Origin of the sequence: Lewinella cohaerens DSM 23179 (assembly GCF_000379805.1) — a bacterium.
GTDB classification, from domain to species: domain Bacteria; phylum Bacteroidota; class Bacteroidia; order Chitinophagales; family Saprospiraceae; genus Lewinella; species Lewinella cohaerens.
Genome location: NZ_KB903547.1, coordinates 1 through 57671, shown reverse-complemented (window position 1 = coordinate 57671; position 57671 = coordinate 1). Strand labels below are relative to the sequence as shown.

Sequence of the window (57671 nt, the reverse complement as noted above, 5' to 3'; positions counted from 1 at the left end):
TTATCAGCAGTGATCTCTTCAATGGTAGCGGGCGAACAGCGGCTTTGGATAAACTCAAGAAATCCATCAAGGGTATCCAGTGCTACCAGGATATTTGCTTCACTATAAAAAGCAACCGTGCCTTGCCAGATATTGGAGTAAATATCTGGAGTGGTACGAGCAACCACGGCCGCCAAAATGATTTCTTCACTGGATTGTCCTTCGGGGATAGGCTGGTATTTGATGGGCGTATTTGGATGCGTGCTTTGCCATTCTTCCACCGCCCAATCCGAAAAAGCGATCTCGCCCCCGTTGTTTGAGGTCCAATAGGTAATCGTATGATCAGAAGATTTTGTTTCTTTGTTACAGTTGGTCAATAAAGAGGTGAAGAGCACAAAGTAAAGGAATAGGGACCATGTACTGAACCGCGATTGTGAGTAGATTTTCAAGGGTGGATTAATTTGTGTTTTTAACAACATTGTTAGCTTAAAATGAACTGATAAGATAGGCTTTTTTTGCTGTTATTATCCTGTTTCAGGTCGCTAAAATCAGCGTTTTTATTTTATTTTTCGAAGTAAGATAATTAGCCCTTCTCTGGTCCTGATCTATCCAGTTGGCACTGTGCATCTGTGCCTCTGCTGCTAAAAAAAACGCTGTGCAATTTCGTGTTTTGGAGAGCGAAAAAATCTCCATATCTCGGCGTTTCTATTGCTAATTGTTTGACAAAATGAAAACTACTCTGTTAACTATAGGGTTATTATGTAGTAACAGCGTATCTGAAAAAGAATAGCAAACCGTGAAACTAAACATAAATAACACCTTTAGTAAAGAACTCCCCGCCGACCCGAATCGGGAAAATACGCGTAGGCAGGTTGCCGGGGCGGCTTTTTCTTATGTAACGCCACGGATACCGTCCAATCCGGTATTGGTGCATGTTTCAGAAGAGATGCTGCAAGCGATTGGTTTGAGGGAAGAAGACAAAGCTACGGAAGCGTTTTTGCGCGTTTTTTCGGGCGGTGAGGTGTTAGAAGGTACCAATCCTTATGCCATGTGCTACGGCGGCCACCAGTTTGGCTCATGGGCCGGACAATTAGGCGACGGCAGGGCCATCAATTTGGCAGAGGTTGTTCATAATGATAAGCGTTGGACACTGCAGTTGAAAGGGGCAGGGGAGACCCCCTATTCTCGTTCTGCTGATGGCTTGGCGGTGCTGCGCTCTTCGATCCGCGAGCATTTGTGTAGCGAAGCGATGTATCATTTAGGGGTACCTACAACGCGATCCCTTTCATTGATGCTGACGGGGGACGAGGTTTTGAGAGATATGCTTTATGATGGCAATGCCGCCTACGAGAAAGGAGCCGTCGTGTGCCGGGTAGCGCCTTCTTTTATCCGTTTTGGCAATTTTCAGCTATTAGCCGCAAGGCGTGATACGGAAAATCTGAAAAAACTGGCAGACTATACCATCCGCCATTTTTTCCCAAACATTGAGGAAGGAACCAAGAATAGCTATGTTCAATTCTTTGAAGAAGTTGCCGAGCGTACCCTTGATATGGTCATTCATTGGCAGCGGGTGGGGTTTGTACACGGCGTGATGAATACCGATAATATGTCCATTTTAGGCTTGACCATTGATTATGGCCCCTACGGTTGGCTGGAAGATTATGACCCCGATTGGACACCCAACACCACCGATGCGCAGGGAAAGCGTTACCGTTTTGGTCACCAAGCCAATGTTGCACTTTGGAACCTTGTCCAACTCGCTAATGCACTTGTTCCTTTAGTAGAGGAAACGAAACCTTTCGAAGATGTTTTGGAGAGCATCAGTGAAGGCTACCATCTGAAGTACATGGCTATGATGCGGCAAAAACTAGGTTTCGAAATCGAAAGAAGAGAAGACGCAGAAATTATCGACACGTTGGAGGAAACGCTCAAGGCTACGGAAACAGATATGACCATGTTTTTCAGAAATCTGGCCAACCTCAATAGCACTACAGAAACAGACGAAGATGGGAAGTTCTTAGCACCTGTAATGGACGCGTTTTATCAGCCTGATGAAGTGAAAGGTGAGCTACTGAAGCGCTGGCAAAAGTGGTTTGACAGCTACCTCGAAAGGCTAAAAGAAGAAGGAATTTCAGACGATGAACGCCGTAGAGGTATGAATAAGGTCAACCCAAAGTATGTGTTGAGAAACTATATGGCTCAAATGGCCATTGATAAAGCGAATAAAGACGACTTCTCCTTGATTGATGAGCTGTATGAAATGCTGAAAAAACCTTATGCTGAACAGCCCGAATATGAGCAATGGTTTGCCAAACGACCAGATTGGGCAAGGCATAAAGTAGGGTGTTCGATGTTGTCGTGTAGTTCTTGATCAACAAATTTAAAACAATGGATAACAACAATTTAGAAAAAGCATACGTCGCCGGAGGTTGTTTCTGGGGGATGGAAGATCTTTTCAGGGTAAGGCCTGGAATAAAGGATACTGAGGTCATTTATTTAGGAGGAGTCAACGAAAACCCTACCTATAAAAACCATCCTGGGCACGCTGAGGGCATCGAACTTACCTACGACCCTACGGAGACTTCCTTTAAGCTCATTCTGGATTACTTCTTTCGGATTCACAACCCCACCACGGTTGACCGGCAAGGTAATGACATAGGCTCGAGCTACCGATCGGCGATCTTCTATCAAAATGAGGAAGAGAAACAAATTGCCGAAGAGATGATTGCGATAGTAGATGCCTCAGGAAGATGGGAAGGCAAAGTGGTCACTACGCTTGAGCCTTTTACAAAATCCTGGCCTGCGGAAGAATACCACCAGGACTACTTGCTCAAAAAGCCGAATGGCTACACCTGCCACTTTGAACGTTTTGGCAGTTTTGTGTAGGGCAGTAGGACCAGGAAGTGTTGGTATTTATCGGCACTTGATTTCGACGTTACTCATCAGCAGGTCATGGAGAAAATAGGATTCGGTGGAGGTTGCCATTGGTGCACGGAAGCGGTTTTTCAAACCTTGAAAGGCGTAGAAAAAGTAGCTCAAGGCTGGATCGCTTCGGAAGGAGAACACGACAGCTTTTCCGAAGCTGTGATTGTGTATTTCGAGGAAGGAAAGGTTGATCTAGCCAGCTTAACGGCCATCCACCTTTATACCCACAGTTGCTCTTCAGAGCACGCTATGCGGAAGAAGTATCGCTCAGCCGTTTACACTTTTTCGGAGGCACAAGCCACAGCTGTACAGGCGATTATCAAAAGACTCCAAAGCGAGTTTGATAAACCCATTATTACAAAAGTATTGCCCTTCGAGGCTTTCAAAGAAAACGAGGAGCAGTACCAAAACTATTACTTGAAAAACGCAGAAAACCAGTTCTGCCAAACCTACATCCAGCCAAAATTCACGCTGTTGATGCAGCGGTTTTCCGAGCAGGTGGATGAACGTAAACAAAACAGACACTAAAGCACTAAAATTCACAAAACACACACAAAGCGCATCTTAGTTTCCGAACTAAGATGTCCTATCCCGATGGTCTCCCGATCAGCTAGCAGACCACTAGGTGATGAAAAAAACTCCAGGTCTCCGTACCCCGGTGGCTAATAAAAAAGGTTAGTGCTGTTTCGTGTCTACGTGGCAAAAAAACTATGTGCCTCTATGGCCCCCTATGTGCCTCTGTGGTAAAAACGCTGTGCCTAATAAAAACCCGGTATTCTCACCACCCACGAATCCCTCGAACCCCCACCCAAATAAAAAGTGTCATCGGCGATCAATAATTGATGAGGATCGCTAAAAGCACCATGCCTACTCCAAATACTTTCAATAGAAAGGTCTTCCTTGAAATGGAAAAGGGCGAATGTTTGCCCTTTGTTGTAGTAGCGTTGGTAGCTCCACAGCCCATGCGTAGGCGACCAAGCCAATTGCAGACTCAGGCCGGTGCTCGTATTCTGGAAGCTACTGGTTTGGAGTAGCTCAAAATTGGCGTCTAATTGCCCAATAATACTAAAGTTAGCTCTTTGGCCATAAGGGCTTTTTAAGTCTTCAGCGTTGGTGAGAAAATAAATGTGGCCCTGTTCATCTTCCGTGATGTCCAGGGCTACATCGTTGTAGGGGCTTTCTATTTGGCAGTATTGCAGGATTTGGTATTGATCGTCCAACTCAATGACTACGCCGCTGCTGTAGGTCTCACTCTTGACATATTTGCGCTGCGAGCCAATGGCGAGCAAATGGCCATTTTTACGGAAAGTAAAAGCAACAGGGCTAAATTCATTTATAAAATACAGCATTTTTCGGTCCTTAATGGCACCTTCTTTGGTCAGTACATCAAAACCTACTTCGGTGTACATTTTCGCAAAGAGTACGATCTCACCGGCTGGACTCACTTGCAAAAGCCGCGTACCTGAGGTACCATACCGCTGGCCAATTTTAGTTTCCCATTGCAAATTACCCTGTGCATCGACCTGCGCAATGAACATATTCCGATCACTGGACCCCGTGTATTTTTCGTAAGCAAGGTAGAAGAAAGTCTCATCTGCGGCAACACTTTCGAAGGTAATCCCCTTGGTATTGGTAATGACAAACTGCCCGGATGGAGTGCCATTAAGATCGAGAATGTCAAGATGTAACCGGCTCTCACTAGCGTACCCATCGGTATAGATCGTCTCCACACCGGCCAGGCCAATATATTGACTGTTTTTCGCCATTCTTCCTTGGCTATAGTTAGAGAATTGCTTCTCCCAAAGGATGCTACTGTCTGCATCGAGCCATTTTACCTCCGCCTCTTGCCAGGTTTGAAAGGTGGTGTCAATGGTGTAAATTTTCTCTCCTTTAGCAGGCTGTTGAGGCACTCCTGGTTCAGGCGGCGGAGCAGGTGTAGCGTAGTTGCGAAATACCTGCGCATTCCCATTTGTCGGAAAAAAGCAACCGAGCAGCAAGAACATACAGACAGAAAGAGGACGATGAAAGATCATGGCAGTTTTTTGCTTTGTGCAAATATAAGTGCTTTGGGGAATAGGTATACGGCACGCTGCGCATTTCTAAGGTATAGGAAAGAGAGAGTAGTAAGTGCTTATTGAGCTAAAGGTTCATCATTCAGTCGTTTTATTTGGGCGCTTCCCTCCGCAAGGCTCCGGGCCGGGCTGTCCACCACTCGCTGCTCGCTCGGCCCTTACGGGCTGCCCTTAGCGGGCCTGGTTACCATCCCTAGCGCATCAATCCACCGCAAAATCCCTGTCCTCCGCTTGGGCGGAGGTGTCCGAAGGACGGAGGTGGGCAGCCCATCTACGCAAGGGCAGTCACCTCCCCTGCCACCGTGCCGCTGGGGAGGCAGGCTCGATCCTTTGGGTCAGTCCATCCAGCGAGACAAACTTGTTGCTGCCCACGCTCCTCTTAGTCTCCAGACTAAGAGGCTATATTTCGCTGGTCCCCTGACCAGCATCTAGCCAAAAAAAATCCCGAATGCCAGGGTAGACATTCGGGATAAGTATTCAAGTAATACTAGCTTTCTAGCGCATCAGCATCACATCACCTTTGATGATTTCTACTTCACCGTCGATAAACTCTACTTCCAGGAAGTAAACGAAGACGGCGGCGTTTTGTACCTGGCCACGGAAACGACCATCCCATCCTTCTGAAGGATTGTTGGGCAGGAAGTCGAAGTTTTCAAATACAGCTTCTCCCCAGCGGTTGAAAATCATGAAGGATTTGATCTCCTTCACTTCATTGCCTCCGAAAGGATAAAGTACATCATTGGTTTCATCTCCATCAGGAGAGAAGGCGGTAGGTACAAAGATCGGACGAACCTTGCGCACAATCACGGTCATGTTATCGCTGTCGCTACAGCCATTGATATCGGTGATGGTTACACTGTAGGTAGTCGTCTGATCCGGGCTTACCGTTACGGCATTTTCTCCATTCACGCCAATGCTGTCTGGTTGCCAAACGATGGTGTCAATAGGAATGCTTGGATCGTATAGTGCTTGTAGTGTAATCGGTTCTCCGAGCTGGATTTCGTTGCCGTTGTTTTCCAAACTGGTCACGAGTTCTACGGCTACTTCTGTAGGCTCTAGCAGCATGATCGACAATTCCGTAAAGCAACCGTTGATATCCGTAATAATCAGGGTGTATTCTGCACCGCTGAGGTTGCCAAAAAACGGATTGGTTGTCGGTGTGCCGTTATTGAGGCTGTAAGCATAAGGCGGCGTACCACCAGCAACATTGTTGATCACAATAGCACCGTCAGCAGACTGGAAACAGCTCACTTCGCTGATGCTTACGTCAGCGACCGGTACGTCAAAGTCACTAAGTACTTCAACTTGATCAACAGCTGTACAGCCGGCAGCATTCGTAACTTCCAGGGTATAGATGCCAGGAGCACTAACGTCGATGAGCTCCGCTGTTGGATCCATGATCATTGCGTCTGGGTTGTCACTGGTCCAATTGTAAGAAACGCCCGTTGAGGAGTTTCCTCCCAATACGACTGCACCCATATTACAAGTCAGCGTTTGATCGAGGCCTGCATCGGCAGTTGGTGTTTCATTGATGGTGAAGCTAACCGTTGAGCTGGCATCAGGACAAGCGCCTCCGTCTACGGTATAGACAAAGGTATAAGTACCTGGATTCTGACCAAGGGCATTAAAGGTGCCCGTTGCTGGCTGAAAGGCTCCACCTGTACTTAGTGGGTTAGAGGTTTCTGTCCATACCCCTCCTGCGTCGGCGCCTACTAGCGCTCCATCAAGGTCAATAGTCGTTGCATCATCCGGACATACGGGGTCGACAGTCGCATTTGTACCCGCATTCACTGGTGCATCAACAGCAACGGTCCAGGTAGCAGCTACAGGATAGATACAATTGGTGTTGACTTCGTCAGCAACCTGGGTAATGACTACCGTCGTTTCGGCGGTCAATCCGGTCAATGAAATCTGATCACCATCATTTACATTCGTCAATTGAGCAGGTACGTTATTGACGGTGTAATCAACCGTCAAAGGTGTTCCTTGCCCACCAGTATAGCTGATTGTAAAGGCAGCGTCCTCGCCTGCACAAATCACATCTGGTCCGGTAAGGCCTATCGTCACAGGCTGACAAGTAAGAGCGGTACAGGTGCCGGTAGCAACGCTTGTGCCACAAACAGTATTACCACTTGCTGTTACTTCAATGATCACTTCTTCACCATCAACAATGCCGTCCACTAGGTAGGTGTTGCCATTCTGCGTACCATCAGGGCCTTGTATGACCACAACGGTGTAAGTATCCGCACCGGCAACATCCTCCCAACTAAAGGTGACACTGCTGGTGGTAGCATCTGCACAACTGATGACGACCGGAGCAATCACATCTTGTACTTCTACACTTTGCGTAGCGGTATTCCCCACACAACCATTGTCGGTAATGGTCAATGTGATGTCTTTCGTTCCTGGTGTCGCCCAGTTGATTTCGTAAGGGCCTGCGTCAGTACCACTGATAATGGTTCCGCCAGCAAAATCCCAATCGTATATGGCTGCACCGCTGGCAGTTCCCGTAAAGGTAATGGTACTGTTGCCTGTAATACAAATAGGGCTGGTAACCGTAAAGTCGGCTACTGGAACCGGATTCACTACCACGGCATAAGTGGTGTCGTAGAAACAACCTGTTTGTTCGTAAGACAGCGTTACCGAATTGTCGCCAATGTTGGCACTCGCTGGATCAAACGTTCCGTTGGGGGCAACAATGCCGTCTCCAGACCAGGTGATCATACCTGTGATGTTTCCTCCCGTAATGACAGGACTCAACATTTGGTTGCCGGCATCGGCACAGAAAGGCCCATAAGTGTCGGGACCAAAGAAACGGTCGATACAAGCCTCCGAAGCACAGGTTTGTGTACTGCTGATTCCGCCACAAATACTGTTCGTAATAACCACCACTTCAATGGTGACTTCATCCTCCGGCATCAAGTTGCTGAAGGTATATGTCCGGTTAGGGATATCTGCGGCTTCTGTCGCTCCAGCTGGTGCTGCAATTACGTTAACCTGGTAATCGGTAGCACCTGCTACAGCATTCCAGCTAAAGGTAATAGAGGTGTTGTCGCTATCGCAGTTGATGATCGGCGCAATCAGTGAATCTATCACTTCCACACTCAGGGAGAATGGATCAGATGGACAGCCGTTTTCGGTAACGGTAAGACTGATGGTAGGGTTACCACCATCAGGCCAGCTGATTTCGTAAGGTCCGGCATCTGCACCAGAAATGATGGTTCCTCCATCAAACATCCAGTTATAGCTGGCTGCTGGGTCGGCTCCGCCCGTATAAGTGACGATGCTGATATCGTCTTCACATACCGGCCCGGTAGCGTTGAAGGAAGCATCTGGCTGCGCATTTACGACAATAGTTGTCGTATCGGCATAGAAACAACTCGTTTCTTCGTAAGTCGCAATGATGTCGAAACTGCCAGCGCCCGTTGCTGTAGGATCAAAGGTGCCCGCTACGGGGTCTGTAATACCTGTTCCCGCCCAGCTTAGTGTGCCACTGGTGTTACCGGTGAGGGTAGCTACCAGATCGAAGCTGGTGGTATTAGCGTCGAGACAAATAGGCGCGACATCCGTAATGTCAACGATAATGTCAGGGCAGTTTTCCAATGCGCAATTTCCTTGGAAACTGATGTTTGGACAAGCAGTGCCGCTGATAGCAGTTACTTCAATGGTAACGGTTTGCCCTGGGGTTAGTCCGGCAACGGTGAACGTCTGCGCAGGATCGCCGCCAGTAGCAAAGGCATTACCAGGAGCATCGATGATGCTTACGGTGTAGTCTGTTGCTCCCGCAACAGCAGGCCAGTTGAAGATGATAGAATCACCTGTAACATCACAGGCAATCATAGGCGCAATCAGTTCAGGAGCTACCGTCACTGTTTGCATAAAGGTGCCGCTTTGGCAACCGTTTTCTGTTACGGTAAGTGAAATGGTCTTGTCTCCATCGGTAGGCCAAGTGACCGAGTGCGGCCCTTGTCCTGTTCCCGGAACGGCGGTGCCGCCATCAAAGTCCCATACGTAAGTGGCACTCATGGCTGCGTCGCCGGTGTAAAGAACATTGCTGTTGCCGCTGATACATACCGGACTGCTGGCAGTAAAGTCAGCCGTAGGGATAGCATTGATTTGAATGACAATATCATCGACATAATCACAGCCAGCTTCGCGGTAGTTTACAGTCACTGCTGCTGGGCCAACTCCCGCCATAGTAGGAGAGAAGGTACCTGCTGCCATATCGGTAATTCCATCGCCAGACCAAGTGAAGACACCGTCGCCAACACCGCCAGTGATCGTTGCCGTAAGATCGAAAGAAGGCATCCCTGTTGTTAAACAAATAGGAGCCACAGCATCGATACCTACCGTGATCGCTGGACAGTCTTGCGCTTGGCAACTAAAGGTGTTACTACTGTTACCACATGGGCCGTTGCCCAATGCGATAACTTCGATTTCGACAACATCACCAGCCATAAGGCCTGTAACCGTAAAGGTGCGGTTGGGTTCGTCGAGCGCCGTCATTGCTCCACCTGGAGCGCTGATGACGTTGACTTGGTAGCCGGTGGCACCTGTAATGTCATTCCAGCTGAAGACAATCTGCGTCGTATTAGGGCTACAGTTGATAACCGGAGCAGCCATAGGCTCTTCTACGGTAATGTTCTGACTGCCACTGGCACTGGTACATCCATTTTCGCTTACGGTCAGCGTAACCGTTTTGGGTCCACCAACTGCCCAAGTGACCGTGTGAGGTCCTTGGCCGGTACCTGGTGTAGCTACGCCTCCGTTGAAATTCCACGAATAGGTAGCACCTGGGCTTGCGTTGCCGGTATAAGTCACGGTAGCGTCCTCACTGATACATACATTCGCCGGAGCAATCGTAAAGGTAGAGGTAGGCGTATCAAATATGTTGATGGTCGTCGTTTCGGAAGCCATACAGTTATCCTCCATATAAGTGACGGTAATCACTTGAGGGCCGGCAGTGGTTGGCGTAAATTGATCGCCTACTACGTTGGGGCCACTCCAGGTGAAGGTGCCACCACCTGCTCCACCAGTGGCAGTAGCCATAAGGGTAACTGGGGTGTTCATCCCGTTGAGGCAGATATCTGCAACTGGTGTGATATTGATGTTGAAATTAGGACAGTTTGCAGCAGTACAAGTAACCTCGGCAGAGGTCGTTGGGCCACATACGTTGGTGGTGTTGGCTGTAACGGAAATAGTAACAGCTTGCCCAGGGGCGAGGTTACTCACCGTATAAGTAGTACCAGTGAGTACACCTGCAGGCCCGGTAACATCAGTGACCGTGTAAGAGGTTGCTCCTGCAACTGCTGACCAGTTGAAGACAACCGAAGAGGTTGTACTGGTTCCACAGGTTACAATTGGTGTAGCAATAGGAGCGACAACACTGATACTTTGGCTGACTTGTGTAGAGGTACATCCATTTTCCATTACCGTCAAGGTAATCGTTTTGGTGCCGCCTGTAGGCCAAGTAACCGTATGAGGTCCCTGTCCTGTTCCTGGCATCGCATCTCCTCCAGCAAAGCTCCATGTGTAGGTAGCTGCAGCGCTTGCGTTGCCGGTGTAAGTAACCGTTACCGGGGTGTTGATACAGATAGGCCCCGGACTACTAACGGTGAAGTTAGCAGTAGGAGTAGCATTGATTACAATATCTTCGGTGTCGGTGTATTCGCAAGTTCCATCGGAGTAACGGATCGTTATGGTATGGGTACCAACACCAGCACCTGTAGGACTGAATTCGCCCGTAGTTGCGTTGACATTGTTACCTTCCCAGGTAATGGTGCCTGCGTTACTTTCCGAAGTGTAAGTAAGGAAAATATTAGGCGTCGTTCCTGTCAAACAGATTGGAGCAACCGGGTCAATATCCAGCTGGAAAGCAGGACAAGACAAAGTACTACAGGTAAACGTGACAGGTGCTACCGGACACAAGTCAGTACCAATTGCTTGTACGGTAATCGTTACGTCGGTATTAGAACTAAAGCCCGTAGCCGTAAAGCTGGGGGAGAAGACTGTGAATTCATCACCAGTGTTCTGCACCGTTACTTCATATTCTGTAGCTCCTGGAATATCATTCCAAACAAATTCAACAGTCGTTGAGGTACTGATGCCACAGATGATAACAGGTGGAGCGGGTGGTTGCTCAACACCAATCTGTGCCGTAACATCAAAGGCCGTACACCCTTCTGAATTGGAGACATCAGCGGTGATCGTCATTGCATCATCAACAGTGACGGTGATCGGGTTTTGATTGTTTGGCCCAGCACCGTTCCAGTCGATGCTACTGATAGGGTCATTGGATACCGCTGTAACGGTAACCATCTCACCAGCACATACTTGATCGTCGCTTAATTCGAGTGTTACCTCTGGTGGAGGAACTATTTCAACGTCAATACTGCCGATTTCCTGACAACCATTAGCATCTGTTCCAATGACTTCGTAAGTAACGAAACCTGGAGCAGGGTCGATAAGTACGCGAGGGTTGCCTGCGCCAGCATCGTCGATCCATTCGTAACTGCCTCCTGGGCCAGCGCCTGATGCTTCAAGCACGGTTTCTCCATTGCTACAGCCAAACCCACTGGTAATGACCACGTCAATGATAGGAAGGTCGTTTACAGTAATATCAATAGTAGCTACTGCTTCACAACCGTTGGGGTCGGTGGCAGTCACTTGAATAGTCGTACTATTTTGTAGAACAACATTGATCATTTGATCGTCACCGAGGAAATCGTTGTTGTTGAGGTCTATCCATTCCCACTGATCGCCATCAGAAGCTTCTAAATCAAATTCAGTGTCAGCACAAGCTTCGTCGGGGCCGTTGATGAATACATCAAAGTCTACAAATTCTACCTCGACAGTCGCTTCTGTAGAAGGGCAACCATCTACCATTACGTTCAAAGTATAGGTTCCTGCATCAGGTACATCTACGGATTGTCCCATGTAAATAGTACCGTCTGGTCCTTCCCATGTATAGATTTCTACGCTGCCCCCCAGGTCTACACTGCCTTCCAGCGTAGCTAGGTCTCCAGGGCAAGGCATATTTAAAACCTGAGCATCGGCTACTGGCTGGTCGGGTTCGAAAATCTCAACGACTTCTGACCTTGGACAGTCGTTAGCTACATTAATGGCCGTTACGTCATATTCTCCAGGAGGGAGATCGAAAGGTGTTGTGACAAGCCCAGAACATCCTAGACATTCAAAAACAATATTATTATTTTCGTCAAAGACGTAAAAGTTAAATACTTCGTCGGGGTCAAAGCCTCCGTTTCCTTCCATTTCAATGGCACCATCGTCCTGGCCGCCACAACTAACATCAATAGCGCTAAGTAATGGTGGATCATCGTTACAACAAATAACGGAAGAAGAGATAGAGAAATCTTGTCCGGAGTTACACCCTGTTTGTGTCCAACTACCACTATCACCGTCAGACCAGATTTCAACGGTGAAACCTATATCGTCACCAGTGAAATTTGGTGGGCAATCACCCACTTCGATAGTGAAACAGAATTCAAATGGGGGAGCACCGCCTGGAACGTTGGAGCATCCACCACCGCCATCACCCCAGTTGTTACCAGGGTCGCCGTCATTGGCAGAACCTCCACAACCTACTCCAGCACTGGAGTCGTATGCAAAGCCTGGCCCAAAGGTATCACCAGTGTTACAGCCCGTCCAGGAATCATACCAGTCCCAAGAACCTGTTCCATCACAAGAAGCTGGGGGGGAAGGGTTGATAGAGTTTACGTCCCAGCCATCACCGAATTCGAAAGTTACAGCGTGGAGCCACTCAATGGTACCGGCAGCATTACCTTCCCAAACGTTTACATTTACACAGATTTGAACGGATTGCCCGGAAGGGTAAGTACCGTTAATTGGAGGGGGGTTGGGAATAATTTCGATAGCCCCGGGAGGAGCACAACTGTTACAAAGGTTTCCACTAACAAGTTGTAAGTCGAAGGAGCCTTGGTCATCGACATCTACACCTGAGACCAGAATGAAATAATCTAATCCAATTAAGGTGTTGACGGTAACGCCCGTACTACCTGCGCCACTGTTACAATCTAGTGCCAAAAGGGATACACAATTATCTCCTTGGTAAACAACAATGTTTGGTTGGCTCAGCCCAAGAACATTAATGGTTGTTTGGTTGGCGGTGGCTGTAAAGGTAAACCACACTTCGGCGGCGGGGCCATTTGTAGACCCCGAAGGACAGTTGGAAAACACCGGATAGGGAGAAATCGGTGTCGCATCAATATTATCAAAAGTGAAATTATTGGTCACCGTTGATGTGCTGGGGCATGATGGCGGTGTTGTAAGGTTTAACACTTCTGCATCCCCACAAGCATCATTGGCGGGTTGGGCAAAAAGGGCAAGACTGAAGAGCGAAAATACAGTCAGGGTAAAAATTACTCGCATAGTTACTCGTTTACCGAACGCTTGGGAATTGTGCCGAGGGCATCTCAACGGATCAGCTTTACTTCGTGATGAAGAAGCTTTAGGTAAACCCAAAATGTTTTACACGAGTAGTAGTTAACTGGGGCGTAATCGTTAGGTGTAGTGCAATGTTAAGCTGAAAGCGTTTTTCCCAGTGCGTTCAAAATAATTCGGAAAATTAATGACCAATAAAATGTATTATTGGTTTCTTTGCTGGCAAAGATAGTTTATTTTGCCAGCTCTCAAATGGATAAAGTAAATTTTAGGTTAATCAAATAATGTTCATGGCCGATAATTCTATATTTAAATTGACCTTGGGTAAACAGCCATGGCTGGTGATAGTCCTTACCTTATTGGCATTGGTTTTTGGGATGGGATTAGGGGCTGCTTTAGGCAACCTGGTTGTGCAATCTCTTGGTGTTGATATAGGCCAAATAATGAACAGCGAAGAGGCTATAGCCTTGGATTTGTTGGAGCGGCAAGGTATTCGATGGTTCAACCTGGTAGCTCATGTTTTCTCTTTTACTTTTGCGGCCGTTCTGGTAGCTTGGCTTGCCAAAGGGGATCGTAACTGGACTGCTTTTTTACAGTTGGATCGCTTTACGACAGCTCAACTGGTGGGGTTGAGTGTCTTGCTTTTAGTGGCGACGTTGCCACTTATTCAGTTTAGTAATTGGCTTAACGCCAATTTACCCTTGCCGGAATGGATGATAAGTATGGAGGATAGCCAAAATTGGTTGGTCGGGGAGGTGCTGCGGATGGAGAGCTTTAAGGAGTTTCTAGTGGCCCTTACTGTTGCTGCTGTAGCGCCCGCTATTGGAGAGGAGCTATTGTTTCGTGGGTTATTGCAGCCCCAGTTGCAGAAATTGGTCAATAATCCTCATTGGGGAATATGGCTAAGTGCTATTTTGTTTTCTGCTATTCATCTTCAGTTTGTCGGTTTCTTCCCTCGGATGTTACTGGGGGCCTTATTGGGGTATCTATTATGGTGGAGTGGCTCTTTATGGCTGCCAATTTTGATTCATTTTCTTTTCAATGGTGTGCAAATCCTTGGAGCATATTTTAACCCGGAAGCAATGAAGGTGGCTGTTGATGCAACAGAAATAGAAATGCCTCCTATTTGGCTGGTTGCCTTGAGTTTATTAGCGGTCGGCTATTTGGTAAAACGGTTTCATGAAAAGCGAATACCCGAGGCGATTAATCAACAAGGAGATGGGGCTGCTTAAGGCAGGGAACAAGATAATCACCCTTAGAAAGGAAGGAGCTTAAACATATTCTGTATTTTTGGCCCCATAATCAGACAAGAGCTTAAATGTCGTCAATGCAGGGATTGTTAAGAAGGGGGGCTACTGCAGCGATCTTTGTGGTAGTTATGCTGGCAGGCCTTTTTGGTGGCCCTTATAGTTTCGTATTACTTTTTGCTATTATCACAGGGATTTGTTTGTGGGAATATCTAGGAATGGTGTTGATAAGAGACACCCGACGTGATAGAATCCGCAAGATTGTAGGGCTAATAATGGGGATACTTCCCGTTATTCTCAGTGCAATAACAAATTTGGAAGTCATTAAGGACCCTGAAACGTTTGTAATCTTCACCTCGTTATTGTTTTCTCCTTTTATTTTCATGGCGTTCATCTACGAACTTTTTACAAAGTCGGATCAGCCGTTTGCGAATATAGCTTACATCGTTTTGGGCATTATTTACATTGGCGTTCCTTTTGCACTGTTGGACTTCATTGCCTTTGATGGCGAGCATTTCTATGCCAATACCGTTTTTGGTATCCTTGCACTTACCTGGATGAACGATACTGGCGCTTATTTGGTAGGCTCTCGGTTTGGAAAAACACCACTATTACCAAGAGTATCTCCCAAGAAGACCTGGGAGGGGTCAATCGGTGGCGGAGTGGTTACGTTTATATCAGCACTAATCCTTTATTTTACAATCAATGAACTAAGAATTGTAGACTGGCTGGTGCTGGCTGCGATTGTAAGTGTTTTTGCTTCCTTAGGCGATTTGGTAGAAAGCTTACTAAAGCGTAGTGTGGATATGAAGGACAGTGGAACACTTTTGCCAGGCCACGGAGGCTTACTTGACCGCTTTGACGGGTTTATTTTTTGTCTACCTTTCGCCGCGGCTTATTTGCTGTGGATTCGTTAAAATCCTGGCATCAACTAACAAGAACTAAGTACATTTTTATGATTCATAAAGAGGGAAGAAAAATCTTACCACTGGCGTTTGTCGCCTTGTTTGGCCTTGCGCTATTTGGCCATTTTTACCTGGCTACGTTACCAGGATTATTGCTGAAAATAGCCTGTGGCGTCTTCTTTTTACTGATTCTACAGTTTTTTAGAAACCCTAAACGGCTTATTCCCCAAGAAGATTCCAAGCTGGTCTACGTTCCTGCTGATGGCAAAGTCGTTGTTATTGAGAAAGTGCAGGAAGAGGAGTATTTTCAGGGGGAACGCTTGCAGGTGAGTATTTTTATGTCGCCTCTTAATGTTCACGTCAACCGGAGCCCTCTTGCTGGAATTGTCAAGTATTTCAAATACCATCCTGGCAAATACCTGGTAGCTTGGCATCCCAAGTCCAGTACTGAAAATGAACGCGCCACAGTCGTTATTGACAATGGCAAGCATGAAGTACTTCTCCGGCAGATTGCCGGTGCTGTTGCACGCCGCATTCGCACCTATGTTACGCCTGATCAGCAACTTAAACAAGGAGAGGAGTTTGGCTTTATTACCTTCGGATCGAGAGTTGATGTCTTTCTGCCACTAGATGCGCAAATGAAAGTATCCATCGGTGACGATGTGAAGGGGAATCTTGATGTCTTGGCGGAGTTGTCTTAATTTTTAAGGTGCCAAGACGGAGGTATTCTTCAGTACGGTGTGCGTTTTTAGTACGCCAACCATCAAACCTATATCCGATAAACCCTCGCTTCCCAAGCTCTCAAATGAGCGTATTTGTGATCGGGGTAATTGCCTATAATCAACTCCATCTCTTCTAGCGGCGGACCAGGAAGCTCAGTCAGTTCCGTTTCGGAAAAATTGAGATAGAAATAAAAAGTTGCCTCTGCATCCCAACGCCGATAGGCATATAATTGAGAATGGTTACCATCGATCATTTCGTATTCTCCGTATACCCAGGTTAAGTATTGCTTACGTAAACGCAGTAGCCTTTGGTAGAAATAGAAAATGGAATCTGGTTTGGACAATACAGCAGCAGCATTAATATCCTTGTAATTAGGGTTGACATTGATCCAGGGTTCTAAAGCGGTTGTAAAACCAGCCTGTGAGCTGTCGTCCCATTGGATTGGGGTACGAACATTGTCTCGGCCTTGTTTGTGAATTGCTAAAAGTAATTGATCAAGGTCTTCTCCTTTTTCTTCAGCCTCCGTCCAGGCATTGATGGTTTCGAGATCACGATAATCGTCAATGGATGGGAAGGCCACATTGGTCATCCCGATTTCTGAGCCTTGGTAGATGCTTGGGGTTCCTCGCAAACTCAGTAGTAGGATCGCGAGTAGTTTAGCGGAGGTTTCCCGATAGGTACCATCGTCACCCCAGCGGCTAACCATTCGTGGAAAATCGTGGTTGTCTAAAAAGATACTTACCCAGCCTTCTTCTCCCAAAGCAGCATACCAATCGTTGAAAACACCTTTGAAATCCTTGAGGTTCCAATCTTTAATCTCAAATTTTCCCTTTGGGCCCCAGTCTAGAAACATGTGCCCAAAATGGAAAATCATGTCTAGTTCCTGGCGAGATTCTCCTACATATAGGTTGCCTAATGAGGCGGGTACACCGGGGGCTTCCCCAACCGTAGCCACATCATAAGGGACCAATGCCTCTTGCTTCATCTCCTGTAGGAACTCATGGAGACGAGGGCCATTGGCATAAACCTCTTCAACAATTTTAGGGAAATCATTCCAATCGACCTCCGGCCAATGGAGGCGTTTGCTAATAAATGGGATAACATCCATCCGGAAACCATCAACGCCTTTGTCCAACCAGAACCGCATCATTTCGTAGACCTCCTCGCGTAGTTTGGGGTTCTCCCAGTTGAGGTCAGGTTGCTTTTTAGAGAAAAGATGGAGGTAATATTCACCGCTCAGCTCGTCGTACTCCCAAGCTTCGCCACCAAAGAAAGAGGGCCAGCGAACAGGTTTCTCTTTCCGCCAGATATAATAATCGCGGTAGGGGTTGTCAGGCCCTTTGCGGGACTCCTGGAACCAATGGTGTTCATTAGAAGAGTGGTTAACGACCAAGTCCATCATTAGTTTCATACCCCGATCGTGAATGCCTTGGAGCATTTCGTCAAATTGAGTCATGCTACCAAATTCGGTCATAATGTCGCGGTAGTCACTGATGTCATAGCCGTTGTCGTCGTTAGGGGATTGATAAATAGGACTCAGCCAAAGTAAGTCGACACCAAGCTCAGCGAGATAATCCAATTTTTCGATGATCCCTCCTAAATCTCCGATACCGTCCCCGTTGCTATCTTTAAAACTGCGCGGGTAAATTTGATAAATAACGGCTTCTTTCCACCAGGTCTTTGTCATTATAACTTACTTTGTTGGGATGATCAATTCGTACTTTCCTCCCATAGCTGATACAGGCATTTTTGCATAGCATTATCAGGAGTTGTTGAGAGATGATTGTTCACATAATTACTTAGTTCTTGGGCCGCTTGTGTCATCTCATAAGCTTTAAGGGCTTCGAAAAGCAAATAAGCAGCGGGCCCAAGCCATTCATTAATAGCTTGTTCCTTGTTCTGCCAGGGAGCTGCAGACTTTCTGAGGGAACTCAGTATATCCTCCGCACGGTCTTGATCTGGTATCCAGGCCAACATCGCCAGTGCATTGTTTGCTACTGTCAGTATTTCCGTAGCCGTAGCTGTAGGAAGTACTTGATAGGTGTTTTTGCTCTTTTGCCACAGTTGGTGGTCTGTTTCATATACATAGATTTCCTTTAATTGAATCACTTGTTCCATCTGTGATGGCGGCAATTTATGCTTTAGCAATTGGTCAGAAGACGATATCCATGCAGCTTGTACCGCTGGCCAGTACTGCGGCGTGGAACTAGGCCATTGGAGCAGCCCTGTCTCATTGGGATCGAGAAGTTTAGAAAGGCGAAGGTGATTGTTCGATAGCTGTTCAAGTAAAGAAAAGTCTTCGCCAAATAGCGGAGCTGCCAATCCTGCAAGTACCAAGTCACTAGGATTGAAAGACGTTTCAGTACGCTGGCTTAGTTGTTTTAGACAAAAAGCTTTAAAATTATCAGGGGCTTTGCTGACCCAGATACGACCAGCACAAATCCATTCTGCAAATACTAGCGAAGGAGGCTCCGAAGTATTGTTTTTTTGGATCAACTCATCGATCCAAGCCAGAATGGTCTCCTGTTTTAATATTCCAGCCTTGCCCGCACTTTCTTTTTCCATGGTGGGCCAAATATGAGGAAAAGTAATAAGAATTTGCGGCATTGAGTAAGGAAAGTAAACGGGAAGAATGGTATTAGTGTGATTTTGTATATGAAATTATTAAATTTGTGTAAATTACTTTCGTACAGGCTAGAATATACTTCAGCTTGCAAGCTGATATTATAGGGACACAAAACTAATCTCATGAAAAAAACACATCTCATCGTATTCCTGTTTACCATATTTTGTGCGTTTTCCTGTAGTAATGAATCAGGAGAAGATCTTGATAATGAATTAACTAAAGTTCTGAACGAGGCAGACCCTATCAATGGAAAGGAAGGGTTTCTTCTTCCTAAAAGTTTTGATTTCAACAGTATTCCCCAAGATCCAGCGAACCCTATTACGGCTGAAAAGGTAACACTAGGTCGATTACTGTATCACGAAACCGGACTAGCAGTTAACCCAATGCGTCCGGAAGGAGAAGGTACTTATTCTTGTGCTTCTTGTCATTTCGCTAGTGCAGGTTTCCAGGCTGGGCGGTTCCAGGGTATTGGAGAAGGCGGAACAGGGATCGGCCAGAACGGGCTCGATCGTTTGAGTTTTGATACTTACCAACCCGAGGAGCTAGATGTGCAACCTATTCGTTCGCCTACCACCCTTAATGTGGCGTATCAGGAATTGATGTTGTGGAATGGTCAATTTGGTGCAGGAGGTGATAATGAAGGTACAGAGGAGGAATGGGTTTATGACACGCCGTTGGAAGCCAATTATCTTGGTTATGAAGGGGTGGAAACACAAGCTATTGCAGGTTTAAAAGTTCATCGTCTGGGAATCGAAGAAGCACTTCTTGCTGACTTGGGGTACACCGTATTATTTGATGCCGCATTCCCTGATTGGGTGCCAGCAGAGCGATATAGTCGAGAAACCGCAGGCTTGGCAATAGCTGCTTATGAGCGAATATTACNCTCCAATCGCGCACCATTTCAGCGCTACCTGGAAGGTAAAACAGGGGCGCTGTCGCCTGCCGAAAAACGTGGTGCGATCCTGTTTTTTGGTGAGGCCAATTGTGTCAATTGCCATAATGGACCGGCACTCAGCAGTATGAGTTTCCATGCGCTGGGTATGAATGACCTGGATCAAATAGGGGAAGAAGTTTTTGAAACATTTCCTGAAGATGGTGCACACCTTGGTAGAGGAGGTTTTACAAAGGTTGCATCAGACAATTACGCTTTTAAGACGCCAAGTCTTTATAATATGATAGACTCCCCATTTTATGGGCATGGGGCTTCCTTTCGTAGTGTTCAGGAAGTTGTAGCATATAAGAATCAAGGCGTAGCTCAAAATAGTAGAGTACCAGCTAATGCGTTGAGTACTTATTTTCAACCCTTAGGTTTGAGTCAGGGCGATATTCAGGATATAACTGCTTTTTTGGAAAATGCGTTGTATGATCCTGAATTGATGAGATACCAGCCGGAAACGATTCTGAGTGGGCAGTGTTTCCCTAATAATGACATTCAGTCAAGTACAGACTTGAACTGTAATTAAGAGATGTTCTAAACATAAAACACAGTATGTTCTAGCGTTTCCCCATCCCAATTGATGTAACGATAGGCAATGTTATGATGGTCGACCGCAAAATCTTCTTTTTTCCAGTCAATCTGAAAATAACAGCTGGGAGTGATATGGATATCCAGGTTGCGCCAGCGCATCGATTTTTCTACATGATAATGCCCCGTGAAAATACTGATAGGGTAGGAGTGCTCAGTGAGTACTGATAATAAAGGTTCTCTATTACGCAATGCATGTTTGTTGTCCATAAAGGGGACACCCATCTTCATGGGCGGATGATGCATAAACAGGCAGATAGGAGCAGGATGAGCTTGCAAGTATTCTTGAAGTAAACTCAGTGTGGTTTCATCAACCTGACCTGGCCCTGAATCGAGTAATACAAGAGGTGGCTGGTCATCAGGAGAAGTGAGAAATAAAGCTCCTTTTTGTAACTGTTGATGGAGGCCAAAGGTGCTGACCATCATCTCTTTGTCATCGTGGTTTCCTGGAATGACCAGGTAGTTGAACTGGAAATCGTCGAGTTGCTGTTTGATCCATTGGTAAATAGCAAGGTCTCCTTCCTCAAGGCAAAGGTCGCCACTGATGACCAGTAAATCATGAGGAACGGCTTTGGCTGCTTTTAGAACTTTAATAAAATTTGCTCTGATATCAATGTCAAAGGGGCGTTCTTCAGGTGTACCAACGTGTAGATCGGTTATTTGAATAATTCTCATAGAGGGGGCTTAACTAATAGCGTGATCAGTTAAACGACGTTTTACCCGCAAAACTTGTTTGATTTCCTCAAGATCAAGTTGATAAGGTTGATAAACACTGGCATTGTCCGAAATAAGGCGCAGTTGAGTGACTTGTCCGTCTGTTTTTAACTGTTGAATCCGCTTAACCACGACCACGTCACTGACGATCACATAAACTTCATTGTCTCGGATTACAGGAAAGGTGCCATCAAGGGGTTTCTCCAGGGCTTCGCAAATAACTAAATCTCCACTGGTAATGGTAGGCAACATACTATCTCCACTCACCGGGAAGGCCAAAAGCTCTCCAGACATACCTGGAATACTAAAACCAGGGAGTTCCTGAAAGTAAGTAGGGGATTGAAAATCAAGCGCGTAACCAGCCAGTGCTTTTTGAGGAACCAGCCTGATGTTTTGCCGCCCATTGTTGACCATTTCATTGGCACCTCCTGTTGGAAGTTCTATGTCGCTACCGGAGTTGGCCATAAAAGGAGGTACGTCAAGGCCAAACAAATAGTTGGCATCTATCTCGTAAGTGTCACATAATTGGTGGATCTGGTCTACCGTAAGATTGCGCTTTCCTTGTAAAATACTGTTGATAACATGGTTGTAAGTGCCAAGGTGTTTGGCTAAATCAGACTTTCCACGGATTAAATGTTTATCTTCTAATAATTTATATACTTGCGCAAATCGTTGATTTACAATACTATCTGAGAATTTACTCATTTATTTAAAAATAAAAGTTTTAAAATAATTGTTTTTAATAAACTTTGTGTTTTATATTTGTAGTGCGAGCAACAATAAGTTTTTGTTTTACTACAAATTATTGTCGCAATATAACAATAAGTTTCGCAAAAATCTCAGCCATGAAATCAAATTCAACGCAGTATACCCCCCGGGGAGGGTACGAAGATCGACGAAGAATGCAGCCCGGGCGCGAAACACCCATTGGTCCTATTATCAATTGGGTCGCCCTCTGGTCGCGCATTTGGCTTTTCCTCAAGCGCTTAGTTGCCGAACTATGGTACTTGGTCAGTCGCCGTCAAAGTTCCAAGCAGGTAACACCTTCTCATCATAAACAACAGGCTGGCCCAGGCTTGGTTTTGTTCCGAAAATGGTCGGTGCCGCTATTTAAAGTTGCTGCCGCATTGGTATTGTTCTTTTATGTAATGCAAAGAGATATTCAGTTTTCTATTCAAATGAAAGCTCCTTTTGCACAATCGGCCTCCTATTCTGAAGGTGTGAACCAGGCGGGTGTAGAAACCATGGGCTTTGCCCAAACCGTCTCGATGGGAGGTGCTTCCAGTGCTTCCGCTAAACCTGCAGCATTAGACTTGGCATCAGTAGAAGATTACCTTGACCGATTTGCACAAGTTGCTCAAACGGAAATGAATAAGTTTGGTATTCCTGCTTCTGTGAAGCTAGCCCAAGCGATCCTGGAAAGCCGTGCTGGTCAGGCAATGGATGCTAAAGTAGACAACAATCATTTTGGTAAGCCTATGTCCGGCCAACCTTATGAATCGGCTTGGCGCAACTGGCGGGAACACAGCCTCTATCTTGTCAATCGTCACCCCAATTTGTTAGACCACGGCAAAGACTTCCGTGCTTGGGCTCGCGGACTAGAGAAAGCGGGTTATAGCAAAAGTGATAATTATGCAAATCAGTTGCTCGAAATCATAGACCGTTTTCACCTGGAGCAACTGGATGACCCGACGATTTGATGTGAAATTTGCCATGGCAAATTTCACAGTATTAGGTACTTAGTACAGGGTATAGGGATTAGCTACGCTGATGACCTGCGGTGATCGTCACAGGCTCCTCAGAGTTGTCGTTCCTCCTCAGAGTTTTAAGAACCCTAAATGGGTGCTATGCCAAGTACCGTCTACTTTTTACCTAGTACAGTGAGGGTTGAAGTACTAAGATTACTGATAATTGAGGTAGATACCCTCAAGCCTCACTATTTGGGGAACAGCACAAAAATAAATTGAGGTTTCGTTTTTAAAAAAGTTGGCAAAGCGATTCATTTTAAGCGTGTCAGCTTTTTGGAAAACCACAGAGAAGGCTCAATATATTTTTTGCGCAATAAAAGGACAGCACAAAAATAAATTGAGGTTTCGTTTTTAAAAAAGTTGGCAAAGCGATTCATTTTAAGCGTATCAGCTTTTTGGAAAACCACAGAGAAGCCTCAATATATTTTTTGCGCAATAAAAGGACAGCACAAAAATAAATTGAGGTTTCGTTTTTCAAAAAACTGGCAAAGTGATTCATTTTAAGCGTGTCAGCTTTTTGGAAAACCACAGAGAAGGCTCAATATATTTTTTGCGCAATAAAAAGACTTATGTTCTCCATTTTCTCAAAGTTGACCGCCTCCAATGGGAGGCGGTTTTTTTTATTATCGCTGATAAAAATGCTTGTACCTTCACCGCATGAGCAATATCCTTCCGATTCTATATCAGGACGAACACCTGGTCGTCATCAATAAGCCTATCAGTCTTCCTGTACACAAGAGTAAAGGGATGGCCAACGATGCACCCTACGTAACCAAATGGCTCGGCCAGCAACTGGAATGCTCTGTTTATAATGTACATCGGCTGGATGCCAAAACATCGGGCATTTTACTCTTGGCCCTTTCTCCGGAAATGGCTACCCAGTTGACGGAGCAGTTTGCTCGCCGCGAAGTCGATAAGGTTTACCATGCTTTGGTGAAAGGCATCCCGGGAGAGGGAATCTTTGATGGCAAGGTGAAGAAAGCAAAACGAGGAAATAAAGCTGCTGCCGAAACAGCTTACCGGACACTACGGACAGTTTACACTAAATGGGAGCACAAGGGCGAAGAGAACCTCCCGTTGAGTCTGGTTGAACTGAAACCCACTACTGGTCGTTGGCACCAGCTACGTCAGCATTGTTCCCATGATCGCCACGACATTATCGGAGATGCCGAACACGGAGATTTTCCACTCAACCGCCTTCTGGCAGAGATGATCGGCGAAAAACGACTTTACCTGCACGCCTGCTCACTCAGTTTTGAGCATCCTGTTACCAAAGAACGTATGACTTTCGAGGAGCCTACGCCGCCGACCTTTGCAGCGTTGTTGGATTTGTTTGATGGGGAAAGCTGAAGTGGGAATTCAGAGGTGTTTGCCGCCACTAGCAAACACCATTACCATCAACCATCTAACCAACCCTTAGCCCCATCCCCGGCCCTTCCCATTGTCGAAAATGGCCTTGTTTCGGGATGTGTTTTGCAGGGGAAGGGAGGCTTTATGCACGTGGCTATTTTAGTTTTTTTGCCACAGTTGAATGCTGATTCTACTTGCTAGAGTATTCTGAATTCAGAGGTGTTTGCCGCCACTAGCAAAACCATCTAACCATCTAACCATCAACCGTTCTCTAGTTTTTCAAATCCCTACGCCTAACCCTCGTCCTTACCTTCCGTTCTTTGGTCTTCTTTGTGCGTGGTCGTTTGATGCGGACGGCCGTTTTTTGCTCGATAGAACGAGCACCGCCAGGGTTACTTTCTATATTGGCACGGTTGGCCGTACGGATCGCGTAAGTATAGGTTTCTCCTACGGTGGTGGCATTGTCGTAAAACACAACTTTACGCTGGTTTTCTGCCCCAAGAGGAGTGATGGCCAGGATATTGGCAGGATCTTCGAAATCGCCAAGCTGCTGGCCATTAAAGCGATAAATTACGTAGTAGTGGGCTTGTTGCAAAACACCGTCTCTTCCTTTGCTCGGACGCCACTGTAAGCGTACCGCATCATTGCGCCATTTGGGACGACGTAAGTCGCTGGGAACGAGTTTGGGCAACTCAAGCTCAGGGCGCTCCTGCCATAAGGCGTGGTGTTTGTAATAAGTGCGTAAGCTGTCCTTTAACCGCAAGGGATTAGCCTGAATGGATTTGGCACTAAAATAGGCACTTCCTAAGGTTCGGAAGTTGCGTCGATTAAGATCAATTTGTTTTGGAATCTCTGCAGGGTCATGCCATTCTACTACAGCATTGTCACCCACTTTATAGGCGGCATGACCAATGTACAACGGCAGCTCACGGCTATTTTGACTCCACCATTGTACCAGCGTTTCGTGATCAGCTGGGGCGTAACCAATGTTCCAGTAGAGTTGTGGCATGATGTAATCCAGCCAGCCCTTGTTGATCCAGTTCAGGACATCGGCATAGAGATCGTCATAAGAAGTAGCTCCTGCTCGGGTAGCTGAACCTCCTGGAGCCTCGTCGCTTTTGTTGCGCCAAACACCGAATGGGCTTACGCCTAATTGCACGGCAGGCTGCACCGATTTGATACGCTGGTGCAGGGCTTGTACTAATTGGTCAGTATTGTTCCGTCGCCAATCGTTGATGTCTTTAAATGGTTGACCATAAAACTTGAAGGCCATACTGTCAGGAAATGGCGTATCCTTTACAGGGTAGGGGTAGAAGTAGTCATCAATATGGATGCCATCAAGGTCGTAGTTGTCTACCAGTTCGCCAACGACATCTACCAAGTGGTTGCGTACAGCGGGGATACCTGGGTTGAAGTACATCTTCCCTCCGTAAGCCACCAGCCAATCAGGGTGCTGAAAGACAGGGTGCGTAAGGTGAAGGCTCGCCGTATCCATATTCATGGAGGCTCGGAAAGGGTTGATCCAGGCATGGAATTCCATAGCCCGAGACCTTGTTTCTTCAATCATGAAGGCCAGAGGATCAAAATCCTCTTTAGGCGGAGCGCCCTGCCGCCCGGTCAGGTAGGCCGACCAAGGTGCGTAGGCACTAGGGTATAGCGCATCACCCGCTGGCCGGACTTGCACAATTACAGCATTCATCCCCACCTGTTCCAACTGGTCCAGCAGATTGCGGTATTGCTCTTTGAGTGCAATGGGGTTGGTGGATGGCGATTTGGGGTAGTCTATGTTCACCACAGAGGCGATCCACGCAGCGCGGAGTTCCCGTTTCGGGGCTTTTACCGGCTGGTATTTAAGGTTCTGAGAAGAACCCACCGTGGAGAATAAAAATGAACAGAAAGTAAGAAGTATAAAGGTACGGGTGAACAGGTACATGATGATGTTTGTGGTGTTCTGAAGTAAATACCAGGATCAAAGGTAAGCGCTATTACGGATATTATTCCGCGGAACTATTTGCATTTTCCTCTGCCAAAAGTTGCTCCAATGTCTCACCGGCCTCGCTACGGCAGGTATTCTCGAGCCAATAACGGTTAACAATATTTGTAGATTGTTTGATTTGCAAATAAAGCTGGGCAAACTTTTCCTCCTTACTGGGCCCGCCGTAAGAGCGAGGTTGTTGCTTGGCTATCGTTATTTTCTTCGCAAAACGTAAGAAGTTGGTGTAGTGTTTTTTACGGTTGTTGGTCATCTTTCGGTTGCGAATAACGTAAATCCGGAAGGTGTCAATCAGCGACATCAGTGCTTCTGTATCACCAAGTGCATAGTAGGTGGCGAGTAACAGGTTGTTGTAGTTGAGGTGATAGGTAACGTCGGAAAAGCGTACCAAAAGCAAGTGATCGAGGGCTTCATTGTAGCGCTGTTTGGAATAGTTGAGGTGCGCCATATTGTAGTTGTAGGAATTTTCACGCGGCTTTTCAGGCAGCCGTTCTTTGTAATTCTCCAGGAAGTATTCTGTCCACTCGAATTCCCCCAAAATACAACCCAGTACAGTGATGTTTTTATAGTTCCATTCGTTGAGCAACCCATTGGTAAAGATCAACTCATTGGACAGACCTGCCTGATAAAGCTCAAAGAGTTCCTTTTGGAAGTTTTGCGCTCCTTTGTTGATCTGGCGCACACAATAGTTGTTAGCGTAAGAGTACAAATCTCGCTGCTCGTGAGGGCTGAAACGGTGAACCTGCTCTTGTAACAAAAGCTTTAGATCTTGATAGTAAGCCGGATTATCATCATCCCGCAAACTCATGAGGATAGTATAGTACAGGTGAATCGAAGTATCGTCTTCAAAACGATCCTTCTCCTTCAGGTAGTAGGCGATTAATTCGTCAAGAAAACTGTAGTCAAATTGAGAATTGCTGAGAATTTCATGAGCTGTCAGCTGGCAGCTATGGCGCAGCTTTTCCAACATGAAATAGCGGTCTAGCTTGTCTGTAAGCTGTTGGAGCAGGTTGGCCTTGTTACGATCTTCATGCTGATTTTTGTAATAGGCCATTACATTAAGATACTTGAACTGCGTATAATAATGCTGGGCATCCTGGTAAGGATGCTTGTTCATCTTACGATCTAGTTGTTTCGCTCTGTTTTTGAGCAGATCAAATTGATTATTGTAATAGGTGGATTCCAGCAGAAACAAGTCTTCAACAAAATCCTGTTCTTCATAGCGTTGTTGAGCCAAAAAGCCGTGGAGTAATTTCTTAAGGCTAGACATCGTATTGAAGAGCAACTGCTCCGAATAAGTCTCTCCCGGAAAAAGCTTTTTGAAAACAACCTCTCTAGCAAGTTTTTTGGGGTTGGTGCCTAGGTATTTATAAATGTAATCTAGCAGTACTATGGTTTTCTCATGTTGATTGAAATAAGGAGAATTAACATAGACTTTAAATCGCTGGCGAGCCTTGGCAGGTAGGTCGCTGATGTTTTTTATGAGTTTACTGTCTTGCATAAATAAATAATATAATTCAGAAAACGAAGTGTTTTTTTATGTTAAAATACTGGTTTATAGCAGGTTGCTGTTATTAAGGTGTGATTTTTTTTCCAGAAATATGAATAAAGGTACGTTATTGTTCGTGATTTTTACTTCACTTTTGTATCAGCCTATTGGGAAACACTATAAATCGTTTCTAAAATTGGCGCTTGTTATTGTTCATGGAGTTCATGGTAGATTGGTAAGCACAAAAACTAAGTAAACCCCATTCCACATCGGGTAGCTTATTGAAAGCCTAACAGACTCCGGTTTGTGCCTAAAAATTTTCAGCGGCATTGGTCATCGATCAATGCCGCTTTTGGTATACGGTAGGTGTTCTTAATTGTTGCTTTGGGGTCATGCCATCTCCCGTCCCGACTTTTCTAGTCGGGACGGGATCGGCACCAGGCTGTCGGTCGCTAACCGCTCCTGCCCATCCTTTGCCCTGCTCCTCCGTCCGCCGAGCTTCAGGCGCTGCCTTGCGCTCCTATATTCCTCCTCCTTTTTCGTATCCCTCTTGTAGTTAAATACAGTAGATTATTTTGCTTATCCCTAGTCCAGGCCCATTTATCCAATGGATTAAAATTATTAGTAAAAAACGCAGGAAACTTTGAACTACTTTAAAGTTTCCTGCGTTTCTTTGTGGGCAGAAAGAGTAGTCCATTGCTTAAATCCTCATTAGCACCAAGTGTTAAATTTTAAAACTTAATAGGGGAAAGCGGCTAATCACAGCATGATAAAACAGCAGATAATAACGAAATCGGAGGAATTGTTCATGCGCTACGGTATACGTAGCGTGAGCATGGATGATATTGCCCGGGAACTTGGCGTTTCCAAAAAGACTTTATACCAGCAGGTTGAAAACAAGTCGGATTTGATTCGGCAGATATTCGCAGAGCGATCAATACTTGAACGGCAGGCAATTGAAGCGATGCGCAAGGAATCTGATAATGCGATTGAGGAGATGGTAGAAGTGGCTCGGTTTATGATCAGTCGCTTGAGGCTGGTTTCACCCACTTCTCGCTATGATTTGGAGAAATATTATCAGGATATTCACCGAGAACTGGATCATTTACACATGACCTTTTTTACTCATTTTATCCAGGAAAATCTGGTGCGGGGAATAGAGGAGGGTTTGTACCGACGGAGTACAGAAGTGAGTTTGGTTGCCAAGTTTTTTGTAGGCATGGCTACCCGCTTGGCGCAAAATGAGCACTTTTCTGTGAAAGAGTATAACCTGGAGGATTTAATCAGCCAGTTGTTTGTGTACCACATGCACGGAGTTGCATCAGAAAATGGGATGCAAGTTGTACGGGAATACCTAGGACATGAGGATGAAGAAAAAATTTAGTAATCATTTTATCAATCAAGTGGCTTGTTTTAGACATACCACTATATAACTAACAATTCATGAATCACCCATTGCGTGTCGTTCTCCTTTGCACGCTGATGACCATATTGCAAACCGGTTGGAGCCAATCTTCTGAGATGAGCATGGATCAATTGATCGATTATGCGCTGGCCAACAGCCCGGAAATGCTGGATGCCCAATTGAAAGTTCAGGATGCGGAAGCTCAAATTTTGCAAAGTAAGTCTACCGGTTTACCACAAGTGAGTGGTAGTGGTACCTACCAGCGTTATTTCGAAGTACCTATTGTTCCTCTACCTGCAGAATTTACTGGAGGCGAGCCACAGGAGGTTTCTTTTGTATTAAAAAACAACTTCACAGCAGGCGTCAATTTGGATGCAATGATCTTCGATGCTGCCTACTTTGTCGCGCTTAAGGCTGCTCGTGCTGCCCGTACCTATGCGCAGCTAGAATTGGTAGACCGCCAGCGTCAGGTACGCCAACAGGTGCGTGATGTATACCTTCCAGTACTTTTGTTGCAATCCAATTTAGCGCAACTAGACAAGAACTTGACGAACCTGGAAGAGCTCTATCAAGAAACCCAGCAGATCTACGAAGCTGGTTTTGCTGAGCAGTTGGATGTCGACCGTCTGGCGCTTTCGTTGGCTAATCTGCGAACCGAGCGTGATGCATTGGATCGCCAGTATGAGAATGCTTTGCGGGCACTCAAGTTTACCATCAACTATCCAGCTGAGCAAGAGTTGACAATAGGCGATGATATGGAAGCTCTGCTGGCAGAAGATAACCCGGAAATGCTGACGACGACTGTCAATTACACCCGCCGCCCGGAAATCAACCTTTTGGACCAGGCCATAGCATTGAGTGATTATAATATTCAGAACTTTAAAACCGGTTACCTCCCTAGTCTTCGTGGCTTTGCAGGTTACCAGTACCAGTACCAGGGTAATGACTTCAATAGTGGTTTCTGGGCACCTACTGGTTTTGTAGGCCTTACCCTGAATGTGCCGATCTATGATGGAGGTTTTAAGCGTTCACAGATAGATCGCGCAACTATTACTCGCCAGCAGGTACAAGTACAGCGTTCAACCGTACAACGGCTCATCGACTTGGAGGTCGAAAATGCTCGTGCTACTTACCTGAGTGCGCAAGAAAGATTCAAAGACAGAGAGGATAACCTTGCGCTTGCGCAACGCATCTACGACACTACCCAGGTGAAGTATCGCGAAGGTGTGGGTTCCAGTTTGGAAGTCAACCAGGCGGAACAAGCACTTTATACTTCTCAGACCAATCGCTTGCAGGCCATCTACGATGTGCTACAGGCGAAGGTTGCGCTTGAAGAAGCGCTGGGAGAAAATTAATACTAATATTAAAATATCAACCTGCTAACTAGCATACCTTATGAAATTTTTCATTCCATTTATGATGCTGGCGCTGATCTTTGCCAGCTGTCAGGCAGAAGCACCAGAGGGAGAACTCCCCGCCAGCTTAGACGAAAAGAAAACCCTTCTTCGGGAGAAGCGTATCGCACTTAAAGGTTTAAGTGATGAGATTAAAACCCTGGAAGATGCTATTGCTGCCCAGGACCCTGATAGCCAGGATGCTGGCGTTTTAGTAGCTACTACGAAGGTAGCCAAAAGCGACTTTGCCAGCTATGTTGTCCTTCAGGGCAGTGTGACGGCGGAAGATTTGACCGATGCTACCGCCGAGATCGGTGGTCGCATTTTGCAACTTGAGGCAAAAGAAGGGCAAACCGTTCGTCGTGGTCAGCTGATTGCTGTCTTAGATGTAGAAGGCTACCAAAAACAACGGGAAGAGTTGGAAACAACGCTAAGCTTGGCCATCGATGTTTTTGAGAGACAGAAGCGCCTCTGGGACCAGAACATTGGCTCGGAAATACAATTCCTTCAGGCAAAGAACAACAAGGAACGCTTGGAAAAAAGCTTGGGTACCTTGGATCTTCAGTTGTCGAAAAACAAAGTTTATGCTCCGATTTCGGGAGTGGTGGAACGTGTTGTATTACAGTCGGGAGAATTGGCGGGCCCTGGCGTACCGATTATTCAGATTCTCAATACCAGCGAACTTAAGTTGGCCGCTGATGTGCCAGAAAACTATATCCGCTCGGTGAGCCGTGGGGAAAAGGTAGAGGTTGCAGTACCGGCTTTAGGTATCGAACGTACGCTACCTGTAAGCCTAATTGGCAAAACCGTTGACCCGGCCAACCGTACCTTCAAGGTAGAAGTAAAGCTGCCTGCCAACCCTGATTTGAAGCCTAACCTATTGGCAGAGATGAAAATTAAGGAGTTTGTTGCTGAAGATGTGGTGACGATCTCTATGGATTGGGTGCAGCAGGAAGTAGGCGGCAAACGCTTCGTATTTGTCCTCGATGAAAATGAAGACGGAGCTATGATTGCTAGTAAGCACTATGTGAAAATAGGAGAGTCTTACGATGGCAGCGTCATCATTACAGAAGGCCTTGTTGGCGGCGAACAATTGATTACAGAAGGTTCACGTGACCTTACTGATGGTCAGCTCATTAAAATAAATCAACCGGCTAATAATGGCTAAGAATAAAGAATACCGCTCGTTTGGGCTAACGGAACTGGCCGTTGATAATGCAACCAGTATTTTTATTCTGGCCTTTATGATTTTGCTTTTTGGATTACGCAGTTATTCTGCTGTTCCTAAAGAGCAATTCCCGGAGGTACAGTTTCCTCAGGTTTACGTTAATACCCCTTACTTTGGTAACTCCGCTAAGGATATCGAAAGCTTGGTAACCCGTGAACTGGAGAAGGAATTACAGTCGGTGGATGGTGTGAAAACAATTCGATCTACCTCTATCCAGGATTTTTCTGTGATCACGGTTGAATTTAACAGTGGTGAAGACATTGACGAAGCCGTTCGCAAAGTAAAGGATGCTGTAGATATTGCAAAGCAGGAGTTGCCTTCTGATTTGGATCAGGATCCTACCGTGATGGACATTAACCTGGCCGAAATTCCTATTGTTACCGTCAATATTTCTGGAGAGTATGAGCTGGATGAATTGATCAACTACGCGGAATACCTACAGGATGAGATTGAAACCCTTGATGAAGTAGCGCGTGCTGAAATTAAGGGAGACCGAGAACGTGAGGTGAAGATTGATGTGGATTTACGCCGCATGGAAAGCACTCAAGTCAGTTTCACTGATATAGAAAACGCTATCGCTTCGGAGAACCTCACGCTTTCAAGCGGTGAAATCGTTCGTAATGAATTTCGTAGAGCTGTAAGGGTCGTTGGGGAGTTCAAGTCCGTAGAGGAAATAGAAGACATGATTGTCAAGAGTGAAAACCTTCGCCCTATCTACCTCAAGGACATTGCAACGGTGACCTTTGGTTACAAAGAACGAACCAGTATCGCTCGTGCTGATGGCGACCCGGTGGTGTCACTGAATGTGATCAAGAAACAGGGAAAAAACTTACTGTCTGCCGCAGATAACCTCAAGGCAATCATTGCTGAAGCACAGGTTAATGCATTGCCCTCGGATTTGAATATTAGCTTATTCAACGACCAGTCGGATAATACCCGTGAGCAGGTAGCTAACCTTGAGAATAGCATTATTTCAGGGGTAATCCTGGTGACCTTGGTCCTTTTGTTCTTTCTCGGATTACGTAATGCCCTATTTGTAGGTATTGCTATTCCGTTGAGTATGCTGATGGGGATTTTGTTTATCTATATGAGTGGCGTAACGTTGAATATCGTGGTGCTTTTTGCCCTGATTTTAGCGCTCGGCCTCTTGGTGGACAATGGTATTGTGGTCATTGAAAACATCTATCGCTACGTACAGGAGGGGCATTCCTTGATGGAGGCTTCCAAGAAAGGTGCAGGAGAGGTTGCTTTACCTATTATTGCTTCAACAGCTACGACATTGGCTGCCTTTGTACCGATTGCTTTTTGGCCAGGATTGGTAGGTAGCTTTATGAAATACCTGCCGATTACACTCATCATCGTCCTTACCAGTTCTTTGTTTGTAGCACTGGTGATTAATCCTGTATTCTCCGCCACCTTTATGAAGATGGAAGAGATAGCAGGAACCAGGGAAGAGCGCCGGCGTAAAAACCGAAACGTACTGATCTTTGCCGGAGGAATGATGCTAATTGGTGTATTAGGCCTATTGGCAGGAGCAGGTTGGTTATTCAATATTATGCTTATAGCAACGGTTGTAAGTCTTCTGCATTTCTTTGTTTTTCGCCCTTCTGCATTGCGTTTTCAAAATAATTTCTTGCCTCGATTGGAGACCGCCTATGATCACTTTGTGAATTGGGCTTTAGAGCGGCCGTGGCAGATTTTTGTGGGAACCTTTGTACTGTTAGTTCTATCATTGGCATTGTTGGGGATTCGACAGCCCAAGGTAGACTTGTTTCCAAGTTCAGACCCTTTGTATGTCAATGCTTTTGTGGAGTTGCCACTGGGGACGGACATAGAAAAAACCAATAGGGTAGTAGCAGAGCTGGAAGAGGAAATCACAAAAGTGGTGGAACCTTACGGAGATGTTGTGCAGTCGATCCTTACCCAAATAGGAGAGGATACCGCCGACCCTAACGGTCCGCCAGANCCGGGGTCTTCGCCAAACCGTGCCCGCTTGACAGTTTCTTTTGTGCCCGCTCGTGAGCGTGGCGATGTTTCTACCTTTAAGATCATGGAAGAAATTCGTGAAGTTACTGGGGGTGCTGCAGGAGTAGCTGTTTCGGTAGATAAAAATGCTGATGGCCCACCAACGGGTAAGCCTATTAACCTGGAATTGCAAGGTGAGGACATTGACCGACTAGCGATTCTTTCGGAGGAGGTCATTGCATACATCAACCAGCAAGGAATTCCGGGTATTGAGAAACTACAGGCAGATGTAAAAATCGGTAAGCCAGAGTTGATCATTACGGTTGATCGTGAAGCTGCCCGTCGTTATGGTATCTCTACTTACAATGTAGCCTCTACTATTCGTACGGCTTTATTTGGTAAGGAGGTAAGCAAGTACAAATTGGGAGAAGACGATTACCCTATTTTTGTGAGGCTAAATGAGGATTCCAGATCTAGTATTGATGACCTGATGAATCAGAAGGTTACTTTCAGGAATCCGGGTAATGGTCAGATCGTGCAAGTGCCTATTTCAGCCGTTGCAGAGATGGAGTACTCTAGTACTTATTCGTCTATTAAACGGAAGGACCTGGATCGAGTAGTAACTATCTTTTCCAACGTTCGTGATGGCTATAACGCCAATGAAATTGTTGGTCAGATTAATGAAGCTTTGCAGCAGTTTGATATGCCTTCCGGGTTTACCTACGAGTTTACTGGTGAGCAGCAGCAACAGGCAGAAGATACGGAGTTTTTGAGTGGGGCCTTCCTGGCAGCGCTGTTCTTTATCTTTATCATTCTTGTCGCTCAATTCAATAGTATTACGGCGCCCTTTATTATTATCCTTTCCGTTTTGTTTAGTACGATTGGTGTATTCCTTGGCTATGCTATTTTCCTACAGGATATCTCGATAGTCTTTACTGGTGTGGGTATCATTTCCCTTGCAGGAGTGGTCGTGAATAATGCTATTGTCTTGATTGATTATATCATTCTCTTGATAAGCAAAAAGACAGAAGCCAAGGGGTTGAAGAGTATGTACGAATTGGATAGAAAGGATGTACGAGATAGTATTATCAAAGCAGGAGCTACACGTTTGCGTCCTGTGCTGTTAACGGCAATTACAACGGTACTCGGTTTGGTGCCACTTGCGATAGGTTTTAACTTTGATTTCTTCTCATTGATTACTGATTGGGACCCACAAATATTTATTGGTGGAGATAATCAGGCATTTTGGGGACCTATGGCTTGGACGGTTATCTATGGCTTAACTTTTGCAACATTCCTTACATTGGTCGTTATTCCGGTTATGTACTGGCTGGCATATCGCTCCCGTTTATGGATAAATAGTGTATTCGGGCCGAAAAAGAATGTAAAGAACGCATCAACGGAGTGAGAATTTTTGTGACACCTTTTTTTCTATCACTTTTCATAGATAGCAAGATACTTTGTTGGTGTCCTGTTTATTTAGGGTTGAGTAAATTCCGTTTTTTTTAAAAAAAGCCCACCTAACCTAGGAAGTATAAGAAAAAAAATATATGTTTGCATTGTAATCACTTGGTCTCCAAGGTTACAAATGAACTGCAAAATTTTCCTCTATTTGAGAGTGAATATAAAGATGTAATTTTTTTCATGTGATATGATTTTCCGCTGGAAACGCAAGTTTCCAGCTTTTTTTTGTCCATTATTGTCGTTTACCATGTCACATTTGTTGCGTTTTTTGTAGTATTATAGAAGTGTTATGGGCTTTAATTTGTGTTATAAGAAAGATTAATACGGTTTAATTACCGTCAAAATACAATTGGGTGAGTGTTTGTTCATAGTTAGAATCCCCCCTTGGTTGGGGGATTTTTTTTCACCCTCTTAAGAATTTGTGTTGTTCATAGTGTTTGTTTCGAACCCCGTCCTTTGATGGGGTTTTTTTATGCCCCTAAACTTCATAGATTTAGAGGTGTTTTAAAAGAAGAAAGTAAAACATTAGACTATGCTATTAGATTTAGGAGATCTTCGCGAAGACTACAATAAGGATGAACTTTCCATTGAAGATACTTATCCTAGCCCGTTTGATCAATTTAAACAATGGTTTGCCGCTGCTCAGCAATCTGAGGTACGGGAGCCTAATGCCATGACGCTGGCAACGATTGCTGCAAATGGTCGGCCTAAAGCAAGGATCGTATTACTCAAGCATGTAGATGATCATGGCTTGCTATTCTATACCAATTATGATAGCCAAAAAGGGCAGGATTTGGTGGCTAATCCTGTAGCGAGCCTCGTTTTTTTCTGGGATGCCCAGCAACGTCAGGTAAGAGTTGAAGGTACTGTTGAAAAAATCAGTGAAGCATCGTCACGCGACTATTTTCAATCTCGTCCGAAGGGGTCACAAATAGGGGCTACAGCCTCCCCACAAAGTCAGGTCATTTCTGACCGTGAAATCCTGAGAAATAAAGTTATTCAACTGGAAGAGGCTTATGCCGATCAGGAGAAGTTACCCTTACCAGGCAACTGGGGTGGTTTCCGCCTTATTCCCGATTGCTTTGAGTTTTGGCAGGGGAGAAGTAGCCGTCTGCATGATCGTATCCGCTACCGCTTGGTAGATGGTGAGTGGTTGCGCGAGCGGTTGGCCCCGTAATCCGCTATGAATTCAATAAGTTTAAGAGGAAAGGAGTATTTTTTAAAACCACCAAAGGCACCGAAGGAGAAATTACTTCGGTGCCTTTGGTGGTTTAAATTTAGAGGTGATGTTTTTTCAGAGATCTAATAAATCCGGGTGTCCGAGTATTTGTCCGGTTGTTTGTCCGAGTCCTATAAGTCTAGATTAGTGAAAGTTATTTGTTCTTTTGTGCTAGAGTTGTTGCATAGCTTTTAACCCAAGCAATAAACACAAAAGCCTTAATACTGATTTTTACTGTGATGCAACACTCTTTTTCAGCGGGAAATTACAGATGAAAATTACGTTCGGTTTGTAAAATTTGAAAGGGGGCTTGTAGGGCTTGTTTACTCAAATGTTTGTGCTACTCCTTTTAATCGCGTTTAGGCGTCGTTTGGATGACTATTTATTAGCCCCTAACAATTGGCTAGTCACGATCTAAGGACCCTTACAAAACTGCTCTGCAAGGAAGAACCAGTCACTACGCTTCGGCGTGGTGACTGCGCCTTCTCAGATTAGCCACAGGCAAGGTAAACAAGGCACATCTCTATCAATTTCTCTTGGTTTTAAAAATCGCTGATGAATGCATCTAATGTATTCGTGTCGGGTAGATTAAGTTTTTTACTTAGCCGATGGCGACTGCGCCAAACACTATCACGAGCGATACCTAGCGTCTCAGCTATTTCAGAGGTTTCAAACCCCAATTTGATGAGTAGAAAGAGGCGCGTTTCTGCAGAGGTCAAATTGGGGAAATCTTGTTGCATTTTTGGAATGAATCCAGGTAGCTGCTCGTTGAAGCGCTTTTGGAATTGCCCCCAATCAGCAGGGGTCAGTATTTTCATACTGATTAATTTCTTATCAGGTGTACTATCGTTGTTCTTTCTTTGTGCACTATTGGCATCTGTAATGCGGAGATGCAGCTCTTCAATCATTTGGTCTTTTAGTGAGAGTATGTCTCTGGTTTCGTAGAGTTGAGTTTTTGTTTCTGTCAAATCTTTTTGCGCCAGTAGCAATTCTTGGTTTTTCAGGCGTTCGTTGGTTTCTGCGAGTTTTTTGGCTTGACCAAGTAATTGCTTTTCTTGTATCAAAACATTTTTTTCCTGTTTTATCAATTGATGCCTGATCCTTTGTCTTTGATAAAGGAATAGTAGCAGGCCTATTGAAAGGAGGGCGAGGAGTGACGCAATGAGGTTTTTTTGGCGAGTGATTTTCTGCTGAGACTCTAACACTTCGATTTGGTAAGCTTTTTGAGCTAGTTGGTAACGCGCATCGGCATCAGCGGTTGCTTTGATTCTGTCTGATGTGATTTTGGCTTTAGTCAGCTGGAAGTTTTCTTTTTCTGCTAACCATGCTTTTTTGTACAGTTGTTGTTTGCCATAAACTTCTCCTAGTAGTTCATAACCCTTCGCTAAATTACCGGTGTCTGGTGTGGACAGCGACTCGCTTAGGTAGATCTCAGCGGAATCTAGTTTTCCAAGGCATAGATAGCATTCTCCAAGTGCCAGCCCATATTGGTAATAGCCAAAAAGGCTGCTTTTATTTGTATTCCGTTGGTAAGCATCTAAGAAATAGGGGAGTGCCGTTTCACATTCTCCTTTCATGAAATGGGCTCTTGCCAGCCAGTAGATAAACCTGGGAGGTGGAGGAGAGGATTCATTTTCTTTTTTAAAGATATCGATCGCTGTATTGGTCCAAATGATACTGGAATCAGGATCCGATCTTAAGTAGTAAGCGCTGAGACCAGATGCCACCCCTGCTTTGAAACGCCAAGGTTTATCCAGTTTTGAAGCGTCGGCCTCCCACGTCTTTTTCCGCCAGGATAGTTCTTGTGGTTTGTTGCCACTTCGTTCATAGGCAACAGCTATATCCTTATATAGATAAGCCCGTCGATGAGAGAAGGTGGTGTCATGAATATTAAGTAAATCTAATACTTCGGAGTAGGCTTGAAGTGCATCAGCATAATTGTTTTGATAGACATAGCTGCGGGCCATCAGGTAAGTTGCATCACTGGCATCTAAGGGGCGATCAAGCTGGGTATAGCGATCGTGCGCATCCCTGAGGCATATCTGGGCAGAATCGAATTTAGCGAGGTCTACATAAAATTCTCCTCGTACCATCTGAGCAAAAGCAAATACCGTATCATGCGGGTAGTTTTCTTCATAAAGTTCCAAGAGCCGGAAATTTACCGCAGGGTTCGACCTCGGCATGTGATACCAGATGCTAAGGCAGCCCCAAGGTTGAAGGGCAGATGGTACTTCTGCTTTTAGTCGGGCGATACAGGAATCTGCATCAGATAGTGGATAAGTAGCAAGGTAGTCACCTCCGTGAGCAGCATTTTGGGTTTCGAAAAAAGAATTGTCCGGTTGAAGAGGGGCGTTTTTCTTACAACTGAGGGTACAGCATATAAAAAAGGCGACCAAGGCGAAATAATGAAATAGGTAGAGAGAACTGTGGCTTCTCATTGTGAGTACATTACGTTTTTGTAAAAGTAAGCAATGAATAATCCTTAATTAACTGCTTGACCACTTTGTCCGAGTTTGTCCGAGTTGTTGTTTGCGCGTCAATGGATGGTGGTACCCTGTTTTTGAACGACTAAAGACCCCGAAGGGAAGATTATTTTGGTGCCTTTAGTGGGCAAGATTTAGTGCGCAGGCCGTGAGGCCGGAGCGCGGGGCCTGGTAGGGCGCAAGGCCGAGGGATGGCAGCGGTTCCGCTCCTTAGGGGTGGGTTTTACCCACCCCTAAGGAGCGGAAAGAGCGGACAGCCTGGTGCCGTAGTGGCGGCGGCGCAGCAACGCTACTAATGGCACGGCCCCAAAAGAAGGAGAGAATGAACATAGAAGGGGGTTTTAATTGCAAATAATTGATAATGTATCCTTTGCAAAAGGTTTAACTTTCGTATTTTGATAGCGAAATATTCCCATTAACTTTTTTAAGCTCTCAAAAATGAAAAAAGGACGCAACTCTGCAAGAGTGATCTCTCACTCGTTACTCCTCCTATTCGCAAGTTTATTTATTGGAAGTTCTTCTCTGGCTGATGCGCCAATGCTGCCTCCGCTTGATGTGGTATGCCCGGCAGCGACTGGGCAGGTCGTGAAAATCAAGCGATTACAACGAATAAGCGGATCGCTGGAGCTGGGCGACCCAACGCTTAATTTTCTGGACTACAGTTGTTTCTCTTCCTACTTGCAAGTTGCAGCGGGGGAGCACGAGTTTGATGCGGTCAACTTCACACCAAGTGTATCGGGGATTTATACCTTTTTTATGGGCGCCGATTTTGCGGGTAATTTTAGTTTGTCCCAGGGTAGCTTCAACGTTGATAATCCTTGTAGCCATTTGATGCAAAGTGCTGAAAGGAGCTATTTGTTGCCGCTGCCAGGTGTTTTACCGTTTCCAGAAGAACATCTGAGTTTTGACTTGCGTGCCAACGAAACGTACAACTTGTTGATCTCCAATGAACTTGTAGGTGAGGTAGGAAGCTGGGAGGTGACGGCCTACCACGAAACAGCAGGTACGCTGAGCGGGTTCGATGACCCGGTGTTTCATCCGCTGTTGTTTGATTTGCTGCTTACGGATACGAGCGAAGTACTGTTTTCCAGTCCTCAACAATGGATCGTCGACGAAGCAGGAAACCTGGATACAGCGGCGACGTTTGCTACTTTTTTTGCAGGTGATGAAGCGCAACTCAATGCTTTCCTGGCACAATTGAATTACACCGGGCTACCAGCAGTAAGTGGTGATTGTGGACCGATGGTGGTGCGCCTGAACGATGAACTTAGCGAGGGAATGGCCTGTGAAGGGCTGACCATTACCCGGACTTTTGAGGTGCAAACGATAGACGAAAATTGCACCCCTGCTATTACCAGCTGCCAACAACTGATTTCTTTTCGATCGCCAACGTTAGCGGATGTGCAATGGCCCGCTTATTCGGCGAGTGTGCAATGTGACGAAAATTTTCCTGTAGATGGCGAAGTCGGAGGGCCTGACGACAACCCTTCGGTAGCAGCAGTTGGAAGACCATTGCTATTGACGGCCGCAGGCTATGTGGAGCTGGATTCCAGCTATCTGAACCTTGGCGCTAGCTACATGGATGAACCGAGGATTGTGGTGTGTGATGGAATCTATAAATACCGGCGGCAGTGGAGCCTGGAGGATGAGTGTGCCCCAGAGGGCAGCCTGATGATTCCCCAGTTGGTGACCGTAGATGATGAGGTAGGGCCTGTTTTTTTAAACCTTATGGATACGATAAGGATTTCTTCCTCTCCATTTAGTTGTATTGCCAATTTTGCAGTGCCCGTGCCAGAGGTGACGGATGGCAATGGCTGTTCCTCCGCAGTGCTTACGACGTATGCTGTTTTGGCGTTTGGAGAATTCTTTTTTGCGGGTGGTGATCTCGATGATAGTGATGTTGTTCAGTTACCGCTTGGTGAGCACGTCGTTGTTTCTTGTACCGAAGATGCTTGTGGTAACGAAACTTGTGGGGAAACGGTACTTATTATTACGGATGATATCCCACCCAATGCCTATTGTGATTTGAATGCGACCGTATTGATTGGAGGTGGAGATATAGCGAATGGAATAGAGGGGATTGCCCGAGTATTTCCTGAGGACGTGGATAATGGGTCCAATGATAATTGTGGCGAAGTGACGTTTGAATTGCGCCGAAACTATTGGCGCAACAATACCTGCGACCCAAGTGCCAATCGTTGGAGTCCTTGGGGGCCGCATGTCGATTTTTATTGCTGTGATATTGATAATGATAACGTGACGATAGAGCTACGCGTAACCGATGGGGGAGGACAACAAAGTACCTGCTGGACGATTGCAGAAATAGACGATATGCTTCCTCCGTATTGCTATGCGCCCGCTGCGGCATCGATCAGTTGTGAGGAAATGCCAGTAGACTTTCCAGAAGACATAGAAGCAGCGTATGCCAATGATTTTGGAGCTACTTCGGTCTTGATGAACAGCTTGTTTGGTGAAGCTACCGGTACGGATAATTGTGCAGTGGATACCCTGGTAGAAATGCAGCCCCTCCTCCAGTTTAACGACTGTGGCTGGGGAACTATCACCCGTCGTTTTGAAGCTTGGCAGTTGTTGCCGGAGGGTGATGTGAATGGCAACGGTGCGATTGACATAGCGGAAGTGCTGCGATCTACGAATAGCTGTACTCAGGTCATTACGGTAGCCGAAGCTCATGATTTTGTGATTGATTTTCCTCAGGACGTTATCGTAGACTGTAGTGAAACAGATTTTACAGGTGTGGTGATTACCTCGACAGGCTGTGATGTGTTGAGTATCAATATCGGTGACCCGGTACCCTCTACTGTTTCAGGAGAGGAGTGTAACCAGTTGAGCATTACCTACGACGTCATCAATTGGTGCGTGTGGGATGGTGTCTCAGATGGCTGGGAAATTCCCCGCCTCACAGAAGATGACGGTGAGCTGTTTGGTACAGGTTTTGGTGTAGAAGCCGCCGAACGCCCGGTACTGCGGATCACTTCGACAGTTGGCCCTGATGACGAAAATTGTGATGGTATTCTGAGCACTACAGAGAATGGTACAGAAGATGCTACGGATATTCGCTACTTTTTGCTGCTAGACCGCAACCATCCGGATGTGGATGGTGATTCTAGCTTACCAGATGCCCAATACGACAATGTAGCCGAAACGCCAGCGGAGTGTTTGCCTGCTGATGCGGATGGATTAAGGACTTATGGCCGTTTTCGTTACACGCAGTTGGTGAAGGTGTTTGGTGTGGACAGTATTGGTATCGAGGTATCAGCCTTCGGAGGCCCGACGATAAACTGCCCTAATTTGTTGCCTGGTCAGTTTGGTGATTATGACGGTGATTGTGAAGAAGAAGTGCGTATTACCTTTTCTGTAGGTGCTGGGTGTGGATTGTTTTCTGAGGGGTTGAACACAAGCGTAAGCATTGTTTCTGCACAGTTGGATGCTTTTGCGGTAGATGCGAATGGCGATAACATCATCCAAGCAGATGAATTTGTTGCAGAAACGGGCGAGGCCGGTAATGTAATTGCCAATATTGTTACCAATAGTGATGGCACGTATACCCTTGAAGGAGCTTACCCCATTATTCCATCAGCAATGGGGGATAGTATTTACCACGCTGTATCTATTGTTGTAGAAGATGGTTGTGGTAATCAAAGTAATGAGATGATCACTTTTGATGTAATTGATTGTAAAGGTCCAACACCCATCTGTATCAATGGCTTAGTCATAACTCTAACCCCACAACCGGGAGGAGGCTGTGCTCTTGAAGTGATGGCCATCGATTTTGAAGGATCACCCATCTATGACTGTACAGGCCAAGGGCCAGGAGTACATCCGTCATCAGTGCAGCCACTTATTACTAAGTACGCCATTTACTTCACTTCTGAAGTAAATGATTCCACCTTTGTGCCTAGTCCAGCTGATACCAGTTTGTGGATCACAGATGAAAACTATGAGGAAACGACGCCTATAACCATCTTTACCTTTGATGAAGAAGGAAATTATGGCTCTTGTGATACTTACATTTTGGTTCAATTTTCACATGAGTGTTTTCTTCACCTCGGAGGAGTGATTACCACGAAAGAGGATGAAGCCATTGAAGGAGTAGAAGTGACCCTGAGCGGTAGTGCCAATAGAAGCGATGAAACAGATGCTGTGGGCGATTACTACTTTGGAGGCCTGGACTTTGGTGGGGATTTTTCCCTTGTTCCTTACCTCAATACTGACCACGGGAATGGTGTCAACACCATTGATATGATAAAAATGTTGAAACACATCAATGGGACTGAGCTGTTGCAAAGCCCTTACCAGTTGATTGCAGCGGACGTTGATGGTTCCGGAGATATTACGATGGATGATTTTGATTATATCCGGCAGCTTTTGCTAGGTATAATTCAGGTGTTTCCTAACAATACGAGCTGGCGTTTTGTGCTTGCTGATTACGTATTCCCGAATCCTTCTAATCCTTGGGCATCTGCATTTCCGGAAATTATAACGCTGGCAGATGTGCAGGAGGATGTTTTGGATATTGATTTTGTGGGTGTCAAAATTGGCGATTTGAATTGTACGGCTATGTTTAATTTCCAATCGCCTCCGGAGTCGTACCTTCGAGAGACGGTTAACCTTTCGATAGAGGATGTTGAAATGGAAATGGGGGAGGAATATACGATCCCTGTTATGGTCAAGGATTTGGCGCAGTTTGCTGGTTTACAGGGGACGTTTCATTGGCAGGACTTGGAAGTAGTGGATGTCCATTATGACCGGGAGTCCTCCTTTGATCACGATCATCTTGGTACCCGTTATTTAGCGGAAGGCTACCTGACGATGGCTTGGTTTAAGCCAGCAGAGATGCGTGGTAAAGAAGTTGCTGGAACGACGACCTCATTATTCAGCTTGGTCGTTCGAGCGAAGAGAAAGGCAAAATTGAGTGAGTTGTTGAGTTTCAATAGCCGGTACACGGCTGCGGAGGCGTATAAAATTCCGCTGCGGCTGGACGATAGCTTGCCTGATGGAGGAGAGGAGGTGTATAATTTGGGGATTATATTCAGCGACAGAGACGTTGCAGCGCAAGGCCTTTTCGAATTATACCAGAACACGCCTAACCCATTTACAGCATCGACGGTGATCGGGTTTAATTTGCCTGATGATACGATGGGTACAGACGGATTGACATTCGTTTCAATAACGATCAACGATGCCAGGGGGCGGGTGTTGACAGTGATCAAGGGGGATTACGCCGCAGGGTATAATACCGTGAACATAACGAAGCAGCTGCTCCAAGGCGCTAGCGGTGTACTCAGCTACACGATAGAAGTCGGCGAGCATCGCGTGACCAAGCAGATGATTGTGGTGGAATAATTTCCACTGCCGAATAGGTTAAATTCATGAATTTAGCCGTAGTAGTGGAATAGAACTAGGTTCGATTGTTGGATGGTTAGACCATAAAGATAGAAAGCGGCAGTTCCTAAAAATGGGGGCTGCCGTTTTTTTTGTGTGCCAGAGGTATTGAGCCACATATGGACGCGCCGACGTAGATATAATCTACGCCTAACGCGGTAAACCAAAAGACTGGTTAACTGGTCTTTATGTTTTTTAGCTGTTTGACCAGCATATTTTGAACCACCAAAGGTGTCAAAGGGATTTTTTGAACGATACATGGGAGCACCGACGTGATATAATCTACGCCTAACGAGGATTGAGCGTAGGTTGAGTTCACGATTCTACGNCAAAACGGAATTTTGCAAACGTGTATCGATACAGGGTAAATTCACGAATTTGCCTGGCAATAGTGAAAAGGATAGCCGCGCAGGCCGTGAGGCCGGAGCGCGGGGCCCGGAGGGGGCAAGGCCGAGGGATGGCAGCGGTTCCGCTCCTTAGGGGTGGGTTTTAAACCCACCCCTAAGGAGCGGAAAGAGCGGACAGCCTGGTGCCGAGGAACGACGGCACGGCCCCAATAGAATAAGTCTATTGAATACCGAAAAAATCGACCAATTCTGACATCCTTCCTAGTTCAGTGTAGGTATAATCGGCTAGTTTGTGCTCGCTTACTTTTTCTAGCTCCCAGGTGGTGTGGTAGGGGATGTGGATGGCATGCCCGCCTGCTTGTAGCACCGGAAGGACATCGGATTTGAGGCTATTGCCGACCATGAGGAATTGCTGAGCAGGGATGTTATGCCTTTTCAGCAGGTTGCAGTAGGTGACCTCGTTCTTTTCACTGACGACCTCTACAATTTGAAAATAATCAGCGATCCCAGAGCGGGCGAGTTTGTTTTCTTGGTCGAATAAGTCGCCTTTGGTAATGACCATGAGCACGAAATGCTCACTGAGGGTTTTGACGCTTTTCTCTACAGTTTCTAGGAGGTGCACGGGGTGTTCGAGCATTTCCTTACCGAGGTCAATGATTTGCTGGATTTCGATGCCACTGACTTTGCCGTCGCTAAGCTCTACGACGGTTTCGATCATAGACAGGAGGAATCCCTTGATGCCGTAGCCAAAAAGTCGCAGGTTTTTCTTCTCGTATTCGTAGAGCTTGCTGTCCATCTCCTTAGGGTTAGAGACGTATTTGCCGATGATGTCTCTGCAAGCATCCTGAGTACGAACGAAGATGGGTTCATTCATCCAGAGGGTGTCATCGGCGTCAAGCGCGAGGTATTTGATAGTCGCGGGATCAACCATATACTTATTTTAGGCGACCATCCTCCATCACCAAGCGACGATCACTGAGTTTAGCGAGTTCTTCGTTGTGGGTGACAATGACAAAGGACTGCTTGAAATCTTTGCGAAGTTGGAAGATAAGCTCGTGCAATTCTTCGGAAGTTCCAGAATCGAGGTTTCCTGTTGGTTCGTCGGCAAAGACGATGGCGGGCTGATTCATAAGGGCCCGAGCCACGGCTACACGTTGTTGTTCTCCGCCGGAAAGCTGGTTAGGTTTATGTGTCAGCCGGTCTTTGAGGCCAAGGTAGTCTAATAATTCTTTGGCGCGATTTTGGGCTGCACTCTGATCCTTTTGTTGGATAAAAGCAGGAATGCAAACGTTCTCCAGTGCGGTGAATTCAGGCAGCAAATGATGAAATTGAAAGATAAAGCCGATCTGCTGGTTGCGAAAAGCGGCCAACTTTTTTGTGGAGAGATCAAAAACAGATTCTCCCTTGATCAGCAGTTGCCCTTGATCTGGGCTGTCGAGGGTGCCAAGGATATGAAGCAGCGTACTTTTTCCAGCACCTGAGCGCCCAACGATGCTAACGATTTCTCCTTCATCAATGCTAAGATTGACGCCTTTGAGTACCTCCAGACTTCCGTAGGATTTGCGAATATCCTTTGCTTCGATCACGTGTTTCCATTTTTGCGAATCCAAAAGTAGGGATAATTAGTGGAAAGTAGCAGCCGAAGAGACGGCGGCTATAAATCAATTGGTATAAAAGGAGTGTGCCCAAATGTTTTATCATCTGGGCACACTGAATCAATACGTTTTAGCAATATGCTTTTCTTACCAGAAGTATCCTACTACAAATGCAGTAATGATAAGCAGGACGACTGCCTGATAACGATAGTTTTGGTACCAAGGTAGCTCGCGCAGTTCTTCTGTTTCTTCGGCGATCAATGATTTCGTCCAGATCATGCCTTCCAACTTCGCGGTTGTTGGTGCTGTTGAAGCCAGACTGACGCCGATGTGAACAAAAAGACAAAGGAAAAACAGCACTGTAGTACGGAGTAAGAAGTGCATTTGGAAGAACCAGTGGTCTACTTCAAAGAAAATGCCTACTACCCAGATGGCAGCGACAATTAACCCAAAGATCAAGCTGTAGAAGCTACCATCACTACTGGCTCGCTTCCAAAATAGCCCCAGCAAAAAGGCCGAAACTACCGGAGGGGCAATGTAGCCGAGTACATCCTGAAGATATTTGAAAAGGTCACCAAATTTCTCGATTTGTGGTGCCCATAAAGAGGCCAGAACAACCAAGATCAAAGTTGCAATTTGCCCAGCCCTCACGAGCTCCTTACTCGTCATATTTGGACGTAACTTGTTGACGAAGTCCATCGTGATTAAGGTAGAAGCGGAGTTGAAGGTAGCCGATATACTACTCATCATTGCCGCTAGCAGCCCTGCTACTACGAGGCCTAATAAGCCCGTTGGTAGCAGCTTGAATAGTAGGGAAGGATAAGTGTAATTAGTACAATTCGCTAAGTCTTCACAAGGGCCATTAAACGTTTGGTAGGCAATATCCGCATCGCGGAAAATGAGGAAAGCAATAGTGCCAGGAATAACCATAATGAGGATCACCGGCAACTTGAGTAAACCCGCAAATAATGCTCCCCAACGCCCGTGGTTGATGCTCTTGGAACTGAGAATACGCTGCACCATAAACTGGTTATTGGCCCAGAAGTAGAAACCCAGTAAGGGAACACCTGTAATGAGGCCCCACCAAGGAACAATAGGGCTGTCGTATTGTCGCCACCAATCGCCTTCATTTTCTCGAACGATACTTAAGGCTTGATCTGCATTTTTGTCGATGACACCAGCAGCATTAAGGTCGTTGAGTTGGGTAATCATTCCGTCCCATCCGCCCACTTCTTTGAGGCCATAATAGGTGAGGATAATCGAACCAAAAACCAGTACGATAGCCTGAATAACTTCGGTCTTGACGACGGAGTTGAGGCCACCAGGGATGGTGTAAGCTGCCGCTGCCGCTGCTAGTAAAACGATGATAATCCAAGTGTCTACGGAAGGGAAAATTAGCCCCAGTACGATCGTTCCTACATACAGCGAAGCTGCGGTATCAATAAGTACATTACCTACTACCGTAATAAAAGAAAAGTAGTAGCGAGAACGAGCATCGTACCGTTTCTCCATGAATTCTGGCATGGTGTAAACGCCACTTTTGAGGTAGAATGGCAGGAAGAAAATGGCAAAAAAGACCAAGACCAGTACTGCATACCATTCGTAATTGTATACGGTCATATCCAGCAAATAGGCAGAACCCGCTAGACCTATTAAAGTAGAACTGGAAATGTTAGCCGCAAACAAGGAAATACCTACTACCGGCCAGGTAAGGCTACGCCCCCCAAGGAAATACTCCTCGGAAGTGGCTCTTTTGGATTGAGAAATCCCGTAAACGATAATACCTACAAAGTAGACAATGATTACGAGGAAATCAGTAATTGTCAGTGTTGTGCTCATAAAAGGTAGATGCAGTGATAAAGAAGGTTTTCGATAAAGGAACAGCACGAAAATAAAAAGCGAAATTGCAGTTTATTGTCTGCGCAATACTAAGGAACGACCAGACTAAAAAAAAGAGCGACTATCCGCAATGGATATCGCTCTCAAAAGAAATCACCCGACTGTTATAAAGTTATAATTCTTGTGGTCATTCGTCGTTCCTTGTAATTTGGAGGAAACAATATAGCATCCTCAAGGAAGCGCCAAAATAGGGAATTCTGTGTTTTTACAGCAATTAAAGGTATTGTTTTTGAAAAACGCCTTTAAACAGCGCTTTATTTTAATGTCGATACAGGAGAAACTGTCATGTAGCAGGTACTTACTCTCGCCATTGCTTGTAAGTATTGATCAATCCGTTGGTTGAACTGTCGTGGGCTGCAATAGGAGTGTCTCCTTTTAGCTCTGGCTGAATAGCTTTGGCAAGCTGCTTGCCTAGCTCTACTCCCCACTGGTCAAAGCTGAAGATATTCCAGATGTGACCTTGTACGAATATTTTATGCTCATATAGTGCGGTGATCAATCCTAGTGTGTAAGGCGTCAAGGCCTTTAGCATAATAGAATTAGTGGGCTTGTTGCCTTTAAATACTTTGAAGGGTAGGAGTTTTTCAATGGCTGCATCATCCATTCCTTGATCTTTGAGTTCTTGACGTACCTCATCAGCCGTTTTACCTTTCATCAATGCTTCTGTTTGGGCAAAGAAGTTAGAAAGTAGAATAGGGTGGTGGTCGCCCATTGGGTTATGGGTGATGGCGGAGGCGATAAAGTCGCAGGGGATCAATTTTGTACCCTGATGGATAAGTTGGTAGAAGGCATGCTGGCCATTGGTGCCAGGCTCTCCCCAGATAATGGGCCCTGTTTCGTAATCGACGGGATTGCCCTCGCGATCAACGTATTTGCCATTGCTTTCCATATTGCCTTGCTGGAAATAGGCAGGGAAGCGGTGCAGATATTGTTCGTAAGGCAAAATAGCCTCAGTAGCAGCCCCAAAGAAGTTGTTGTACCAGATACCGATTAAAGCTAAAATAGCTGGCATATTACGCTCAAACGGCGCTGTACGGAAGTGTTCATCCATAGCGTGAAAACCATCCAACAGCTGGCGGAAGTTTGTAAAACCTACGGTACAAGCAATAGACAAACCAATGGCCGAGGTGAGTGAATAGCGGCCGCCGACCCAATCCCAGAACTCAAACATATTGACAGGATCAATGCCGAATTTACCCACCCCGTCGGCGTTGGTAGAAACAGCAACGAAGTGTTTAGCGATATCTTCCTCCTGCGCAGGATGTTCCAGGAACCATGTTCTAGCCGAATGTGCATTCGACATGGTCTCTTGAGTTGTAAAAGTTTTAGACGCAATGATGAAAAGGGTCTGCTCGTGATCTACTTTACGTAAAACTTCGGCCAGGTGGGTACTGTCTACATTCGAAACAAAATGCACCTGGCGGCCTTCTTGCCAGAAGGGACGTAGCGCTTCGGTTACCATAACGGGACCCAAATCTGAGCCGCCGATACCGATGTTTACCACATCCGTGATGGGCTTACCGGTGTAGCCGACCCACTCGCCAGTGATGACTCGCCGGCTGAAATCTTCGATCTGATCGAGTACCCTGTTTATATCAGGCATAACATTCTCTCCATCTACCATCACAGGTGTATTGGAGCTGTTGCGCAATGCGGTATGGAGGACAGCGCGGCCTTCGGTTTCATTAATCTTTTCACCAGCAAACAATTGCTGAATGCCTTCTTCCAGGCCACATTCGCGGGCTAGGTCCGTTAGTAGTTCAAGTGTTTCATCAGTGATGATGTTTTTACTGTAATCCAGTAGTAGAATGCTTTCAAAATCCTGTGAAAAACGTTCAAACCGTTGCGGGTCTTTGGCAAAAAGAGTAGTCATTTGCTGGTCTTTCATCTGCTGAAAATGAGCAGTGAGTTTTTGCCAGGCTTGAGTCTTGGTCGGATTAATGTGCGGAAGCATAAGCGTAGATTGATCAATAATTTAGATCACAAGGTTAGTGCATTTTTAGTAGCTATACAAATACGCTAAGGCAGAGGTTGGAAAAATTAAAACTGATTTTACATTCTCCGAGCCTTACGGCTCCCTGGAACATAACGGTCGGCAAAACGCTGAATAAAGCCTTGTCGAGACTTGGTAACCAAAGAAGTATCTTTTGTGTTATCAAAATGAGCACCTCTGTATTCATTCTCCCACTGCTGGATACCCCAGCAATTTGGACAATCAAAAGAAGTGCTGACAGGTATTGACTGGTTTTTTCTTAATAAAGATTGGAGGAATTGGAGAAAGGTCATGATGGGTTTTTTTGATCAGAAAAAAAGCTGTCTGTTCGTAATGAAAACCAACAGACAGCTCGATGTTTAAGCTACTACCTCGTTAGTTGGCTATTAGCTGTAGTTGTTGAAATTTACCTTCCAAAACGGTAGCTGATTGGTAGCCGACCATTTTATCCTGGATAGCTTGATCGCGTACCAGAAACAGAGCGGGAATACTCCTCACTCCGTATGCTTGGGCCAGTCCTGGATGTTTGTCAACATCAATTTTCAAGACCTCTAGTTGGTCGGCATATTTTTCAGAAAGCTGATCAACGACCGGTAGCTGCATTTGACAAGGCCCACACCAGTCGGCATAGAAGTCCAGTAAGACCGTTTTGTCTTGTGCCAGGATAGTGTTGAATTCGTCGGTAGATTGAATGATCTTTGCCATGATTTATCGTGTATTAAAGTTTTGATTACTGATTAATTACACAACAAAGATGCAGGGGAAACCCTCCGGAAGGAATGGACAGCTTTCCCAACAGACAGGACAAGTTTCCTTTTGCTGCCGTATTAAATGAAGATGAGTCCTCCCGAATTTTGATTGTCATCAAAATCCGTGCTGACCAATCGCAAAACTTAGAGCATGTTTGGGACTTGCTATGCCTGATAACCAATGCTTTATGAACTTGACTTCGCAGCGAAATACTCATTTGGCCCGCCAAACTCGCATTTAGACTGCTTGCCAAAACCATAAATCACTGATTATCAAATTAAATCCGTCCCAAACAAGCTCTTATCGTTAAAAACGCCCCCCCGTGATTTCTATTAGTGAAATCATGCGGTTTCGTACAAAAAGTCAGGTAAAACATTCTTTTCAGCTATTATAATGACCCTTCTTAAATGAAAGTCAGGTTGGATTTTGGCCTCAGCCAAAATTCGTCTGGCAGCTTGAGTTACGTGAATAAGAAGATGTGCGTGAGCACGAATAGAATCAGCCTATTGCTTTAATAATTTGCCGCTGTCAACTTTTACTCCTTTCTGGTCAAGGATATGATAGAAATAAGTACCACTGGGAGAATTAGTAAGATCAATGGCCTGGGTAGTTGCTTGCGTAATGAGCTGTCGACCAAATAGATCAAACAGTACGATTTGCAGGCCCTCCGCAGGTGATTTTACGTATACAAGGCCGCTGCTTGGATTCGGATAAAGCTCAATAGCTTGTAGCGATGCCTCTTCGGTTTGGTCAATGATATCTCCAGAACAATTTTCGTACAAGGGATTTCGATAAATCGGCTCCTCCTCATAATCATCGTAGAAGCACAACAGTTCACTGGTGACAATATCGAAATAAGGACTTAGGTATTCCTCTGGGAATAGTGGATTTCGGATATCTCCAATGCCTTCCACCCACTGCACATTTTCCTGCCAGGGCGCTTGTGGTTCCAGATTGAAAAGGAGCAAGGAGTTACGCTCTTCTCCGTTGTCTAAAACAAAAGGCGACGATCCGATGTGATAATATTGTTCCGAAAAATTCATCGGGTAGTTACTTTCAAAGGTGTACGATAGATTCATTGGTAGCTCAAAGTCAAACAGTAGTTTTACTTCGTCGTCGTATGTTGGATGATAACGATACACCTTGGAGCCGACCTGTCGGTAGTAAATATCTTCTCCCGGACCACCGATGGAGGATTCGCTCAGTTCCCAAAACACCTCTCCATTGAAATGCACTGTATCCTGAAAGCGGTAAGAGACGATAGCCGTTTCCCAGGGACCTCCACTACTGGGGATGAGGTAGCGAAGCGTAATCTGCCTCCGGTTATTCACCAGCCCATCTACCGCAACATGACAATCCATGGCCGGGCGATTACAAAACTGGTACAGCTCAACGTAACCACCACTGATCAGGTTCGTTATGCCTTCAAAAGGACCAAAGTTGGAACCGATACCTTCCGTGATGGTTTGGCCACCATCCAGCGACCAAACGCGACGAGAGGCACCATGTGAAAATTCACTGTTAACTTGTTCAACCTGATAGGGGCCAGCGCCTACGAGGGAATCAAATACTATATCTCCGACCTCAAGGTTGAAGTCATAAAGCAAAAATTCCCGATCATTGATCCAGGCGTCTTCGGAACGGAAATAGACTCGCTGTAGCATGGTGTCCTCCCGAACAAAGCCCACTAATTCATCTTGAAAACCAGGTTCAAAAGGCTGAGTAATGGTCTCAAAGCCACCAATTTCGCCAGTGCGGGCATAGTAATTGAGCCAAACCATGGTGTAAGTGGTGTCGTTGATGAGGGTGTCTGCCCCGAAAACATTTTCGTAGAAATAATCAAAATCCCATAGGGTATTATCCAAGTCCCAGCTCACCATCCAGCGATGGTTGTCTTGCAGGAAGGGTTGATAGGTTTGAGTAAATAATGACTTTGAGAATAGCAGTAAGAGTAAAATTGTAAGCGCGCGCATTGTAATTGATGTTTCGTTATTGTAGATGTTTCAAGTATTGCTAAGCTGATTGAGAGAGAAAGCTTTAGGCAACTATGTATTAAAATAACGCATTTAGGTGCATTCAAGTGGCGTGTTTCCTTACCGTTATCTACCTTTGCAATCGCAATGACAAAAAAGCCTGGCATGAGTAACGTGAAAATTGAAGCATCCTGGAAAACAGCGCTGACTAACGAATTTGAGCAACCTTATTTTCAAAAGGTGGCCCAGTATTTGCGCCAAGCCAAGGCCGATAATAAACTGGTCTACCCTCCGGGCTCACTGATCTTCAATGCTTTTGATACGACTCCTTTTGATAAGGTAAAGGTGGTCGTCCTTGGCCAAGACCCCTACCATAATCCAGGGCAGGCTATGGGGCTCAGTTTTAGTGTGCCCAGGGGCGTGAGTGTCCCTCCGAGCCTGCGCAATATGTACAAGGAATTAAGCGGAAGCACCGATTTTACGACCCCCAAGCACGGCGATCTTACCACTTGGGCCGAGCAGGGCGTCTTTTTACTGAATGCTATGCTCACGGTTGAGAAAAATAAACCAGGAAGCCATCGAGATATCGGCTGGCAGAATTTTACCGATGCGGTGATTCAGACTTTGTCTACACAAAAAGAGCACCTGGTCTTCCTTCTTTGGGGGGCTTTCGCCCAAAAAAAGCGATCCCTGATTGATGAAACCAAACACTTGGTGCTAGCCTCTGCTCACCCTAGCCCTTTTTCCGCCCACCGCGGATTTCTCGGGAACGAACATTTTGTAAAAACCAATGAATACCTGCGAGCGAATGGCAAGGCAGTTATTGATTGGCAGTTACCGCTGTAGTTATTCCAGATTGGATCACCTTATTTTTATACGCTCACTAACATGACAAAGCATCGCTAAATCAAATTCCATAGAGAAGGAAATTGTATTTTTACCTCCTGATTTACGCGACTAATAATTTTACCGATTTTGCCTTAAAGGACGGGCATTGAGTATTTTCCGTTAAGAAGATAGGCAGCTTGGACATTGTCAGCGAAGCTTGCGTGAAAGTTGAGCCCCAGGCATATTTCCCCAGGCTTGAAAAAACAGGAAAGGAACTGTTCCTTCTCCTCTATTTAGGGTAACCGGGCGAGCGGCTTCGCAAGCGTTGGACACTCACTGCCTATTTTCAGGTAAATGGTCATAGCCTTGGGTTTTGCTTCTTTTTGCCAAGCAAAAGAAGATACAACACACTTTACTATTGGGTAACTTCCCAATAAGTTCTTAAATTTGATCTTTCTCTGGTATTTTGGTTACGATGGACTTCAAACACAAAAATATCAGAGAATCAATTTGACGAGTGTTTCCCAAAAACAAAGGTCTCATGACGAATCGCTATCTACTATCGATAATAATTTTGCTATTTACCAATAGCATCCTTTCTGCTCAAATGCAATCAGGGGGGCTGCCGCTAGGCCTTTCACAACCCGAGTCTCTCCTTCCTGCACCATTACTAAGCGTTGTTGGCCCGGATGTAGCAGCGTTGAAAAAAGCCGACGAACGCAATCCTTCCAATCGTTTCGCCGCTCCTGTTGAGGTCGATGTTGACATCAATAGTCATGGCAATTGGACGTTACTCGATGATGGCACCCAAGTATGGCAACTCCGGCTCCGAGTTCCTGATGCACAGGGCTTACTCTTGTTTTACGAAGATTTCAACTTGCCTTTGGGCGCAAAAATGTTTGTGTATTCTCCATCCACCAACCAAGTTATGGGAGCATATACGGGGCAGACGCGTCACCGTACCGATCGCTTGTTTACCGGCATTATCTATGGCGAAGAAGTGATTGTAGAATACCAGGCACCTGCCGACAATTTTACCGTTCCTTTTCATATTTGGCGGGTAGATGTTGTTTACAAAGATGATGGCCCAGATAAAAGTTTACTGAGTTTTGGCTTTGGCAGTTCTAGTGACTGTCACGATAATGTAGCCTGCCCCGAAGCAGATGAATGGCAAAATGAGCGCAATGCTGCTGCCCGTATTATTGTCGTGGTAGAAGAGGGGAGTGGTTACTGCACGGGTACCCTTGTCAACAATACAGCCCAGGATGGTCGCCTGCTATTTCTGTCGGCTTTTCACTGTATGGATACCTATACGCCCATTTATGACCTCTGGCGTTTTGACTTTTATTATGCTTCGTCGGATTGTGAAAACCCAGCAGAAGAGCCCGAGTTTCGATCTGTCTTAGGTTGTGATTCCTTGGCGGGGCGCCGGGCGATGGATTTTTTGTTGTTGGATTTGTACACAGAGACGACCATCGGCATGGAGTTTCACTTTGCGGGTTGGGATCGCTCAGGCGTAGCACCTGATTCCAGTGCTATTATTCACCATCCTCGTGGTGATATTCAAAAAATTGGGCAAGCAAATACTGCTGCTACCATTTTCCCCAACCAGATCACTTGGAGCAATGGGGTCGTCACTCCTCCTAATCACCACTACAGGGTTACCTACACCAACGGCACCACCGAAGTCGGTTCTTCCGGAGGTGCACTCTTAGACAAGCACCACCGTATTGTTGGGCAGTTGCATGGCGATGCGGGCACCACTACCTGCGACGGAACCATCGCCTATTTTGGTCGTCTGTCTATGGCCTGGGAAGGCCCCGATATGGGCAGCCGACTCAAAGAATGGCTCGATCCATTGGGGCTTCTCCCTATGCAGTTGGATGCGCTAGGTGGCTTACGTTCGGCGCTGATTGCAACAGATGACAATGAGCCCGTAGCCAATGTTGGGGTAGATTTCTACGTCGACGATCAATTCATCGCTACGACCTACACGGGTACCGATGGCCGTCTTGCCATCCCACAAGATATGCCTGCCACTGGAAGTTTACGAATGGAATTTGCGAAAGAAGGTAGCTACAGCAATGGCGTTACGATCACAGATCTCATCAAAATGCAGAAACATATTCTTGGTACAGAGTTGATGTCGTCCTACAAGTTACTGGCCTGTGATGTCAACAACAGCAACTCTCTGACAACCCTGGATATGATCCGTATTCGCAAACTCATACTCACACTTACCTCCGATTTCGGCAGTGATAGTGTAGCCTCCTGGCAGTTCTTTTCAGCTGATCAGACCTTTCCCGATCCTCTCAACCCTTGGTTTCCGGCACCACGCAACAATATCTTTAATTTCAATATGGAGACAGGCTTCAGGCTACCGGATTTCATTGCCGTAAAATCGGGTGATGCCAATGGAAATGCCTCGGTAGACTAAGGAAAGGAGTGTTTCGATATTTTTAAACAGGGGCCTCCCCGCCCTTTGGGACGGGGCGCTACGCTACGCAGTTCGCTCTTCGCTCAGCCCTGGCGGGCCTGCCCGTTGTTCGGGCAGCTACTTCACATCGCTAGTCCGGGTGGGTAGTTGGGGGCATCGTACCACTACGAATTGGCAGTCCTTTTGAAACTCGTATTTTGTAAAAGTACGTCAAAAGGGGTATTTTGTTCGTATATAAGTAAGTTCTATGCCATCAGAAAAAAATGAACCACCAGATAAGAACATATAAATCTGAATTAGGAGAAATCGAATTGACAATTGAGTCAAAAGGATATGAATTTGATTCGACTGAACAAAAAAATGGTAATGTTAATATAACAACCTTAATATTTGAAGACGGGATAATCAAAATTAGAGAATTCAAATTGCCAAATCCAATATACAGCGGAGGCAAAATTGAGAATTCAATTGGTTGGTCAATATTGATTGAATCTTTGAAGGACAACGAAGACCAAATCAGTTTTAAGTGTCAATTCAAAGACCAAATTAAAGGCGATATTTCTACCGGTGAACATTTAGATGCTCTTCAATTTATTAAGAACAGCAATTATGATCTCCATATTGGGACTGAAGATGCAGAAAGTATTATGTGGAGAGCAAATAGTGAAAATTATATGCCGAAACGATTTTTTAAACTATTAAGAAATAAACATAAAGATTATGCAGATAAACACTTTACGGACTATTGTGAAAATGGCTTCCAAACTAAATGGCCCAAATTGTTAGCAGGGGAAGTAGTGAAATTCCATTTTTTGATAGCTGAATCCGCATTAACAAATGAAAATGACGTAAGAACTTGGTTAGCTGTTGAGAAAAGGATTGAAGAAGTTGAACAAATAATAGAAGATGAAAAGGCGGCATAGAACAATGTACATGACGTTCATGTCGGCTAAACGCCGCCACGCCGCATGTACTAACCGTTGAGGCGTTATAGCTTTTGGGATGTTCACAAAACGGCTAGTAAAATGCTAATCGGCAAGAATTCTCCAGTAGAATGGAGAAAATATCGCACCGCAAAAGAGATACCTTGATGTTGGTGGGAACTGTCCGCCGTCGAGGGAGCTGAAAAGAAGAAAACCCTACCGCGAGAGGGATATGCTGATGTTGGTGGGATATGCCCGCCGGATGAGCAATGAAAAACAAACGCCCAACAAGGTGCAGACCGACAACCCCACGATAGTGATTTGCTTTGGGGAAAAGAACTGTTTATCGAAGGGAGTTGCAGTTGGAGACATTTTCTTTGTGTGGCTGCGGCTGCACTAAACGTTGCCCAAGATACTCCGCTTCGCTGCGCATCTTGGGCAACGTTTTTCGGGCAAGCCCGTGTGGCACAAGCTTCTCCGCTGCGCTGCGAACCTCGTACAACACGGGACATGCGGAAATTCAAAAATTTTTTCGGCTGCGCCGAAAATTTCCGAACTTCGCATGTCCCGAAAAACGTTCTGCTCAATTAAGAAAAAGGTAATATTAAGATGCTATATGGCCAATATTGAAGATAAAATAGAACAATA

The 57671-nt window shown here is 45.7% G+C and carries 35 protein-coding genes (1 of these 35 running past the window's edge); 18 read left to right on the top strand and 17 right to left on the bottom strand.

Annotation, left to right across the window (positions count from 1 at the left end; translation table 11 throughout):
* Positions 1–428 carry the start of an extracellular solute-binding protein gene (locus tag A3EU_RS0115455; protein ID WP_169433359.1) on the bottom strand. Its footprint begins 898 nt before the window's first position, so the window shows 428 of its 1326 coding nt (coding positions 1–428); its start codon is at positions 426–428; its stop codon lies beyond the left edge, outside the window.
* 347 nt (positions 429–775) lie between these two features.
* Here A3EU_RS0115455 and A3EU_RS0115445 point away from each other — a divergent pair, with 347 nt between their 5' ends.
* The 3 genes from A3EU_RS0115445 to A3EU_RS0115435 all read left to right on the top strand — a co-directional run bounded on the left by A3EU_RS0115445 (position 776) and on the right by A3EU_RS0115435 (position 3432).
* Positions 776–2350, top strand: a complete 1575-nt coding sequence (locus A3EU_RS0115445) for a protein adenylyltransferase SelO (protein ID WP_020537091.1) — start codon at positions 776–778, stop codon at positions 2348–2350.
* Between the two features lie 17 nt (positions 2351–2367).
* A complete protein-coding gene (gene msrA / locus A3EU_RS0115440) occupies positions 2368–2865 on the top strand; it encodes a peptide-methionine (S)-S-oxide reductase MsrA (RefSeq protein ID WP_020537090.1) in 498 nt (165 codons plus the stop codon).
* Positions 2866–2931: 66 nt separating this feature from the next.
* Positions 2932–3432 carry a peptide-methionine (S)-S-oxide reductase gene (locus A3EU_RS0115435; RefSeq protein ID WP_026211415.1) on the top strand — a complete coding sequence of 167 codons (501 nt, stop codon included), beginning with the start codon at positions 2932–2934 and terminating at the stop codon, positions 3430–3432.
* A gap of 230 nt (positions 3433–3662) precedes the next feature.
* Here the strand turns inward: A3EU_RS0115435 and A3EU_RS0115430 are convergent, their stop codons facing one another.
* On the bottom strand, positions 3663–4937 hold the full coding sequence (locus A3EU_RS0115430) for a hypothetical protein (protein WP_020537088.1): 1275 nt from the start codon (positions 4935–4937) through the stop codon (positions 3663–3665).
* Between the two features lie 534 nt (positions 4938–5471).
* Positions 5472–13385 carry a T9SS type B sorting domain-containing protein gene (locus A3EU_RS0115425; RefSeq protein WP_020537087.1) on the bottom strand — a complete coding sequence of 2638 codons (7914 nt, stop codon included), beginning with the start codon at positions 13383–13385 and terminating at the stop codon, positions 5472–5474.
* A gap of 302 nt (positions 13386–13687) precedes the next feature.
* Between A3EU_RS0115425 and A3EU_RS32910 the strand changes: the two genes are divergently transcribed.
* From A3EU_RS32910 to A3EU_RS0115410, 3 genes are all read left to right on the top strand, one after another.
* Positions 13688–14629: a CPBP family intramembrane glutamic endopeptidase gene (locus A3EU_RS32910; protein ID WP_020537086.1), complete on the top strand. Its 942-nt coding sequence runs from the start codon at positions 13688–13690 to the stop codon at positions 14627–14629.
* Between the two features lie 95 nt (positions 14630–14724).
* Positions 14725–15561, top strand: a complete 837-nt coding sequence (locus tag A3EU_RS0115415; RefSeq protein WP_083937433.1) for a phosphatidate cytidylyltransferase — start codon at positions 14725–14727, stop codon at positions 15559–15561.
* A 38-nt stretch (positions 15562–15599) separates the two neighbouring features.
* Positions 15600–16250, top strand: a complete 651-nt coding sequence (locus tag A3EU_RS0115410; protein WP_020537084.1) for a phosphatidylserine decarboxylase family protein — start codon at positions 15600–15602, stop codon at positions 16248–16250.
* 68 nt (positions 16251–16318) lie between these two features.
* On the opposite strand, the gene A3EU_RS0115405 is transcribed toward A3EU_RS0115410, so the two are convergent.
* Both A3EU_RS0115405 and A3EU_RS0115400 read right to left on the bottom strand, forming a co-directional pair.
* Positions 16319–17959 (bottom strand): alpha-glucosidase, encoded by a 1641-nt coding sequence (locus A3EU_RS0115405; protein ID WP_020537083.1) that lies wholly within the window; start codon positions 17957–17959, stop codon positions 16319–16321.
* A 23-nt stretch (positions 17960–17982) separates the two neighbouring features.
* Complete coding sequence (locus A3EU_RS0115400) at positions 17983–18837, bottom strand: hypothetical protein (protein ID WP_156825782.1); 855 nt, start codon at positions 18835–18837, stop codon at positions 17983–17985.
* Positions 18838–19020: 183 nt separating this feature from the next.
* Between A3EU_RS0115400 and A3EU_RS0115395 the strand changes: the two genes are divergently transcribed.
* Positions 19021–20361, top strand: a complete 1341-nt coding sequence (locus A3EU_RS0115395) for a cytochrome-c peroxidase (RefSeq protein ID WP_020537081.1) — start codon at positions 19021–19023, stop codon at positions 20359–20361.
* Between the two features lie 8 nt (positions 20362–20369).
* Here A3EU_RS0115395 and A3EU_RS0115390 read toward each other — a convergent pair whose 3' ends face one another.
* Both A3EU_RS0115390 and A3EU_RS0115385 read right to left on the bottom strand, forming a co-directional pair.
* Positions 20370–21098 carry a metallophosphoesterase gene (locus A3EU_RS0115390; RefSeq protein ID WP_020537080.1) on the bottom strand — a complete coding sequence of 243 codons (729 nt, stop codon included), beginning with the start codon at positions 21096–21098 and terminating at the stop codon, positions 20370–20372.
* A gap of 9 nt (positions 21099–21107) precedes the next feature.
* The gene (locus tag A3EU_RS0115385) at positions 21108–21842 is read right to left on the bottom strand and encodes a S24 family peptidase (RefSeq protein ID WP_020537079.1); all 735 of its coding nucleotides are present in this window, start codon (positions 21840–21842) and stop codon (positions 21108–21110) included.
* Positions 21843–21982: 140 nt separating this feature from the next.
* Here A3EU_RS0115385 and A3EU_RS32905 point away from each other — a divergent pair, with 140 nt between their 5' ends.
* The gene (locus A3EU_RS32905; RefSeq protein WP_020537078.1) at positions 21983–22837 is read left to right on the top strand and encodes a glucosaminidase domain-containing protein; all 855 of its coding nucleotides are present in this window, start codon (positions 21983–21985) and stop codon (positions 22835–22837) included.
* 705 nt (positions 22838–23542) lie between these two features.
* Complete coding sequence (locus tag A3EU_RS0115350) at positions 23543–24235, top strand: RluA family pseudouridine synthase (RefSeq protein WP_020537073.1); 693 nt, start codon at positions 23543–23545, stop codon at positions 24233–24235.
* A 271-nt stretch (positions 24236–24506) separates the two neighbouring features.
* Here the strand turns inward: A3EU_RS0115350 and A3EU_RS30640 are convergent, their stop codons facing one another.
* Both A3EU_RS30640 and A3EU_RS0115340 read right to left on the bottom strand, forming a co-directional pair.
* Positions 24507–26168 (bottom strand): glycoside hydrolase family 10-like protein, encoded by a 1662-nt coding sequence (locus tag A3EU_RS30640; protein WP_020537072.1) that lies wholly within the window; start codon positions 26166–26168, stop codon positions 24507–24509.
* A gap of 61 nt (positions 26169–26229) precedes the next feature.
* A complete protein-coding gene (locus tag A3EU_RS0115340) occupies positions 26230–27729 on the bottom strand; it encodes a hypothetical protein (RefSeq protein ID WP_020537071.1) in 1500 nt (499 codons plus the stop codon).
* Positions 27730–28483: 754 nt separating this feature from the next.
* Between A3EU_RS0115340 and A3EU_RS0115335 the strand changes: the two genes are divergently transcribed.
* The 5 genes from A3EU_RS0115335 (at position 28484) to pdxH (ending at position 36350) form a co-directional block, all read left to right on the top strand.
* Positions 28484–29101, top strand: a complete 618-nt coding sequence (locus A3EU_RS0115335; RefSeq protein WP_083937431.1) for a TetR/AcrR family transcriptional regulator — start codon at positions 28484–28486, stop codon at positions 29099–29101.
* Positions 29102–29160: 59 nt separating this feature from the next.
* On the top strand, positions 29161–30477 hold the full coding sequence (locus A3EU_RS30635; RefSeq protein ID WP_052331311.1) for a TolC family protein: 1317 nt from the start codon (positions 29161–29163) through the stop codon (positions 30475–30477).
* A gap of 40 nt (positions 30478–30517) precedes the next feature.
* A complete protein-coding gene (locus A3EU_RS30630; RefSeq protein WP_020537068.1) occupies positions 30518–31684 on the top strand; it encodes an efflux RND transporter periplasmic adaptor subunit in 1167 nt (388 codons plus the stop codon).
* Positions 31677–35117: an efflux RND transporter permease subunit gene (locus A3EU_RS0115320; protein ID WP_020537067.1), complete on the top strand. Its 3441-nt coding sequence runs from the start codon at positions 31677–31679 to the stop codon at positions 35115–35117. The genes A3EU_RS30630 and A3EU_RS0115320 overlap by 8 nt, the downstream gene beginning before the upstream one ends.
* A 588-nt stretch (positions 35118–35705) precedes the next feature.
* On the top strand, positions 35706–36350 hold the full coding sequence (pdxH, locus tag A3EU_RS0115310; RefSeq protein ID WP_020537065.1) for a pyridoxamine 5'-phosphate oxidase: 645 nt from the start codon (positions 35706–35708) through the stop codon (positions 36348–36350).
* Between the two features lie 584 nt (positions 36351–36934).
* Here the strand turns inward: pdxH and A3EU_RS0115305 are convergent.
* Entirely contained in the window at positions 36935–38830 is a 1896-nt protein-coding gene (locus A3EU_RS0115305) for a tetratricopeptide repeat protein (protein WP_020537064.1), read from the bottom strand.
* Between the two features lie 483 nt (positions 38831–39313).
* Between A3EU_RS0115305 and A3EU_RS0115300 the strand changes: the two genes are divergently transcribed.
* Positions 39314–44239 carry a hypothetical protein gene (locus A3EU_RS0115300; RefSeq protein ID WP_020537063.1) on the top strand — a complete coding sequence of 1642 codons (4926 nt, stop codon included), beginning with the start codon at positions 39314–39316 and terminating at the stop codon, positions 44237–44239.
* Between the two features lie 606 nt (positions 44240–44845).
* Here the strand turns inward: A3EU_RS0115300 and A3EU_RS0115295 are convergent.
* From A3EU_RS0115295 to A3EU_RS0115260, 7 genes are all read right to left on the bottom strand, one after another.
* Entirely contained in the window at positions 44846–45556 is a 711-nt protein-coding gene (locus A3EU_RS0115295; RefSeq protein WP_020537062.1) for an HAD family hydrolase, read from the bottom strand.
* A 4-nt stretch (positions 45557–45560) separates the two neighbouring features.
* Positions 45561–46211: an ABC transporter ATP-binding protein gene (locus tag A3EU_RS0115290; protein WP_020537061.1), complete on the bottom strand. Its 651-nt coding sequence runs from the start codon at positions 46209–46211 to the stop codon at positions 45561–45563.
* Positions 46212–46367: 156 nt separating this feature from the next.
* A complete protein-coding gene (locus A3EU_RS0115285) occupies positions 46368–48059 on the bottom strand; it encodes a sodium:solute symporter (protein WP_020537060.1) in 1692 nt (563 codons plus the stop codon).
* A gap of 358 nt (positions 48060–48417) precedes the next feature.
* Complete coding sequence (gene pgi / locus A3EU_RS0115280) at positions 48418–50073, bottom strand: glucose-6-phosphate isomerase (protein ID WP_020537059.1); 1656 nt, start codon at positions 50071–50073, stop codon at positions 48418–48420.
* A 98-nt stretch (positions 50074–50171) separates the two neighbouring features.
* Complete coding sequence (locus A3EU_RS0115275) at positions 50172–50405, bottom strand: hypothetical protein (protein ID WP_020537058.1); 234 nt, start codon at positions 50403–50405, stop codon at positions 50172–50174.
* An 82-nt stretch (positions 50406–50487) separates the two neighbouring features.
* Complete coding sequence (gene trxA, locus A3EU_RS0115270) at positions 50488–50817, bottom strand: thioredoxin (RefSeq protein WP_020537057.1); 330 nt, start codon at positions 50815–50817, stop codon at positions 50488–50490.
* Between the two features lie 548 nt (positions 50818–51365).
* On the bottom strand, positions 51366–52835 hold the full coding sequence (locus tag A3EU_RS0115260) for a T9SS type A sorting domain-containing protein (protein WP_020537055.1): 1470 nt from the start codon (positions 52833–52835) through the stop codon (positions 51366–51368).
* 165 nt (positions 52836–53000) lie between these two features.
* Between A3EU_RS0115260 and ung the strand changes: the two genes are divergently transcribed.
* The 3 genes from ung to A3EU_RS0115245 all read left to right on the top strand — a co-directional run bounded on the left by ung (position 53001) and on the right by A3EU_RS0115245 (position 57023).
* Complete coding sequence (gene ung / locus A3EU_RS0115255; RefSeq protein WP_020537054.1) at positions 53001–53681, top strand: uracil-DNA glycosylase; 681 nt, start codon at positions 53001–53003, stop codon at positions 53679–53681.
* 523 nt (positions 53682–54204) lie between these two features.
* Positions 54205–56100, top strand: coding sequence for a hypothetical protein (locus tag A3EU_RS0115250; RefSeq protein WP_020537053.1), 1896 nt, complete (start codon positions 54205–54207; stop codon positions 56098–56100).
* Positions 56101–56363: 263 nt separating this feature from the next.
* Positions 56364–57023, top strand: a complete 660-nt coding sequence (locus A3EU_RS0115245) for a hypothetical protein (RefSeq protein WP_020537052.1) — start codon at positions 56364–56366, stop codon at positions 57021–57023.
* The last annotated feature ends 648 nt before the right edge of the window (positions 57024–57671 follow it).

What these genes read in the sequence shown, in the direction of transcription:
- A3EU_RS30630 (WP_020537068.1), top strand. Translation starts at nt 30,518, where the DNA reads ATGAAATTTTTCATTCCATTTATGATGCTGGCGCTGATCTTTGCCAGC.
- A3EU_RS0115295 (WP_020537062.1), bottom strand. Translation starts at nt 45,556, where the DNA reads ATGGTTGATCCCGCGACTATCAAATACCTCGCGCTTGACGCCGATGAC.
- A3EU_RS0115275 (WP_020537058.1), bottom strand. Translation starts at nt 50,405, where the DNA reads ATGACCTTTCTCCAATTCCTCCAATCTTTATTAAGAAAAAACCAGTCA.
- A3EU_RS0115400 (WP_156825782.1), bottom strand. Translation starts at nt 18,837, where the DNA reads ATGGAAAAAGAAAGTGCGGGCAAGGCTGGAATATTAAAACAGGAGACC.
- A3EU_RS0115390 (WP_020537080.1), bottom strand. Translation starts at nt 21,098, where the DNA reads ATGAGAATTATTCAAATAACCGATCTACACGTTGGTACACCTGAAGAA.
- msrA (WP_020537090.1), top strand. Translation starts at nt 2,368, where the DNA reads ATGGATAACAACAATTTAGAAAAAGCATACGTCGCCGGAGGTTGTTTC.
- A3EU_RS0115435 (WP_026211415.1), top strand. Translation starts at nt 2,932, where the DNA reads ATGGAGAAAATAGGATTCGGTGGAGGTTGCCATTGGTGCACGGAAGCG.
- ung (WP_020537054.1), top strand. Translation starts at nt 53,001, where the DNA reads ATGAGTAACGTGAAAATTGAAGCATCCTGGAAAACAGCGCTGACTAAC.
- pdxH (WP_020537065.1), top strand. Translation starts at nt 35,706, where the DNA reads ATGCTATTAGATTTAGGAGATCTTCGCGAAGACTACAATAAGGATGAA.
- A3EU_RS0115340 (WP_020537071.1), bottom strand. Translation starts at nt 27,729, where the DNA reads ATGCAAGACAGTAAACTCATAAAAAACATCAGCGACCTACCTGCCAAG.
- A3EU_RS0115245 (WP_020537052.1), top strand. Translation starts at nt 56,364, where the DNA reads ATGAACCACCAGATAAGAACATATAAATCTGAATTAGGAGAAATCGAA.
- A3EU_RS30640 (WP_020537072.1), bottom strand. Translation starts at nt 26,168, where the DNA reads ATGTACCTGTTCACCCGTACCTTTATACTTCTTACTTTCTGTTCATTT.
- A3EU_RS0115415 (WP_083937433.1), top strand. Translation starts at nt 14,725, where the DNA reads ATGCAGGGATTGTTAAGAAGGGGGGCTACTGCAGCGATCTTTGTGGTA.
- A3EU_RS0115335 (WP_083937431.1), top strand. Translation starts at nt 28,484, where the DNA reads ATGATAAAACAGCAGATAATAACGAAATCGGAGGAATTGTTCATGCGC.
- A3EU_RS0115260 (WP_020537055.1), bottom strand. Translation starts at nt 52,835, where the DNA reads ATGCGCGCGCTTACAATTTTACTCTTACTGCTATTCTCAAAGTCATTA.
- A3EU_RS0115350 (WP_020537073.1), top strand. Translation starts at nt 23,543, where the DNA reads ATGAGCAATATCCTTCCGATTCTATATCAGGACGAACACCTGGTCGTC.
- A3EU_RS0115305 (WP_020537064.1), bottom strand. Translation starts at nt 38,830, where the DNA reads ATGAGAAGCCACAGTTCTCTCTACCTATTTCATTATTTCGCCTTGGTC.
- A3EU_RS0115385 (WP_020537079.1), bottom strand. Translation starts at nt 21,842, where the DNA reads ATGAGTAAATTCTCAGATAGTATTGTAAATCAACGATTTGCGCAAGTA.
- A3EU_RS32910 (WP_020537086.1), top strand. Translation starts at nt 13,688, where the DNA reads ATGGCCGATAATTCTATATTTAAATTGACCTTGGGTAAACAGCCATGG.
- pgi (WP_020537059.1), bottom strand. Translation starts at nt 50,073, where the DNA reads ATGCTTCCGCACATTAATCCGACCAAGACTCAAGCCTGGCAAAAACTC.
- trxA (WP_020537057.1), bottom strand. Translation starts at nt 50,817, where the DNA reads ATGGCAAAGATCATTCAATCTACCGACGAATTCAACACTATCCTGGCA.
- A3EU_RS0115300 (WP_020537063.1), top strand. Translation starts at nt 39,314, where the DNA reads ATGAAAAAAGGACGCAACTCTGCAAGAGTGATCTCTCACTCGTTACTC.
- A3EU_RS32905 (WP_020537078.1), top strand. Translation starts at nt 21,983, where the DNA reads ATGAAATCAAATTCAACGCAGTATACCCCCCGGGGAGGGTACGAAGAT.
- A3EU_RS0115250 (WP_020537053.1), top strand. Translation starts at nt 54,205, where the DNA reads ATGACGAATCGCTATCTACTATCGATAATAATTTTGCTATTTACCAAT.
- A3EU_RS0115430 (WP_020537088.1), bottom strand. Translation starts at nt 4,937, where the DNA reads ATGATCTTTCATCGTCCTCTTTCTGTCTGTATGTTCTTGCTGCTCGGT.
- A3EU_RS0115285 (WP_020537060.1), bottom strand. Translation starts at nt 48,059, where the DNA reads ATGAGCACAACACTGACAATTACTGATTTCCTCGTAATCATTGTCTAC.
- A3EU_RS0115405 (WP_020537083.1), bottom strand. Translation starts at nt 17,959, where the DNA reads ATGACAAAGACCTGGTGGAAAGAAGCCGTTATTTATCAAATTTACCCG.
- A3EU_RS30635 (WP_052331311.1), top strand. Translation starts at nt 29,161, where the DNA reads ATGAATCACCCATTGCGTGTCGTTCTCCTTTGCACGCTGATGACCATA.
- A3EU_RS0115410 (WP_020537084.1), top strand. Translation starts at nt 15,600, where the DNA reads ATGATTCATAAAGAGGGAAGAAAAATCTTACCACTGGCGTTTGTCGCC.
- A3EU_RS0115425 (WP_020537087.1), bottom strand. Translation starts at nt 13,385, where the DNA reads ATGCGAGTAATTTTTACCCTGACTGTATTTTCGCTCTTCAGTCTTGCC.